The organism is Algoriphagus sp. 10J20-15 (assembly GCF_055809615.1).
The window spans coordinates 1-57,671 of the sequence record NZ_JBVVUG010000044.1 but is presented as its reverse complement, the minus strand read 5'-3'; the positions used below and the strand labels follow the sequence as shown (position 1 = coordinate 57,671).

The 57,671-nt window shown below is 40.5% G+C and carries 41 protein-coding genes and 4 pseudogenes (1 of these 45 running past the window's edge); 17 read left to right on the top strand and 28 right to left on the bottom strand.

The window, feature by feature from the left end; genetic code table 11:
- On the top strand, positions 1-856 hold the 3' portion of the coding sequence (locus tag AC0L6R_RS18580) for a RagB/SusD family nutrient uptake outer membrane protein (protein ID WP_473272563.1). The gene continues 797 nt to the left of window position 1, outside the view; the window shows 856 of its 1,653 coding nt (coding positions 798-1,653); its start codon lies beyond the left edge, outside the window; the stop codon is at positions 854-856.
- Positions 857-867: 11 nt separating this feature from the next.
- Positions 868-2,442, top strand: coding sequence for a carbohydrate binding domain-containing protein (locus AC0L6R_RS18575; protein WP_283412761.1), 1,575 nt, complete (start codon positions 868-870; stop codon positions 2,440-2,442).
- Between the two features lie 186 nt (positions 2,443-2,628).
- On the opposite strand, the gene AC0L6R_RS18570 is transcribed toward AC0L6R_RS18575, so the two are convergent.
- The 17 genes and pseudogenes from AC0L6R_RS18570 to AC0L6R_RS18490 form a co-directional block, all read right to left on the bottom strand.
- Positions 2,629-3,414 carry a hypothetical protein gene (locus AC0L6R_RS18570; protein WP_473272559.1) on the bottom strand — a complete coding sequence of 262 codons (786 nt, stop codon included), beginning with the start codon at positions 3,412-3,414 and terminating at the stop codon, positions 2,629-2,631.
- A gap of 379 nt (positions 3,415-3,793) precedes the next feature.
- Positions 3,794-4,576 (bottom strand): sulfatase-like hydrolase/transferase, encoded by a 783-nt coding sequence (locus AC0L6R_RS18565; protein ID WP_473272558.1) that lies wholly within the window; start codon positions 4,574-4,576, stop codon positions 3,794-3,796.
- Complete coding sequence (locus AC0L6R_RS18560; protein WP_473272765.1) at positions 4,554-4,919, bottom strand: hypothetical protein; 366 nt, start codon at positions 4,917-4,919, stop codon at positions 4,554-4,556. Before AC0L6R_RS18560 ends, AC0L6R_RS18565 begins: the two co-directional genes overlap by 23 nt.
- A gap of 134 nt (positions 4,920-5,053) precedes the next feature.
- Positions 5,054-5,170, bottom strand: a pseudogene (locus AC0L6R_RS18555) (sulfatase-like hydrolase/transferase); the annotation flags it as partial.
- A gap of 168 nt (positions 5,171-5,338) precedes the next feature.
- A pseudogene (locus tag AC0L6R_RS18550) lies at positions 5,339-5,731 on the bottom strand (ulvan lysase-like protein); the annotation flags it as partial.
- Complete coding sequence (locus tag AC0L6R_RS18545) at positions 5,692-7,095, bottom strand: ulvan lysase-like protein (RefSeq protein ID WP_473272761.1); 1,404 nt, start codon at positions 7,093-7,095, stop codon at positions 5,692-5,694. The gene AC0L6R_RS18545 and the pseudogene AC0L6R_RS18550, both read right to left, overlap by 40 nt.
- Before the next feature lie 195 nt (positions 7,096-7,290).
- The gene (locus tag AC0L6R_RS18540; RefSeq protein WP_473272557.1) at positions 7,291-7,965 is read right to left on the bottom strand and encodes a chitobiase/beta-hexosaminidase C-terminal domain-containing protein; all 675 of its coding nucleotides are present in this window, start codon (positions 7,963-7,965) and stop codon (positions 7,291-7,293) included.
- A complete protein-coding gene (locus AC0L6R_RS18535) occupies positions 7,937-8,668 on the bottom strand; it encodes a sulfatase-like hydrolase/transferase (RefSeq protein WP_473272556.1) in 732 nt (243 codons plus the stop codon). Before AC0L6R_RS18535 ends, AC0L6R_RS18540 begins: the two co-directional genes overlap by 29 nt.
- Entirely contained in the window at positions 8,628-9,062 is a 435-nt protein-coding gene (locus AC0L6R_RS18530) for a sulfatase-like hydrolase/transferase (protein ID WP_473272554.1), read from the bottom strand. Before AC0L6R_RS18530 ends, AC0L6R_RS18535 begins: the two co-directional genes overlap by 41 nt.
- A 99-nt stretch (positions 9,063-9,161) precedes the next feature.
- The gene (locus tag AC0L6R_RS18525) at positions 9,162-12,686 is read right to left on the bottom strand and encodes a sulfatase-like hydrolase/transferase (RefSeq protein ID WP_473272553.1); all 3,525 of its coding nucleotides are present in this window, start codon (positions 12,684-12,686) and stop codon (positions 9,162-9,164) included.
- A 209-nt stretch (positions 12,687-12,895) separates the two neighbouring features.
- Complete coding sequence (locus AC0L6R_RS18520; protein WP_473272552.1) at positions 12,896-13,585, bottom strand: fasciclin domain-containing protein; 690 nt, start codon at positions 13,583-13,585, stop codon at positions 12,896-12,898.
- Positions 13,586-13,694: 109 nt separating this feature from the next.
- On the bottom strand, positions 13,695-15,185 hold the full coding sequence (locus AC0L6R_RS18515) for a RagB/SusD family nutrient uptake outer membrane protein (protein ID WP_473272551.1): 1,491 nt from the start codon (positions 15,183-15,185) through the stop codon (positions 13,695-13,697).
- A 125-nt stretch (positions 15,186-15,310) separates the two neighbouring features.
- A complete protein-coding gene (locus AC0L6R_RS18510) occupies positions 15,311-18,394 on the bottom strand; it encodes a SusC/RagA family TonB-linked outer membrane protein (protein ID WP_473272548.1) in 3,084 nt (1,027 codons plus the stop codon).
- Between the two features lie 731 nt (positions 18,395-19,125).
- Positions 19,126-23,331: a hybrid sensor histidine kinase/response regulator transcription factor gene (locus AC0L6R_RS18505; protein WP_473272546.1), complete on the bottom strand. Its 4,206-nt coding sequence runs from the start codon at positions 23,329-23,331 to the stop codon at positions 19,126-19,128.
- Positions 23,332-23,654: 323 nt separating this feature from the next.
- The gene (locus tag AC0L6R_RS18500; RefSeq protein WP_473272544.1) at positions 23,655-25,823 is read right to left on the bottom strand and encodes a beta-xylosidase; all 2,169 of its coding nucleotides are present in this window, start codon (positions 25,821-25,823) and stop codon (positions 23,655-23,657) included.
- Between the two features lie 181 nt (positions 25,824-26,004).
- Positions 26,005-27,471 (bottom strand): hypothetical protein, encoded by a 1,467-nt coding sequence (locus AC0L6R_RS18495; protein WP_473272543.1) that lies wholly within the window; start codon positions 27,469-27,471, stop codon positions 26,005-26,007.
- Between the two features lie 89 nt (positions 27,472-27,560).
- The gene (locus AC0L6R_RS18490) at positions 27,561-28,949 is read right to left on the bottom strand and encodes a cellulase family glycosylhydrolase (RefSeq protein ID WP_473272542.1); all 1,389 of its coding nucleotides are present in this window, start codon (positions 28,947-28,949) and stop codon (positions 27,561-27,563) included.
- A 401-nt stretch (positions 28,950-29,350) separates the two neighbouring features.
- Here AC0L6R_RS18490 and AC0L6R_RS18485 point away from each other — a divergent pair, with 401 nt between their 5' ends.
- The 8 genes and pseudogenes from AC0L6R_RS18485 to AC0L6R_RS18450 all read left to right on the top strand — a co-directional run bounded on the left by AC0L6R_RS18485 (position 29,351) and on the right by AC0L6R_RS18450 (position 37,727).
- Positions 29,351-29,506 carry a hypothetical protein gene (locus AC0L6R_RS18485; protein WP_473272540.1) on the top strand — a complete coding sequence of 52 codons (156 nt, stop codon included), beginning with the start codon at positions 29,351-29,353 and terminating at the stop codon, positions 29,504-29,506.
- A gap of 92 nt (positions 29,507-29,598) precedes the next feature.
- Positions 29,599-30,699 (top strand): glycoside hydrolase family 43 protein, encoded by a 1,101-nt coding sequence (locus AC0L6R_RS18480; protein ID WP_473272539.1) that lies wholly within the window; start codon positions 29,599-29,601, stop codon positions 30,697-30,699.
- Positions 30,700-30,816: 117 nt separating this feature from the next.
- Entirely contained in the window at positions 30,817-33,261 is a 2,445-nt protein-coding gene (locus AC0L6R_RS18475) for a zinc-dependent metalloprotease (protein ID WP_473272536.1), read from the top strand.
- Between the two features lie 410 nt (positions 33,262-33,671).
- Positions 33,672-34,511: a c-type cytochrome gene (locus AC0L6R_RS18470; RefSeq protein ID WP_473272535.1), complete on the top strand. Its 840-nt coding sequence runs from the start codon at positions 33,672-33,674 to the stop codon at positions 34,509-34,511.
- Positions 34,504-34,668, top strand: a complete 165-nt coding sequence (locus tag AC0L6R_RS18465; RefSeq protein WP_473272534.1) for a hypothetical protein — start codon at positions 34,504-34,506, stop codon at positions 34,666-34,668. The genes AC0L6R_RS18470 and AC0L6R_RS18465 overlap by 8 nt, the downstream gene beginning before the upstream one ends.
- Positions 34,669-34,764: 96 nt before the next feature.
- Positions 34,765-34,929: an HYC_CC_PP family protein gene (locus AC0L6R_RS18460; RefSeq protein WP_473272533.1), complete on the top strand. Its 165-nt coding sequence runs from the start codon at positions 34,765-34,767 to the stop codon at positions 34,927-34,929.
- Between the two features lie 342 nt (positions 34,930-35,271).
- Positions 35,272-37,485 (top strand): annotated as a pseudogene (locus tag AC0L6R_RS18455) (TonB-dependent receptor plug domain-containing protein).
- A 14-nt stretch (positions 37,486-37,499) separates the two neighbouring features.
- Complete coding sequence (locus AC0L6R_RS18450; RefSeq protein WP_473272531.1) at positions 37,500-37,727, top strand: hypothetical protein; 228 nt, start codon at positions 37,500-37,502, stop codon at positions 37,725-37,727.
- 332 nt (positions 37,728-38,059) lie between these two features.
- On the opposite strand, the gene AC0L6R_RS18445 is transcribed toward AC0L6R_RS18450, so the two are convergent.
- Positions 38,060-38,809: a DeoR/GlpR family DNA-binding transcription regulator gene (locus AC0L6R_RS18445; RefSeq protein WP_283412780.1), complete on the bottom strand. Its 750-nt coding sequence runs from the start codon at positions 38,807-38,809 to the stop codon at positions 38,060-38,062.
- A gap of 187 nt (positions 38,810-38,996) precedes the next feature.
- Here AC0L6R_RS18445 and AC0L6R_RS18440 point away from each other — a divergent pair, with 187 nt between their 5' ends.
- The 5 genes from AC0L6R_RS18440 to AC0L6R_RS18420 all read left to right on the top strand — a co-directional run bounded on the left by AC0L6R_RS18440 (position 38,997) and on the right by AC0L6R_RS18420 (position 44,829).
- On the top strand, positions 38,997-39,695 hold the full coding sequence (locus AC0L6R_RS18440; protein ID WP_473272530.1) for a peptidoglycan recognition protein family protein: 699 nt from the start codon (positions 38,997-38,999) through the stop codon (positions 39,693-39,695).
- A gap of 86 nt (positions 39,696-39,781) precedes the next feature.
- Positions 39,782-41,416 (top strand): glycoside hydrolase family 10-like protein, encoded by a 1,635-nt coding sequence (locus AC0L6R_RS18435; protein ID WP_473272529.1) that lies wholly within the window; start codon positions 39,782-39,784, stop codon positions 41,414-41,416.
- Between the two features lie 10 nt (positions 41,417-41,426).
- Positions 41,427-41,906 (top strand): GNAT family N-acetyltransferase, encoded by a 480-nt coding sequence (locus tag AC0L6R_RS18430; protein ID WP_473272528.1) that lies wholly within the window; start codon positions 41,427-41,429, stop codon positions 41,904-41,906.
- Positions 41,903-43,168 (top strand): MFS transporter, encoded by a 1,266-nt coding sequence (locus AC0L6R_RS18425; protein WP_283412784.1) that lies wholly within the window; start codon positions 41,903-41,905, stop codon positions 43,166-43,168. Before AC0L6R_RS18430 ends, AC0L6R_RS18425 begins: the two co-directional genes overlap by 4 nt.
- Positions 43,169-43,320: 152 nt before the next feature.
- On the top strand, positions 43,321-44,829 hold the full coding sequence (locus AC0L6R_RS18420) for a glycoside hydrolase family 3 protein (RefSeq protein ID WP_473272526.1): 1,509 nt from the start codon (positions 43,321-43,323) through the stop codon (positions 44,827-44,829).
- A gap of 246 nt (positions 44,830-45,075) precedes the next feature.
- Here the strand turns inward: AC0L6R_RS18420 and AC0L6R_RS18415 are convergent, their stop codons facing one another.
- The 5 genes from AC0L6R_RS18415 to AC0L6R_RS18395 form a co-directional block, all read right to left on the bottom strand.
- Entirely contained in the window at positions 45,076-45,666 is a 591-nt protein-coding gene (locus AC0L6R_RS18415; RefSeq protein ID WP_473272524.1) for a DUF4142 domain-containing protein, read from the bottom strand.
- 151 nt (positions 45,667-45,817) lie between these two features.
- Positions 45,818-46,951, bottom strand: coding sequence for a YncE family protein (locus AC0L6R_RS18410; RefSeq protein ID WP_473272522.1), 1,134 nt, complete (start codon positions 46,949-46,951; stop codon positions 45,818-45,820).
- Between the two features lie 64 nt (positions 46,952-47,015).
- Entirely contained in the window at positions 47,016-48,152 is a 1,137-nt protein-coding gene (locus AC0L6R_RS18405; RefSeq protein WP_473272521.1) for an aldose epimerase family protein, read from the bottom strand.
- 79 nt (positions 48,153-48,231) lie between these two features.
- Positions 48,232-48,576 (bottom strand): amidohydrolase family protein, encoded by a 345-nt coding sequence (locus tag AC0L6R_RS18400; protein ID WP_473272518.1) that lies wholly within the window; start codon positions 48,574-48,576, stop codon positions 48,232-48,234.
- A 79-nt stretch (positions 48,577-48,655) separates the two neighbouring features.
- Positions 48,656-49,207: a gluconokinase gene (locus AC0L6R_RS18395; RefSeq protein ID WP_283412790.1), complete on the bottom strand. Its 552-nt coding sequence runs from the start codon at positions 49,205-49,207 to the stop codon at positions 48,656-48,658.
- Positions 49,208-49,520: 313 nt separating this feature from the next.
- On the opposite strand from AC0L6R_RS18395, the gene AC0L6R_RS18390 reads away from it, so the two are divergent.
- Both AC0L6R_RS18390 and AC0L6R_RS18385 read left to right on the top strand, forming a co-directional pair.
- Positions 49,521-51,848 (top strand): glucosamine-6-phosphate isomerase, encoded by a 2,328-nt coding sequence (locus AC0L6R_RS18390; protein WP_283412791.1) that lies wholly within the window; start codon positions 49,521-49,523, stop codon positions 51,846-51,848.
- 89 nt (positions 51,849-51,937) lie between these two features.
- Positions 51,938-52,804, top strand: coding sequence for an ROK family protein (locus tag AC0L6R_RS18385; protein WP_283412792.1), 867 nt, complete (start codon positions 51,938-51,940; stop codon positions 52,802-52,804).
- Positions 52,805-52,978: 174 nt separating this feature from the next.
- Here AC0L6R_RS18385 and AC0L6R_RS18380 read toward each other — a convergent pair whose 3' ends face one another.
- The 5 genes and pseudogenes from AC0L6R_RS18380 to AC0L6R_RS18360 all read right to left on the bottom strand — a co-directional run.
- A complete protein-coding gene (locus AC0L6R_RS18380; protein WP_473272517.1) occupies positions 52,979-54,319 on the bottom strand; it encodes an ISAon1 family transposase in 1,341 nt (446 codons plus the stop codon).
- Positions 54,320-54,454: 135 nt separating this feature from the next.
- Entirely contained in the window at positions 54,455-55,105 is a 651-nt protein-coding gene (locus AC0L6R_RS18375) for a bifunctional 4-hydroxy-2-oxoglutarate aldolase/2-dehydro-3-deoxy-phosphogluconate aldolase (RefSeq protein WP_283412793.1), read from the bottom strand.
- Between the two features lie 223 nt (positions 55,106-55,328).
- Positions 55,329-56,279, bottom strand: a complete 951-nt coding sequence (locus tag AC0L6R_RS18370) for an alpha/beta hydrolase family protein (RefSeq protein ID WP_473272515.1) — start codon at positions 56,277-56,279, stop codon at positions 55,329-55,331.
- Positions 56,280-56,340: 61 nt separating this feature from the next.
- Complete coding sequence (locus AC0L6R_RS18365) at positions 56,341-57,261, bottom strand: DPP IV N-terminal domain-containing protein (protein WP_473272760.1); 921 nt, start codon at positions 57,259-57,261, stop codon at positions 56,341-56,343.
- Positions 57,251-57,671: pseudogene (locus AC0L6R_RS18360) on the bottom strand (S9 family peptidase); the annotation flags it as partial. The gene AC0L6R_RS18365 and the pseudogene AC0L6R_RS18360, both read right to left, overlap by 11 nt.

Below are 57,671 nucleotides of genomic sequence, written 5' to 3'. Positions count from 1 at the left end.
TGATCCTGGTAGAACAGGGGCAGAAGCTACAGCTATTGCTACGGGACTCGGACAATTGAATTTCGGTGCGTATAACACGCTTTTGCCTAGCTACTACCTCCATGAACTATATGTAAATGACGAGGTAGATCCAAATAACTCTATCAATAAAGACAACACCCAATCAGTAAGAATGTCTGCCTCAGTAGTTCCTATCAATGGTGAAGGATTGTATTACCAACTACCAATCGGCACACGTGGCGGATGGGCTTTTGGACAAAGTGCTTATATCAAAAAACATACAAATTGGTATCACCAACCAAATGAAGATGGCAATGCTAGATCTGGAATAAATTTCAGACATATCCGCTTAGCCGATGTGTATCTCATGTACGCTGAAGCGCTGCTCAATGCAGGTGGATCTGTGGATGAAGCTATTGAATACATCGATCTAGTGAGAGCTAGATCGGGAGTGGTCACTATCAGGCAATACTTGACTGAAAACGGCAATACATTCCCGCAGCTTCATATCAGCAAGCAGGTTCATGGGACTCAACCAATGGTCGCTCCTACTGCGGATAACATCATGACCCATATTCGCCGGGTGGAGAGGCCATTAGAGCTAGCTTTTGAAGGGCATCGTTGGAAAGACCTTGTAAGATGGGGAATAGTGAAGGAGGTTTTTGATGAGCTTCGCCAGGATGAAGTATGGAGAGAGGCAAACAAAGCTTCCATTTTTGATCAAGAACCTCTTTTCATCGCAGAAAGGATCAGACCTGATTTCTTGCTTTCATCAGCCAATTATTCTCCTACCGTACACAATTACTTCCCTATTCCTGCTTTGGAACTCCAAAACAATAATCAAATAGGTAATTAATCCAGACTCAAATGAAAAAATATATCTATATCATAAAACTAATGATGGTGGCCGTGTTGCTACAATCATGCGAAGATCCTTATGAAGGCATGAACTTGAATGAGGCAAGCAATCAGGTTATTTTTACCTCCGAAATGGATTTTGAAAACACCATTCAAATTAATGGCGAACTCGCGTTCGGAGACGTTTCATCAGGTGTAGTGTCACGCACTTGGACATTTCCAGAAGGTGTAGTCGATATCGAAGGCTCTGACAACGACGTTACCTCGACTGAAGCTACGGTTAAAACAACTTTCAAAATGCTCGGCGAACATGAAGTTAAACTTCATCAGGTTTTCAAAGACAATGCTTTTGTGGGATTAGAACAGCGCGGAAAAGAACTCGATACCACAATTGTAGTGAAAGTACTAGGAGAAGTGAAATTGGCTATTACTGCTAATATCATAAACAGCGATGGCACTGTAGGTGAGGCACTTAATCTTCAAGATGGCGCACTCAATGAGGTGATGGCTGGGAATTTCATCAGATATACCGTTACTTCTGAAGGTGAGCCTGCACAATACCAATGGAATTTAGACGGAGGTGACCCACCATACTCAGAGGAGTTGGTGGAAACGCTTGATGTTCGATATAAGAAAGTTGGCGAATTTGATTTTGAATTAATCGCTTCACGAGATAGACCTCAGGGTGAATTTGTTTTTGCGCTAGAAAATTTTCTAAAGATCATTCCATCTACCGAGCCAGTCTCCTTGGAAGGTGCTCAAGAAAGAGCCGGTGGAATTGCATTAAACTTTAGCAGAGAGATGAATGGAAACACGCTAAATCCTGCTGATTTCACCGTGAATATTATAAATAATGGTAACCAAATAGCAACTTCAGTTTCTTCAGCCACTTTGGATCCAAATGAAGGAAACTTTGTGATTTTGACATTGGACAACCAGTCCATCTTTAATGATGATATAGTCACAGTCTCTTATACTCAAGGAGAATTGGCTACAGCAGATGGTGTGAAATCTGATGATTTTGAAGCTGTCCCGGTAGTTTTCATAGGAGAAAACATCCTTAAGAAAACTGCTTTTGACTACAGCTTTGAAAACTCAATGGCTACTAATTGGCCTTACCAATGGTGGGGAGCGCCATGGGATAAGTATAAATTCAACCTTAGTACAGTCAAATCATACGATGGCAAAAAGAGCGCCTATGTTACCATGGAACCAAATGGCGGCATGATCATAGGCCACACCGACAATGCTAATGTACCGATCACTTTTCCAGTGGAAAAAGGAAAAACCTATGAAATCGGAGTTTGGGTGTATATGGAAGACCTGGGAAACAGCGACCCTGCAGCAAATCCTCCAGACTTGAGATTCTATTGGGCACCTGACACAAACTGGGGTGTGGGTCCAAACCCTGAATTTTCTGCAGATTTTGAAATTGGAAAATGGGTGTACAGTTCTACTCTAGTGGAGTTTGCAAACACTGGAAACTATAACATCAACATCCGTGGTGCCAACGCAGGAAATGCCCAGACTATCAAGTTTTACATGGACAACATTTCTATTTCAGAAGCAAAATTAAGACAATAGGTAAATAAGGAGATTGGGTTTCAACAGTATAAGGGTGGCCAAACATATGAATGGCCACCCCTATCTTTTTTAAGGGAAAGGATTCCAACCGAAATAGTTAATACATCCCATTTGTTGTAATAAAGTAGCCAGAATACCCGGGCTTCATTTGTACCACATTTTTTTTAGTTTAAATAAGTAGGCTTATCAATCAGCGAACTTTTCAAAAAAATCCTCTGAATCCTTTATATTCTCCAAGCCTAAAATATAGCAAACCTCAGAAAGATCAGAGAAATCTAAACCACCAGCCGCAACAGCTTTGTTATTATATCTCCCGTCTTTTCCATTGTATTCATTAGAAATATCAATTGCAAGCTCCCAAATCTTGCTCAATTTTTTATTTGACATCATTCCTTCAACATCAAGTTGCTCAGAAGTTTGAAAACCTGGCGAACCATTCCCTACTGCATTTCCATCAGGTATTTTGTGATAGTCAGTAGTTCTCTTGACAAATCCCAAGGCCTCCGGGGAAGTAGATTCCTCATTCCAATCACTGTGTTGAACTACATGAATACGCTGAGAAACATCAATCGTCGGCATCTCGGATTGAACAGCCTTAACCAGTGCAGCCGAAAAATCGGACTGGCCTGCCTCAGCTATCCAAATATCTCCTTGCTTAGAAAGAACAGCTTTTACCTGAATCATCGTTTCTTTGATAGCCTGATTGAAGTCCGCATCAGCGTCTGACCAATTTTTCCCGAAGGCTAGATTAAACAAATCATTTGGTGGAACATAAAGCCCTTTCTGAATTCCATAGGTACCGGCAATGGGATAAAAGTTGAGCTTGGAGTATTCCTTATTCGCAACCAAAGTCATAAAAGCTGCAAGGGTATGCAGATCGTCTACATCAGTTTTGCAATCAAGTTGAAGCAACAACAAGTCTTTTTTAATATCAAAATCGATCTGTAAGTTTTCCAGGATTATCTCCAGCAATAGTTTGAAATGATAATTGCACCAGGGCAATTGTCATCGTAAGTAAAAATTTGATTTTCATCTTGGGTTAAGTTATTAGGTTTAAATGGCTTATGTATTTGCTAAATCCCTCAAGGACAGCATGGAGAACTCCAGGTATTTTTTCTGTGGAAAGTACCTAAAGTTTGAAGTTAAAAAAAAACCCAGACATATGCCTTTACTTTTCTAACATCAAACCCTATCTATTATGCCATGTTAATACCCATAGCTCTAGCCTTGCGCTATTTCTCAGTTGAATTGCATCCTTTTTCATCCTATACTTTAGGGCATAGGCGGTGGGCTAATTTAGGTATTTCAAATGCTATCCAACTAAACTAAAATAATCAAGAGTAGGAATCCCCTACCTATCAGCTCCTATCACCTTCACTGTCTTGCCATCTTTGCCGCTGGTCCGGGCTTTTTGCTCCACGAAATAGGGCTGAAAAGTATAGGAAGAGTTCGGGTCCCAGGTGGAATTGTACTCTGGCAATAGCTTCTTCATTTTCCTGATTCTCTTTGCATAGGTTGGGTTACCTGCGAGATTAGAAAATTCATAAGGATCAATCGTATGGTCGTACAATTCTTCAGTCCCATCTTCATATTGAATGTACCGAAAACCATCAGCCTTGATTCCATGGTTATTCATTCCATAGGTTGTAAGGGCAAATGCCTTTTTCTCATGACTTTTTCCTTGCATGGTTGACACCAGACTTTTCCCCTCATTCTTATCATATGACGGCAGACCACATAGTTCCAAGAGCGTCGGATAGATCGAGAGCATCTCAGCAGGAGAGTCGATTACTTTTCCCTTTGGTAGAGTTGGTGCGACAAAGAGCAACGGGGCTTTGGTGGCAGATTCCCATAAGCCATGCTTGGCAAAAGTCCCTTTCTCCCCCAGTCTATATCCATGGTCTGACCATAGGACAATCACGGTATTGTCGGCATGCCCGCTTTTTTCTAAAGCATCCATTACCCGTCCGATCTCGTAGTCTACAAAACTGACACATGCCAAGTAGGCTTGGATTATTTTCTTCCATTCTCCGGATTCAATCGCCCACTCGGTAGAGGACATCATGGGCAAATCATTGATCTTAAGTCCAACTTCTGGAATATCATCGAGATCATTTGACAGGTAAGGAGCCACCCTGAATTTCACTCAGAGGGTGTATATCAAACCATTTTTGAGGTACATAGAGCGGTACATGTGGTCTCAAAAATCCCAAGCCCATAAAGAAGGGCTCGTCATATTCCTTGTTTAATCGTTCTATCACCCAGTCCACTGACTGATGGTCCGGCATCAGAGAATCGTACTCGGGAAAAGCTCCCCAATCGGTACTGGTACGTCCATAGTTTTTGCGATCTGAGGTACCATAACCGTCCCACACATATCGCTCATCAGGCAAAGGTCCAAAACCTTTTTCCCTTCCTCCCGACTCATCAAAAAGTCCTTCTGGGGCATGGTCATGAAACAGCTTTCCAATTCCCATGGTATAATATCCGTTCTCCTTGAAATACTCTGGGGAGAAAAGTTAATTCTGAGGTCGTTGAATTTTCGCGGATCTTTGATTCTTTCGTCACTGATCATCCCGTAGATCCCAGTAGTCGAGGGACGCAATCCAGTCATGATCGAAGCCCGTGAAGGGCCGCACAGAGGAGCTTGGCTATGTGCATTTGAAAATAATACACCTTTGGCCGCTAATTTATCAATGTTGGGAGTTTTGGGTATCAGAGTAATCATTGAGCACCCCAATCCAAGTGTTTAGGTCATCAACGGAGATAAACAGGACATTGGGCTTAGATGATTTCTCTTGATTTGATTGGGCCAATGAAGCCTGAATCCAAACGAATAGAGCCAGTGGTACTAAAACAAAACGACCTATAATTTTCATAACTAAAGCACTGCAGTTTAAATCACACTTATAGTCAATTCAACAGACTCAGATACAAGCTCTGCTCGAATTGGCAGGGCTTCCACGCCGGGCACCATATTAAAAGTCCTGCCTTTCTCTGTTTCTATAATGGTCAGCGGGACATTTGCTTCAATTTTTACTTTGCCCTCAGGTTTGGTAATGATGATCACATGATCCTCTGGCTGTTCGACTGGCTCAGTATTTTTGGAAATAATGGGGATTGTAAATGAGGTTTGCTGCTTCAATGCTTGCCTAGTTTCTGCCTTGATCTGCATGCCCTTCCCGGAACAGATATAGGTGATCCTAAAGTCAGAGGCGGAGCCTTGTAAAATCTCCCTGGCTTCATTTTTTAACTCAACATCTCCCGATATACGGATTTCTCCGTTTTGATCTTCTGTAGAAAAAGAGGCTGGTAAATCATAAAGGTTAGTAAACCATTCACTCTTCCCTGAAAAGTCTCCAAACGAGGTGTAAGGGCAATATCTTTCCCGGGAGCATCTTGCTGATTTAAAGGCTCCATCAACCTATAAACAGCTAAACTTGCAGCACAAAGCAAGCCTACTTTAGTATGATAAAGCATTCCTAAAGAATTGCCAGTTGCTTGCCGGAGATCCATTTTAGGATAATACTCAGCATCATAGGCAGAAACAGTTCCTCTCCAATCTCCCCTTGAAAATAGGACTGTATCCAATTCTTCAAAATATCTTAGCCCATCAGCCTTGGCTCTAGGAAGTGGATTCGATTGATTTATTGTTGGCATTTGATCCCAATGATCCAAGATCACCGCCAGTGATTTGGCATGGGCAAATGTGTGATGGACGCAAGGTTTGATACCATGTGAAAGGTAATGTGGACCACCATGAAGTAATCCATCAGCCGTACATCGTTTGAGTAATTCTGTGTTTTTGAATGCTGCAGTCCCAAAAGCTGGATTATAACCAGCCATCAGACTAAATGCGGGTTGGCATCCATCACAGGTTCGGCTACCCCAATAGGTCCATTTAAACATTCGTGTGCCCCAGCTATTGTCAAAACCTCCATCAGGCAACATAAACTCCAGGTGATTTGCCAAAGACTTTTGCACCAACTCCAGCAATTCCTCATCCTTTTCATGTAAAGCATATAAGGCCAAGCTATTGAGGGACTCTTCTATATTATAGCCTAAATCCACTCCTGGAAGCCCTTTTTCACTTAGTTTGTGAGCAGAAGGTTTTATCTCACCATACAATAATGAATTGGGAGCAGTAAAATACTTTTTGACTTCCGCAGCAAGTTTTTTACTGAGGGTTATGTACTTGGGCTCATCCAGCAAATTCCCAATTAGGTTCATCGCATAACTATTGGTCGCTCCATAGTTCACGTTAGTGGCATCGATGGTAGGAAATTTCCTATAAATGAATTCTGCCGCTTCGCCAAGGCGATCAGTCCAATTCTGGCGACGGTCGGCTTCCAGCAAATCCCCATGGTATTTCAGAGTCTCAGCCAGCGCTATTGCACCAAATACGGTAGTCCCATTCCAAGAATTGGGATTTACATCATTTGTCCAACTACCATCAGGTTGGGAGACATTTTGACTCCATTCAAACACGGCAATCCCCGCATCCAGGTATTTCTTTTCTCCAGTTGCCTCAGCCATATAGAAAAAAGGGTAAACAGCATCAGACACCCTTCCGTGTATGGTTTCGCAAGCTGGGCAATCCAGCAAACCGTGAACTTTAGGATCAGAAGGATTCAAAATTTGAACCTTAATCATTCCATCACACCAATCCTTTAAAAGACTAAAAACCAAATCTCTATATTCTTCTGAGTGAAAAGTGACAGGATCCCCTTTGGCAAAAAGATTAGCAAATGGCAGCGATAGACCGAAACCAGTCAATGCTGTAGTATGGATAAATTCCCTTCTTTTCATTTCAGTCGAATTAGTCTAATTGAGGTTTGATCAGAATGCCTAGTTTAAATTTTGTTTGATAACCTGGCTGGAATTGTATCCTATTCTATGGGCTTTTACCCAGATGCTTTTTACCTCTTCTCCCATATCAATAGGCTCTTGGTATATACTCCAAGTTGGTGATTGTTTTCCGTCGGAATTGATCAACTTATATCCTATAGAAGCTCCTTCAGTAGCAGATTGAATTTCAATTTTCCCATTAGTGATCTTAATCTTGGGATCAGCTGTGGTGGGCTTGCTACCTGCGCCTGACCAAAGTCTTTTTATTAATTCCTGCTCAGGTAAATTAGGTCTGTCACCAATATCCGTGAGCCAGCGATCCATCTCATTGCTCAATTCCTTGAGTTTTTCTTGATAGTTAGGATCTTCTGCAAGATTATTCAGCTCGTAAGGATCTGCTTCACAATCATATAATTCTTCCTTTGGTTTGGACTTTCGAAACCATTGGGCTTGACTCGCATTCAGTTCTCCGGATTCATTCATGCGTAAAAGCTCCTGCATCGTTGGGATTTGCTCCCTATAAGTCAAAGGCAAATAATACCCTTGGTTCGGGCGATAGTTTCTGATGTATTTGAACTGCTTATCACGGACTGCTCGGATGGCATCGGTGACTTCGTCAAAACGATCAGCAGCACCATGTATGTATTCACGCTTTTCTTGAGCCCTGGAAATCACCCAAAAAAGCCTGTCCTTGCATGTAATCCAGTGGTTTTTCACCAATCAATGAAAGGAGGGTCGGTGCAAAATCCACAAAACTAATCAGCTGATCATCTGAGGATCCAGCTCTCCAAGAATTAGGATATCGGATGATCATGGGTGTATTTAGCCCTGAATCGTAAATCAAACGTTTCTCCCGGGGCAGTGGCCCACCGTGATCTCCATAGAACACGATAATGGTATTTTCCAGCAATCCATCTTCTTCCAATTGAGCCAGTATTGCTCCCAACTGCCTATCCATTTCAGAAATATTATTGTAGAGCTTCCACATATCCCGTTGCACTATGGGAGTATTTGGGAGGTAGGGAGGAACCGCAAATTCTTGGTCTTTGGAAACATGAACAGGCGTTTCCGCTTCAGTCATATTACCCGGTTCCCATTTGTAAGTGGTATCTCCTGAGTGGTAATGCCTCATTTCTATGTTTCGAAATCCATAAGGTTCGAAAAGACCCGACTCGTGCGTAGTGGTAAAGTTTACTATTGAGAAAAATGGCTGATCTTCCGCTCTATTTCTCCAATGTGCATAAGGCCCATTTTCGTCCCAGGCTGTGACAGGTGCTTTAAACTGATAGTCTTCTTTGTAATTATTACTGGTGTAATATCCTTTCTCTCGAAGCAGCTCACTGACCATCTTCACTTCGGGCCCCTGGAACAGCTTCATATTTTGGAAGTCCAGTCACTTCGGTATAAGAATCAGTTCTCATATGATTGGCTCCTATACTAGAAGGATACATTCCAGTGGCTATTGCGGCTCTGCTAGGTGCGCAGACTCCTGAAGTGGAGTACAAATTGGTGTAAATGACTCCCTCTCTAGCTAGACGATTCAAATTTGGCGTAATGGCACTTGAATCTCCAAAAGCCGGGATATAAGCTCCCATATCTTCGGTCACCAACCATAAAATATTGGGGCGATCAGGGAGAGAATATTCAGATTCATTTGCTTCGAGAGCGGATCCTTTACTGGTACATCCGTATGCAAACAGCATGGCAAGCAAAACCAAAATATGATTTTTGACTGCGTAGTATTTAAGGTAATTGATAAGATAATTTTTCACAGGGCTTATTGATGTAATGGTTTTTGAGAGCTTAATTTTTTCTGTAAAATGACAAGAACAATAAACTAACTATTAAGATTAATACACTCTTACCACTAATCAGAAAGAATTGACTTTCAATAGAATAGTATGTTTACCAGGTTCTAGCCTGATCGTACCAAACGCTGTGGCTACTTTCTGCCCATTATGGATTACATCCTTTCCGTCCATTTCAGTTAAAGAAAATTCAGCTACCATATTTGCCGGTATTTCTATCTCATAGGTCTGTAGCCTAGCGTTATTGAAAATATAATTCGCCTTGATTGAACCCAAAACAGTTGGAACCTCGATAGAACTGGATTTGAGCGTACTCATTTGAGGCTGAATCTGAGCAATACCAAATCCAGGGGTTTTAGGCTGTATTCCCCATAAACCTCTCGGGATTACATTGGCCGGAACAGCTCCCCAAGGATGATTCCAATCCAGGTTATTTTTGTATTTGTTATCCCAGGCTTCCAGAGTAATCGTTGATCCCAGTTTTATCATATTGTACCAACTTCTATCGCTGGTATCCACCAATAAGGATAAAGCATAATCCTGCTCCCCTGCCCGGTAAAGCCCATCCATCAGATATTGGGAACCATAAACACTACAGGCCATTCCACGGGATTTGATAAATTCTACGACTGACTCCTTATGCTCCTCTGGCACCAACCCAAAAGCCAAGGGCATCATGTTGGCGTGCAAGGAAGCATGATCTGTATCGATTCCATCTACATAAACTCCACGCTCAGAATCAAACATTTGATCATTGAGCGATTTCTTCACCTTGGCAGCCCGGTATTCAAATTCTAGAGCTTCTTGAGATTTGCCCATGATCTTGGCAAATTCAGCCATGATTCTCATGTTTTCATAGTAGAAGGCATTGATCACGGTATTATAGGGCTTGAAAACAAAGTTGTCCTGCTCTCCCATAGTAACCGCTCCATTAAATTTTGCCGGTGGCCAGTCCACAATATCCGTAAGTGGCTTTTTATAATCCTCCTCAAAACCCAGCTTCAACATGTAGTCATGATCTACCTTGGTAGAAGTGATCAGTCCATCCTCATTTGCCAACTCATAAAGTGTTTTATACTTCAATGGCTCATAGTATTTCTCGATCAATTCCGTATTACCCGTGTACATATAGTCCGCATAGAACATCAGTGCCACGTGTTGCTGCCACTCTGTAGGCCAGGTGGGATGCTCCATAAAATACTCTATTGTCCTTCTGGCCATGGCATATTCAGCATCCGTGGTATAATGACTCAGCTGATTTAAGTACGCGTCTGATTCATAAGGAATTCTCTCCCGATCCCCATCCACGTAAAGCCCATTGAAAGTGGTCGCTTTGATGGTGTATTTACACAGCTCCCAAACTTGATTTAAAATATCATCAGAACTCTCAAAAGCACTTGCTTTATCATCAAAATAGGTATGGTAAGCAAGTTGGATAAAGTCATCACCTACTAAATTCCCGCTTGCTCCTTCTACCTCAGCATATCTAAAAGGCATCAAAACAGGAGTTCCTTCAGGTAAAGGCAGCGCTACTCCCGGAAGCGTATTTCTTTCGTCCTTTTGTATAGGCAATTGATAGGTTGTTTGACCTGGTTTTACCTCTACTGCGATTTCCTGATAGCGAATGTGGCTCTTTGCGGGAGGAGTTCTGTTGACAGCTTGGCCATCAGCCATTTCTCCTATTCTAAAAATCAGAGTCTCCGCCTTATCCGTTTTATAATTGAACTCAATAGTAGCAAATGCAGCTTTACCAAAATCTATGAAATAAGTGTCTCCTTTTTTCTCAAAAACCCGAGGTTTAATTCTACTTACATCCTGAATATTGGCAGTAGAAATCATCTTATTCTCACTTTCACCCACGGTGAATTTCTGAGCCTTTGAATAATCCACCACTCGATTTTCCTCATCCCATATCCTCACTTTCCAATAGTAGCTTTTCCCTACTTCCAAAGTCTCTCCCTTGTATTCTACATTGGAAGAACTGCTGGATCTGACCTGAGCGCTATTCCATACATCGCCTGAATTCAAATTAATCAGCTCTTCACTGGAACTGACTAGGATCTGGTAGGCAGACTGAGTTTTGGAAAATTCCGATATCTGCCAGCCAAATTCAGGTTTGGTATCCAAAATCTTTACAGCATTTTGAGGATCCCTAATGAGCTCAACGGTCAGATTAGATGGTGCAGCTCTGTATTTATTACTGAATTTAGTGATCAGCTCATCCGTTTTGGCTCGAAGGTTTCTAGCAATGTCCTTATACTTTGGATCATTGATAAGGTTATTAACCTCCTGAGGATCATCTTTTAGGTGATAAAGTTCTTCCACCTTTTTGTCATTGACATAGCGGAAATATTTCCATTCCTCGGTGCGCACTCCTTCACTTGGTGGTATTTCATCGAATTCCCAAATATGCTCTATCAATACCGTGTCTCTACCAATTTCTTGATCTTGTCCGGTCACGATCGGCATCAAACTCTTTCCATGCCAACTTTCTGGAGCTTCAACACCCGCCAAATCAGCAATAGTTGCTGGCACATCAATATTGAGCACCATGTCTTTTACATCTTGATGGCTACCTACACGCGGATCATAAATAATCAAAGGAACACGAATGGAATTATCATACATCAGCCATTTTCCTGCAAGTTGACGCTCACCTAGAAAGTAGCCATTATCCCCCATTACGATAATTACTGTGTTCTTGTCTAGTCCCTTTTCGGCTAGTTTCTGACGAATCTTGGCGATCTCCAGGTCAATACCCGAAATCATTCTATAATATCCTTTCAGGCTATGCTGATACTTTTCTTCCGTATCATACCTCCATGTCCATCTCAGGCGGTTAAACCCGTCGCGTACAAACTGCGGTTGCGCTTGAAAATACTTATCCTCTCCGAGTACAGGTCCTGGAATAGTGGTATTCTGAAGCAATTGATCTGTGGTGGATTGCCAAAAATACTGATCAGGAGCACCATCGTGTGCATGAGGAGCACTGAAGCTCAATGATAAACTAAAAGGTTGATCTGAAGGAGCCTTATCGATAAAATCCAGTGCCTGCTGCCCGGTATATCGGGTCAGGTGAACTGTGTCTCCATCGATGGTTTTGTAGAAATACCCTCTTTTGTCAGGATATTGATTGTTACGGTCATAGGACTCATACTCATCGAATTGTTTGTCCAGATCATCGTATCGCACGCCATACTTGCCATAAAACGCCGTATAATATCCATGGTTTTTTAGAACTGTTGGATAGGAGTTTTCCATGTATTCTGACCGGATGTTACCTGTCTGGAAATTGAAATTATGTGATCGCTCGTAAAGCCCGGTGAACAAACTGGCTCTACTTGCCGCGCAGATGGGCGTAGTGACTATGGCAGTTTCGAAATAGACTCCCGTTTCGGCAAGCTTATCCATTTCCGGTGTCTGGACAAATTTATTCCCTGCATATCCTAATGCATCAAAGCGCTGATCATCAGTTAGAATGAAAATAATATTTGGTTTATCCGAGGCTGATTTTGACTCCTGAGCGAGAAGTTTTGTTGCATTGAAGGGAATATATAAAAAGCAAACTACTGCTATAAACTTGTTCATTAATTTGGGTGAATTTTAATTGATGTAGGGAAATTTTGATCCACTTTTGAAATGGAAATTCAAATTAGATTTTAAGAATTAAACTACTATCCTGTACCCTAGTGTATTCTAAATAGCTTTAAATCTTCAGTGATTATTTCGGATCAGTTTGTAGAAAACAGAAAGAAGCAAGCATTAGTAGACTTACTTCTTCCTTGTTTATTTTAAAATTAGAACGGTTGATACCTCACGTAACTGTTCAGCTGATGCCCAATTCCATTGGTGAAAATGAAATTATGAAGATTCACCACCGTACCTCTAGATGTGCTCGGCATATTGGAAGGTGTGGATGGAGAACCTATCCTAGCAATGCTGGTATTGATACGGATAGATTGATCAAACAATCGCTTATTAATCTCTATCGAGCCCGAATCACCCGGTACTAACGTCTGGTAGTACAAGAAGAAATCGTTTTTAGGTATGGCAGGTTGAGACAAATACTCATCAATAATGTGGTATCTCAGAACATGCTCAAGCCTCTCATTGCTGATCGAGTCAAGCGGATAATCTCTATTACCTGCCATGTTCTGTATCAGCTGATTATTTCCATTCCAAGCACTGTTTCTTAATAAGAGATAAGTTGTGGTAGTGTCCTGCCCTAAATACAAATCTTCCAATCCTGTTCGAGCAATTGCTTCTAGCAAGTAATTAAATTCTGGAAGTCCGTTGGCATCCTGGTAGGTAGGATCGCTATTTATCATCTCCAGCCATTCTAGAGCTGATATTCCTGTAGGCTTATTTCCAAAAGGCTCTGGCACATACTCCCATTCCTTTTGCAATTCCAGATCACAACTGAATGTGGCAAAAGTGACAACAGCTGCAATCAATAGTTTACTTGCCTTATTTATATATACTTTCATGTGATTATAATTATTTTTTTAGAGGTCATATGAAATCTCGCATAGCCAATAATAATGTCAGTGTGTGACGTTTGAGTCATGCTCGATTTCATCTGTAAGTTCATTTAAATTAATAACCAGTAGTCTGAGTTAAATTTGGGTTATCTACCAAATGCTGAAACCAGATCGGAAACAATAATCTATCAGCACCTTGCCCATTGATTGGTGCCATTACTTCGACCGTTTTATCATTACGAATAAGGTCCCACCATCTTTTCCCTTCAGCCAACAACTCGAACTGACGCTCATCCAAGACTACATTCAGCAATTCTTCACTGGTTGCATAGTCTGCCAGCTGAATACCTGGAAGATCCCTTGCTTGCCTCACTCTATTGACCAGATTTGCTGCTTCTTCCAGATTACCTAATTGAAGTTCAGCTTCGGCTTTGAGTAGAAGCATCCCTGCATATCTATACACAACCACATCCGTATCATCTTCATTTCCAGAGTAGTTTGTCAGATTGTACTTCCCATATCTTCGCTCACCGATATCTTTAACAGACTCGATCAGTTGTACATATCTATGATAGTCACCGTAAATCGTCTGTCCAGTATTTTCATCTACAGTTTTGGGAGTATAGTCTGGATATTTGGAATGCCAGGAAATAGAATCTGTAGGAAATGTTTCGATCCACTTATTTTCAAGATGCTCTGAAATAAAATATGCGGGAACACCAGGCCAAAATAAACTATAGATACCACCTGCCCCTTGATCTTCCTCAATATTCAAGACGATTGAGAATATCAATTCTGGTCCTGTTTCCATTTGGTTAGTCGGGATACCAGATCTATCCGGTTCATTGCGAAAAAGGGCGTGAAAGTCTTCGGCCGTGTTCACTAGGGTAAATTGTTTTAAATCATCCAACTTATCCAGCGCTTCTTTAGCTAGCGCATATTCCTTTAAATGCATGTATACTTCAGCCTGCAAACTGTATACACTTGATAGTGAAAATCTTGATTTTTCATGAGGATTAAGGATTAGCTCCTCCGCCTTTAGCATGTCAGGGATAATCAAACTATTCATGATCTCATCTCCTGACGTTTTTGGCCGATAGATATCGTCACTCACTCCTGTGATCACGTCCAGATATAAGGGCACATCACCAAAGGTCCGTACAAGGTCGAAGTAAACGAAAGCCCTTAAAGCATGTGCCTGCCCTAAAAGCCCATTGACATCACCAGAAATATTAGGAATGTTATTGATCGCTAGGTTAGCTCTCAAAAGCACATTATACATGTCTCCCCATCCCCCGTAATTTCGGCTTTGATCGTTAAGATTATTGGTTGTAAGCTGAAGTGCTTCAGGGTTTTCTCCAGCCGGAGATGCGGAGAAATTATCTGATCTTAATTCACCCCAAACAAAATACTTACGAGAATACGCTTCTTGCATAGCATCATAAATACCCGCGACACCAGACTGAGCATCAGCTTCCGTCTGCCAAAACTGGGCATCAGAAATTTCACTTTGAGGATTCTCCTCCAGCATACTATCGCAACCGGGTAAGACCACCATAGAAATTGCCAAAAGCAGTCCTAAGTTTGTTTTATTTATACTATTCATATGATTATAATTTTTCTTGTAAAGGCCATATGGAATCTCACTGTCCTGATAATTATGCCAGTCAATGGCTTTTCAGTAATGCTCGATTTCATAATAAAACTGTTCCTTATTTTTAACTAAGACGCTTAAAATTTGATGTTTACACCCAGGATATACTCTCGGTAAAGAGGGTATCTTAGATTATCCAAACCAGGCTGAAGTGCATTTCCTCTTGACCCCAATTCGGCGTTATATCCCTCATAATTCGTCCAAGTAAGTAGGTTGTTTCCCGATGCATAGAAGGAGACATTTGACAAAAAGCTTACATTGTCCAAGACAGAGGCTGGAAGTGAGTAATCCAATCTCAAGGATCTCAGCTTTATAAAATCCGCTTGGCTCACCCAAAAAGTATTTGGTCCTAAGCTGTTTCTTGAACTTCCACTTGCATTCAAACTTGGATATTTAGCTATATCCCCAGGCTGATACCACGCTTCCTCCACACGATCCGGCCCAGGAACCACGGTACGTACCAATCGCTGATTACGACTCTCATCATAACTTCTATAAATGTCATTACCAAAATTGTAATCAATCATCATTGATAGCTTTATACCCTTGAAAATGAATTCATTATAAAACCCACCAAACAACTTCGGCAAACCATTCCCAATAACCGTTCTATCCGCATTTGGATCAATATTGAAATCACCGTTCCAATCTTTCCACATCACATCTCCTCCTAAGAGTACTCTGTTTTGAACTTTCAACTGATTGACATTACCAGTATAAGTCTGACCGTTTTGCTGATAGTTTAAAAAACCTCCCTGCTCATCGAAAATCGGGGTCAACTGATTGCCATTGTCGTCAAATGCATTTGACTCGTTGTAAGGAAAAACACCCAATGCGGTGTAGCCCCACATGTCTCCGATGGATCCTCCTTCTCTGATGATAAAGTCACCTCTGATGATTTGACCGTTCTCTTCAGCCAGCTCTACTACTTCATTCACATTAGTTGCAATGTTGAAACTGGAGAACCATTGTAAGGAGGATGTTTTCAATACATCGCCACTAATGGTAAATTCTATCCCGCTATTCTTGATCTGACCGATGTTATTGCTGATGCTATTAAAGCCAGTTTCCTCAGGAAGTGGTGTAGGATAAAGTAGATCTGAAGTCAGTTTTTCATAATAATCAAAACTCGCATTGATTCTACCATCAAGGAACCCTAAGTCTGCTCCTACATAGGACTGCTGTGTGGTTTCCCATGAGAGATTTTCATTACCTAGTTGGGTGATAGCTATCCCATTCAATCCATTATAAAGGAAGCCTGGAGAATAAAGTGTGCGGCTATCAAAATTCCCAATTCTCTCATTCCCATTCTGAGAAATACCTACTCTCAGCTTAAATTCAGAAACTACTGAGGAAATTGGATCCCAAAAGGACTCATCACTCATTCTCCAACCTACAGATACTCCGGGAAATACGCCATATTGATTCGCAGTACCAAATCGGGAAGAACCATCCCTCCGGATCGTTCCGCCAAATAGGTATTTGCCTTTATAATCGTAAGTCACCCTTCCAAACTGAGAAACCAAAGCATGACTAGTAGCCGTAGTTCGGGTATTTGAAGCATCTAATTCTGCCACGTTGTTGAAAGTCCTTACAATATCATTGTTGAAATTAACTGAACGGAACCGTGAGTACTCATACTGCCACTGTTGAAATTGAACCCCAGCAACAGCAGTTAAATTATGATCTCCAAAGCTCTTTTTGTAGCTCAGGTAATTTTCTTGTTGAAGGCTATAATTTAGATTAGTGATCTCTGAACCGGCAGGTGGGCTACCTAATGGTTGAACTACGGTAGGATCAAAATCATTATTCCTGCTCAACTCCAAATTCACTCCTAGTGTGGACTTAAATTTTAGAGAGGGAATGATATCAATTTCCCCATAGGAAAAAATCTGCCCTACGTAATCTCTACTTCTCCTTACCGTGAAAATAGTTTCTGCAACGACGTTTTGTTGACTTGACGTTTGTGGCACATAGGTTCCATCTGCATCTTGAGTAGGCAGATATGGGAAATGGGTAGCAAGCTGACCAAAAATAGATCCTTCATTCAGTCCGTTTCTCTCCAAATAAGATGCATTGACCCGCGTCCCTATTTTTAGCCTTTTCGCTACATTGAAATTAACATTTAAGGTGGTATTAACCCGCTGAAATCCTGAGTTATCAACAATCCCGTCTTGATTCAAAAAGCCTGTATTCCAATAAAAATTAGCATCATCTTTACCACCACTCAGAGCAAGGCCTACCTGGTCACGAACTCCTACTCTAGTAATCAATTCCTGATAATCAAAATCCTGATTGAACATCGCTGAAAGCGAATCTGCAGGAGGACCTGGGTTTATGGCGTTGTTCCCTACTCTTGCCAGTTCATAGATTCGTGCCTGACGTGTATTTGAAACGGGGATTTTGGTTGCCAAAGAGCTATAGCTACGCACATAACTCGCATCAATCTTTGTCTCACCACTAGCTCCCTTTTTTGTGGTGACTAGGATGACACCATTGGCTGACTTGGAACCGTAGATCGCGGCTGAGGCTCCATCTTTAAGTACCTCAATAGAGGCAATGTCATTTGGGTTCAGGTTTTCGATATTATCAAGCTGCTGCCCATCGACAACATACAATGGTCCTGTACCACCATTCAACGTGGACGTTCCTCTAATTTTGATATCCGATGGCTCACCGGGTCCGCCATTCGAAGTAATGGACACACCAGCCATTCGGCCCTTCATGCCGTCAAGAACGCCAACTGGAGTGGTTTGTGCCAGTTCTTCTGATTTTACAGAAACCACCGAACCAGTCAAATCTCTTCTGTTTTGCTCGCCATAGCCCATTACCACAACCTCGCTCAACTGAGTCATGTCAACTCCTAAGGTCACATTGATCTGGGTTTGATTACCCACATTAATCTCTTGCTGATCATACCCTATAAAAGAGAAAATCAGTACATCATCCGGAGAAGCTTTAATTTGATACTTCCCATCTATATCTGTGGCGGTACCAGTTGTACTACCTTTGACAAGTACAGTCACTCCGGGTAATCCCAGGTTGTCTTCTTCAGAAATTACTGTTCCAGTAATAACAGTCCCTTGTGCCACTACAAGTGTGACGCAAAAGAACGTAGCGCAGGACAATAATAGTATTTTTTGTAAAATTTTATGAATCATTTTAATTCCATTTAATTATCATTCATGATTAGTTTACTACATCTAGTGTAGCTATCCTTTTAAGGGACAAAATATTGGGTAAAGGTTATTTAAGGTTTATTTTATTCATTCATATAATAATTAAATGTTCAATTTGTCACATAGCAATAATCAGGTTAAACCATAAATTAAAGATCAACTTTTGACTTGCAATTATTCCTGATCAGATCTTTAAAAGGTATCACTTTAGCAACTCTATCCTTATTATATTGAAACCTCAAGCATGAATTCTACTTCTTTTCGCTTTCGGGTTGGTTTGTCACTACTAGCTTTTATACAGTTGCAAATTTTGCGTTCAGGAATCAGGTAAAACACTCCGCACAATTGCCCGATTAGAACACTCTAAACTTCATTTTTTTATAAAAAGTAAAATCCAAAAAAAGGGTGATTTTGTACATACCCTTCCAAATATGCCCTCAGAACCAAATACAGGGCACATCATAAAAGGAAGAAAGCTATGGTGATGCTACTATTTTATGTCTTGGAGGAGTGAATACCCAAAAGTCGAATAAGCAATACGACTTGCGGAAAGCGCGAGAGTAGATTGACTATTCCCCAAAAAATTAGAAAAGCTCTAATTAGAAATATCTACTAAAAAAATCCTAAACTATAAGACTTAGAAACAAGTAGTATAATGCCTCAAAAAGCAAAATACTATATAGTAACCATAATCTATTAGGCTAAATAAAAAATCAATCTAACCCCAGCTCTTCTTTAAATCGCTCCGAGTAGGCTTTTGGACTTAACCCAAAGTGCTTCTTAAATGCTTTGGAAAAATAATTAGGATCTTTAAAGCCTACAATATAACCCACTTCGGATATATTAGTTTTATGTTGCTCAATAAGTGAAGCGGCCTTTTTCATTTTGACAGTTAATATAAAATCCTTCGGTGTCTGATTGGTCCAAGCCTTGAATTTTGTAAAAAGTAATGACCTACTTATCCCTAGCTCCTCTGTCAAATATTGTATATCAAAAAACTCATTTGCGATATTATCTTTAATAAGCTGTATAGCATTTTTCATCATTTCCTCATCTCTGGAATTGACACTGACTTCTGATGAAATAAACTCTCCGGACTCCCCGATTTTCTTTCTGAGCTTCTCATGTGTATTGAGAATATTTCTACATTTCAACAAGAGTTCTCTAAAATCAAAAGGTTTGCTGAGAAATTCGTCAGCTCCCGATTCCAGCCCATCATATTTATACACCAAGGAAGTTCTGGCAGTCAACAGAATAAAGGGTATATGACTGGTACGAAGGTCGGATTTTACCTTTCCGCAGAATTCTATCCCATCCATCACTGGCATCATCACATCACTGATAATCAAATCGGGCTGAGAAGAAATAGCCTCCTGATACCCTAGCGCACCATTTTCTATCAGCACAGTTCGATAAGTTTTGGATAACACACTTTGAATAAATGCTCCAATCTCCTGATTATCCTCGACGATAAGGATTTTGGGAGCATCTTCAAGTTCAGTATTTCTTTCTTCATTTTCCATCAATACACCAGCTTCGTCTTCCGACTCAGGCATGATATAATTGGAAATTTCCTCGCTGCTAAAGAATGATTCTATCACTTCATCATCGGATAAATTTTCTCTACCGACATGCAATTCCATCACAAAGTCACTTCCTTTTCCCTCTTCACTGCTGACCATCAGTTGGCCCTTGTGAAGCTCCATCACATTTTTGGCTATGGCCAAACCAATCCCAGAACCTTTCTTGAACTTACTCTTATTCCCTTTGGTAGGAACTTCATAAAATCTATCAAATATTTTATCCAAATGTTCGGCAGGTATACCCATACCCGAATCCTGCACATGAACCTTTACTTTATTCCCAGCATGTTGGACCCTTACCTCAATCTTTCCCCCTGCGGGAGTATATTTAAACGCATTTGAAATGAGATTATACAGGACCTTTTCCAGTTTATCCCGATCAAAATAGACCTTGATCTCCTCATCCGAAGTGACGAATTGATAATCGAGTTCGTATAGTTTAGCCTGTTGGGAAAATGATAAAAAAATCTCCTTTGCAAACTTGACAATATTTCCTTCAGCGGCCTGAAGCTTCATCTGCTTGTTTTCCAACTTTCGGAAATCCATCAGCTCATTAATCAGCTTAAATAGATGATCCGTATTTTTCTTGATTACCTGAAGCTGTCTAAAAACGGCACTAGGACCTTTGTATTCAGCTATCAATTTATCCAAAGGAGCAGAGATTAGCGTGAGAGGAGTTCTGAATTCGTGGGAAATATTGGTGAAAAACTGCAATTTTTGTTGATTCAACTCCTTTTGATATTCATACTCTCTGGTCTCCATTTCAAGCTGATGCTGCAATCTCAATCTTGATCTGAAGAAAAATATAAAGACCATCAAGCCTGACAATACAATCACAGAGTAAAGCAGATAAGCCCACCAAGTGAACCAAGGAGCACTTTTCATAGTAATGTCTAGGCTGGCAATCTCCTTACTTTCTATCCCATCCTTATTTACCCCCTTCACTTCAAAGACATAATCCCCACCTCTTTGGATGGTATAGGAAACAAATGAATTAGTAGTTCTTACCCACTCATCTTCCAAGCCTTTTAGCCGATAGAGGTAAGTATTTTTATCAGAATTGACATAATTAGGCATGGAAAAATGAATGGTAAAAATATTCTGATCATAGTCCAATGTGATCTCTTTCGAATATTCTATAGAATTATCCAGTATGTTAGTATTATCCCCTACTTTAATCTGTCGGTCAGAGATATAAAACTGGGTAAGAACCACTTTGGGAGCTGAAGCACTCTCCACTTGCAGCTTGCTTGGGTAGAATGAGGTAACCCCTGAGGCCCCTCCAAATAACATCCTACCTGAACTGGAAAACAACTTAGCGCGCCTATTAAATTCATTGGGCTGCACGCCATCTTTTCTATCAAACAACCTGTGATTTCCGGTGGTAGGATCATAAAGCACTACCCCTTCTTCTGAACTTAGCCAAAGCTTTCCTTCCCTATCCTCACTTATGGCAAAAACACTGGTAATCTTTGGAATAGAGACAGGGAAAAGTAGATCATCTTTTATATAAAACAACCCAAAATCATTCGCTGCTACCCATATTTTATGTTCAGAGCTGCTTTCCAAAATATCGTGGACATACAAGTTACTCTGCTGACCGTCTTCCATTTTTAAAATCTGAAAATCAAAAACTCCTTGCTGGTATGAATCTGCGGATAGGAAAGTAACTCCTCTGCCAGTACCCACATATAAGTCACCCGAGGTGGTTTCGGTTATTGCTCTGACATTATTATTGGAGATTTCAGGCTTGTTTAGGCTAGCTGTAAAGAGTCTAAAATTCCTAGTCTGAGGATCAAAGAGCATCAGTCCTCTGTTCAAAGTACCTATCCAGATTTTGCCGTCGCTGGCTTTTTCCAACTCTAGCAATTGGTTGGTTGGAATGCTCTTGCTAGTTTCCAACGAAGGATCATATCGGTATTCTTCAAAGTTTCCATTCTTAAGATTATAGCGTATCAGTCCCCTATTAAAAGTCGCAATCCACACTTGGTGAGTGTTTTCGTAAAGCAAATCCTTAACAGAACCAATGTAATTACCTTCAGAAAGCTTGTCTATATTCTTAAACTGTCCATCGCCTGATTGGATCACATTGATACCAGCCCCTTCAGTACCTATATAGATATTGGAATACTTGTCCTCCATGAAAGAACTCACCACATTGTAGCCAAGCTGCGTTCCAAAATGCTCTTGGATTTTCTCAAAATTTAACTGCTTGTCACTCCAGTAATTAATCCCGCCAAAGTAGGTGGAGATCCAAACTCCTCCATCCCGGTCTGTAAACAAAGCTTTTACATCTTTCCCATTCAAGCTATTTGGGTTTCGGGAATCATGTCTAATCTTCGCTAAAAGTTTATGGTTATTATCCAGGACATTTACCCCATCATAAGTGCCTACCCAGAGCCTGTTTTGATGATCTAATGTGATCGCGCTAATAAGTTGATTAGTCAGTTTTTCTTCTCCTGGCTGGCTACCATATCTCTCAAACTTTTCTTCATTTGTCCTAAAATAAAACAGCCCATCCTTGGTACCTATCCAGAGATTACCTATTAGATCTTCCTTGATGCAGGTGACTTCAAACTTGCCTTGAGTCTGTTCGTTGGAATTTTCAGGGAAATACGATTTAAAAGATAACTGATCGCTTTTTTCCCTGTTGGATTTATTAAGGCCATTTTCTGTACCTACCCAGATTTCTCCCTTTCTGCTTTGGAAAATATTGGTGATAATATCTGAGCTTAGCGATTTCTCATCGTTTATCTCATGCTTGTAAACTTCTATTTCGCCCTGTTCTATATTTAAAACATTGAGACCTTCACGAGTAGCTACCCAAACTTCCGAAGAACCAGGGCTCATTACATCATAAACAAATGAAGAAGATATAGATAGCCTCTGATTTGTTTCAAATGGGAAATCAGTAGATTTCTCTTGTCTAGGGTCAAAAAAACTCAGTCCTCTTTTAGTAGCCATCCACACGCCGCCACTGTCTAGACTAATAGAAAAGATATCATTAATTCTTAACTCACTCACATCTCCCGACTCGCGCCGAACTACCTCCAAATTATGGCCATCGTATCTCATCAGACCATTGCGGGTTCCCAGCCATATCATTCCTAGTTTATCCTGAGCTATACTATTGACTGGATTTAAAGAAAAACCATCAGAGGTAGGTAAATGAGTGAAAAAATTGAATGAATCCTGACCCTGAGAATACAGGCAACTGCTGGAAATAAAAAAGGAAAACAGGAAGAATGCTAACGATCTCCACCACTTGACTGTAGAGTCAGGATGTAAAACGGAAGTACTTGAAAATCCTATTTTCCTTGCATTTTCAAATAGCATATAGTCTGAGTCATGTTTGGGTTGTTAATAGACTTTTCCAAAGTCAGGAATGGAATACGTACTTAATAATAGAGAATTTTCATATTCCTATTGCACCCAATTGGCTAAATGTTGGAATAGTACGCTTGTCTAATTCTCATTCCTGTAAAGGAGAAGATTTGCACTTAATAGGACTTGGTCAAGTAACTAAAAAAACCAAGTGAAGCTATACTGCCCTATACTGCTTGGCTGAGGAATTGAATTTCGGACATAAAAAAGGGAGAAGATATGCCTATCCTCTCCCAATTGAGCTACACAACTTAAACCCACTCTGAAAAGTTGTTTTATAATACGCTCAATTTTATAGTCTTCAAATCCTTTTCCTGACTGGAGGCTCCCACAGAAATAGTGAAATCACCAGGCTCCACTACCTTTTCCATTTTCTGATTATATAGGGAAAGATTATTAGGATTTAATTCAAAAACTACTGTTTTAGTCTCTCCTGGAGCTATAGATACCCGCTCAAATCCCTTGAGTAATTTATCATAGCGACCTACTGAAGCGAAATCATCTCTGATATACATCTGCACCACTTCATCTCCCTGAACTTTCCCTTTGTTGGTCACATCCACGGAGACAGTAGTAGCTTCATTAGCTTTAATTTCCGATTTAGCGAGTCTTAGATTAGAATAATCAAACTGGGTATAGCTCAGCCCAAAACCGAAGGGAAAAAGCGGAGTTTTTTCACTGAATCTATATTCCCCTTTTCCAGAACCCACAAAGTCTGGCCTTTCCAAATAAGTAACTGGAATCTGTCCCACGGAGCGTGGAAATGAAACCGTCAATTTGCCTCCAGGATTGTAATCTCCAAACAACACATCTGCCAAAGCGTCACCTGATCTCATGCCCAAATACCAGCTTTCGATTATAGAAGGAACATTTTCCGCTATATAATTAATAGTCAGTGGCCGACCATTTACTAGGATAACTACGATAGGTTTACCCGTTTTATGCAATGCTTCAACCAATTCATTTTGAACTCCAAATAGATCCAGGTCATCCCGATCTATCCCCTCTCCGCAGGTGAGGGTGGATCCACCGACTGCTAAAACCACCACGTCTGATTTATTTGCAGCTGCTATTGCTTCCTGAAACCCGGCCTTTGAATCGCTGGTAAGTTTCGCTCCCTCGGCATAATTAACTTGTACTTTATCACCTACCTTTTGTCTAATTCCTTCCAAAATGGAGGTGTAATAAGGGGGAATTCCTGAGTACCCTCCCATCAAGGTATATTTCTTTCCTTCAGGCACTTCTTCATGCGCATTAGGCCCAATCACTGCAATTGACTTGATTTTATCCTTATTTAAGGGCAGCAAATTATTCTCATTTTTAAGAAGCACTACTGCCTTTTTTGCAATGTCAAGTGCCAATTCCTGACTCCCTGGAGTACTGACTACTTGCTTTACCTCATCGGTATTCTCCTGATCAAACAAGCCTAATTTGTATTTCATTTTCAGAATACGGGAGACGCTGGCATCCACATGTTTTACCAAATCAGGATTACTAGTAAGTGTATCTTTCAAAACATTCATGATGTAGGCTGCATCTGCTGGGTTTTTCCCTATCACCAAATCCATATCCACTCCTGTCTGCAAACCCATTACGGCTGCTTCCTCTCTGGACTTTGCGATGTAATGCATGTGATGCAAGCGTGAAACATCGTTGTTGTCAGATACCACAAATCCATCAAAACCCCATTCATCTCTCAACAAATCCTGAATCAACCAAGTATTCATATGGCAAGGAATCCCATTCAGGTCTTGATGTCCGGGCATAATCGCCCCTACCCCAGCTTCCTTCACCGCAGCTTCAAAGGGCGGAAGATGAATTTCAAATAATCTGCGTTCGGAAATATCACTAAAGCCTCCATTGATACCTCTACGATTTTCTGGATAGGCTACAAAGTGCTTAGCAGTGGCCATGATATGATTCTCATCAAACTGCTCTTCACCTGTTCCCTGCAATCCCTCAATAAAGGCAACTCCCATTTTGGATACCAAGTATGGATCTTCTCCATAGGATTCCTCTACCCTTCCATACCGGGTATCACCTGTGATGACATCTAAATTTGGAGAATAGCAATGTGTCAGATTAGCTGCACGAGCTTCCTTGGCAATTGCAGTGGTCATCGTTCTGATGGCTTCTGGGTCCCAAGTAGATCCCAAAGCGATAGCTTGCGGATATACAGTCGCGCCTGGTAGCCAAAGTCCGTGCAAACACTCACTGTATTGCATCATGGGAATCCCTAATCGTTCGTTTGGAGGAGCATCCTGAGTCAACTCCGCAACCTTTTCTTCCAAGGTCATCTGACTCAATAATTCAGAGACTTTTTTATCAATGTCAGAATCAGGATTCTCATCCTTATTGACCATGGCATTGGATTGACAACCTGTAATGGCTGCTCCGAGGATAAGCGCGCCAAACAGGACATTAATACGATGTCTTACCTGCATATTTGGTAAAATTTACTGTTAGGTTTATTGTTTTGAACAGATCAAATAAAGGTCAAAAGCAGCTTCTTATAGTCTAAAAATAGGGTGATTCCGTCCAGAATGAAGAAAAGCTTTCATTAGAAGGTCCAATAAAAAATAAGGTAAACACCTGACTATTAAACTTTAACCTCGTTGTTTTTAATCAAACAGTATCCGGATTATCAGTAATATAATCTAGAAGTAGTTTCTGGACATCTTCCACTTTTCCTTGCTCCAATCCTCCTGAAGTTGCTCCAGTGATCCAGTACAAAACCATGCCTGCATCCGAACAATCCCATTTGCCCTTTTGGAATTTCACCACATCATCCACCTCAGCCATTTTGCCCAAAAGCCAGATCCATTGAACCCTTGAATCAGGATGGTTCTTTGCCCAATCCCAATGCTCCAAATCAACCTTGAGGTATTCATTTTGGTCCGGAATTCGAACCTCCTCAACACCAAAATCAAGAATTTGAGCCCAAGTATAAAAATCTCCTGCATCGTCATTGGCGGGGTGATGGGTAATCACTTTTACAAACTGATGCTTTTCTGGATTGGATTCTTTCAAAGCCATACCAATAATATCCGGCTCCCCTGCTTCCACTATCCACAGTGGATCAGTTGCAGTAGATTTATCGATTGCTTGGGCTAGGTCGCTGACTGTTTCTTCTTGCTGCCAAAGTGCATCGAAGAAAATCAAGGAATCATATCCACCCCAGCGGCGTGCAGTCACATCACAAGCTATCTGCATCATATGGTGCCGCTCTTTTTCAGCTTTTTGAGATATTCTTTCTCCCCTTACCAAATCACAACTGTGTGAATAATGCACCAATCGATCTGTTAATCCAGCTGCTCGAAGCAAGGCTAAAGAAATTCCTGTACCTCCTAGGTCATCCGGATCAGGAGAATTGCCATCAGCAACAATCGCAATTCTTCCTACTGGCGGAGCAATAGTAGCTTCATTGGAATTACTGTCAGGCACGTAATTGATATCCTGAGTCAAAAGGAATTGATCAAATTCAAATCCATCCTCACGCATACTAAACTGAATAATATGATCGCCAGCAGCTTCAACATCCAGGTAAATTTGATGAGGTACGCCACAGTGTTCTTCTTTTGTTCTCTGGCTATTCCCCCATGTCCACGCATTTTTCCCCTCACACCATTGCATTCGCTGACCACTTTCAGGCCAGGAACCATCTATACCTACATGTATTCCATTGTCTTCACTTCCTGTGGAATAAGCCCTAACCCAGACATAATACCTCCCTGGACTAGTAAAATTTACCTGATAATGAAGGACTGCTATTTCACCTGCTTTTTCAGAGAAGTTTTCTCCATGAATCAATTGATCATCATGTGTAATTCTTGTGTCTGGTAAAACTTCTATGTATGAGTTATTACTGGCAGTTTCTAATTGATGTGATAAACCTTCTGAAGTTGTCTGCTTTTTCAATACCTCCCATTTCCGTTTATCAGTTTTACTTTGCATAAAAAAATCCTCAGCTTCTACTACAATAAAGCCTTTATCTTTTTGATCAATCCCAGGAGTTGGTTGGCCTGAGGCAGTACCAAAAAATAAAACTGGAATACTGATACTTACTATTCTCCTCGCTATTCTGCTGTACATATTATTTGGATTCTTTGTTAATTTATTACCCTACCCAATACTTTATAAGGCTCTAGTAAAAATAGGATTAGAAAATACGCATTTTAAATTTAGAGACTCTTGCGAGTAATTCCTGGCTCAATAGAAAGAGTTAATTCTTGCTTATCAATTGGCCATTTTAAAATGACCAATTGCTGTCTCTTTTCGTCCCAAATAAAATTTCCCATTTCCCATCCACCTGTATTCTTCAACATTTCCAGCCCTGCATTTTTTATGGGATTGTGAATCAAAAGTAATTCACCCCCTATACGTATGGTAAATCCATCTGGGTAATGTCTATTTGCTCCTACAAATATTTTCGATGCGCCTTTATTACTCGCTGTTGCCAGAGATACTTTTAATATCCGAGTAGAAAAATCATAGTTAAATGTATGAATATCTCCCGCAATAGCCTGTGGATAAGGTCTTGCTATGATATCGGTAATGTATTTTCTTTCTACAGTACCTACCCCAGTAGAATCACTGAAAATAGCCCATGTGGATGGTCCGCCAGGAAGAAAATCCTGCATTACCCGATTGCCTGAAAACCATGCTTTGATTGTACCGACTCCAAGACTATCAAATAGATGAACAGTATGCATGTAATAGTCCATGTAATCGAGTTGGTCGGAGATAGATGTATCTGTAGTTTTCAGCGTAGGATAACCCCACTCTCCCACTAGCATAGGCCCATTCTGAAGTTCAGCTTCCTTTACAAACCGCAGCATGGAAGGCCTAATCCATTGTTTCTTATTTTGATAAATATGAGGAGTGAATACCACATTTGGTCGATCAATTGACCGAGTAATCTCTGCGTATTGATTGTGATTTATTGCATCACCTTTATTCATAAAGATCGCCTGACAATACATCAATTTTCCCTCATCGATTTTCAGATACTCATCAATAATCTTTTGATAAATAGGAACAAGATGGTTATTGGTTAAATCTACATAGGAAATATCCATATCATGCTTTCTGGGTTCATTGACTAGGTCATAACCCTTTACAGCATTATTGTTTTTGTATCGATGCCAAATAGTTTTCCAAGCCTCCACATAGGTTTCCTGTTCACCACCTTTATTCAAATAAAAATCTTCCCAACTGAAGCCTTTTACACTGTAAACGGTCATTTTGAAAACGGTTTTGATCCCGTGGTTTTTCCCCAATTCAACCAAGCTATCCAACTTAAGCAAATATTCAGGTTTCAATTCACTGCCAGGGAAATTGCTGAGTTTGCCGAGCTCCAATCGGATCACTTGGTAATTGGCTCCCATTCGCACCATTCTCAAATAGTCATCTGGAGTATAAAAAAGCTCACCTGCGCCGTCATTTGTATTGACCACAAAACCTCTGGGGATGACATGCCTCCCATCTTCATCTCTTACAACATGAGTTGACTGAGCATTTGATTGGAAAGCAATAAAAATCAGTAGGGCTTTAACTTTCCAAAAATTCATGAAACTTAAAAACATTTTAGATTTCCTGTACTGCATAGTTCTGAAGGTTTTTCTGGGTTAATTATAAACCATGAAACTAGGCAGTAACTTCTCATTCAAAATCCAAAAAAAGGGTAAAATTGTCTGCAAAAAGTTCTAATCAGATCGTAGGGATACAGAGGTTGTGAGCCGCCAATTGTTCGTTACCGATTTTGGAAATGAAATTGCAATCCTTGCCGAGCGGGTAATCCAGTAATTCGAAAAAATCAACTATAAAACACAAGCTTTCCGAGGAATTCCAAGCGGCAAACTTCGAATTTCAGCTGCCTCTACAGGCAAGTATGTTATACCCTATTTTTTATCAGGATTTATGAAAAAAACACAGGTATTGACTTGCTGTTGGATGTTACCAATAAAGCCAGGTGGATGAAAGCCTTAAAAACAATGAGTTTGATTTCGCACTAGTCTCGGTAATTCCAGATAAGGTAAATATTGAAGAGGAATTATTGATCCGGCAGAAAAGCGGAAATACATATAGGATTTTCATCAAATCAGAATCACTTGTGACTTACGTATAGAGAATGCGCTTTGCTTTAGTCTCATACCCTCTTGTTCTGAAAAGTCACTTTTTCAAATTATATTGACCACAATTAAACAATCAAACCTATTTATGAACAACCTATTAAAATTGGTTCCTGCTTATTGCGCGCTATTTGCAATAGTATCATGCAGCAACCCCAGCCAAACAGCTGAAAGCACTTCAGAAATTGAAGTTCGTGATACTACTTCAAAGTATCTTTCCCAACCCTTAATTTCGGATCACTACACAGCAGATCCTTCTGCCCATGTTTTTGATGGTAAAATTTACATTTATCCGTCCCATGATGTAGAGTCAGATGTGCCTGAGGATGATCTGGGGGCACATTTCAATATGATGGATTACCATGTGTATTCCATGGATTCTCCAAATGGAGCAATCACCGACCATGGAAAAGTATTGGGGGCTGACGACATTCCTTGGGCTAAAAGACAACTTTGGGCCCCAGATGCAGCAGAGAAAAATGGTAAATACTACCTTTATTTTCCAGCAAAAGATGAAAAGGATATTTTCAAAATCGGCGTAGCTGTTGGAGACTCTCCAATTGGACCTTTCACTGCTCAACCTGAACCGATCAAAGGAAGTTACAGCATTGACCCTTCAGTATTCGAGGATTCAGATGGATCCTATTACATGTATTTCGGTGGAATTTGGGGAGGCCAATTGCAAAAGTATAGAAATAACAATTTTGAGGACAAAGGAACTGCTCCCACCGATGGGCTTCCAGCTGACGATGAACCTGCATTAGGCCCTATCATTGCGAAAATGAGCAATGATATGTTAGAGTTTGCAGAAACACCCAAGGAAATCAAGATTGTAGATGAAAATGGCAATCCTCTTTTGAATGGAGACAACGACAGAAGATTCTTCGAAGCTGCATGGATTCATAAGTACATGGATAAGTACTATTTATCGTATTCTACCGGTGACACTCATTTTATTGCTTATGCTACTGCTGATAATCCCTATGGACCATTTACTTACCAAGGAGTAGTCCTAAATCCAGTAGAAGGCTGGACAAATCACCATTCTATTGTAGAAGTAGACGGTAACTGGTTTATCTATTACCATGACACCCAACTTTCTGGTAAAACACATCTACGAAATATCAAAGTTGCCCCATTGAAGCACATGGAAGATGGTAGTATTCAGACGATCAGTCCCTTGAATTGAATAGCCTAAAACAACTATCAAACCCTTCATCCTATGAAAAAGGAGTCACCAAAAATGACTCCTTTTATTTTTTGGTAGGTCCCATTACTTTGTTCTCACAAACCAATTGGAATATTGATGAGAAAAACTACTACTTTATTAACCGCATTTCTCTTGACACTAAGTGTGGCAGGTTTTGCGCAGAAAAAGAGCAAAAAAAACACAAAAGATGAGCAAGTAGCTCAAAGTCAGCCCGCCAAACCCACTAAAAAAAGTCCATTTAAAAAGTATAGTGAAATCGTAACGGATGAAGCTATTTCAGATGACGGCTTGTTTATAATTCACAAAGTGGGAGAAAAAAGCTATTACGAAGTCCCATTTGATCTTTTCGAAAAGGACATGCTTTTAGTAAGTCGTATTTCAAAAATCGCTGACGGTTTAGGCGGTGGTTATACTACTGCGGGCTCAAAGTCAAATGAGCAAGTAATTCATTGGTCTAGAATTCAGAATAGCATCCTACTTCGATCCATTTCTTTTGATAATGTAGCTGCTGATTCACTTCCCATCAAGCTTTCTGTAGATGCAAATAATTACAATCCGATTTTAGCCTCATTCAAAATTGAAGGTTTTAATTCTGATTCTACAGCAGCTTTAATAGAAGTAACTGACCTATTCCTTTCAGATATCCCTGCATTAAGTGGATTATCTTCCTCCATGAGAAGAGAGTATCAAGTAAGGAATCTTGATAAAGAAAGAAGTTTCATAACTCGAATGGCTAGCTATCCGGAGAATATTGAAGTAAGACATGATATGACTTACAACGCTACTTCTCCTCCTTCAAACTCAAGTTCTGGTACAATTTCCATGGAAATGAGCCAGTCCATGTATTTACTTCCAGAAAAACCTATGCAAGCTAGACTTTATGATCAGCGTGTAGGATGGTTTACAGTTCGTCAAATTGATTATGGCTCCGAAGCATTGAAGTCCGATCAAAAAACTTACATCAGGAGATGGAGATTGGAACCAAAAGACCCTGAGGCATATGCAAGAGGCGAATTGGTAGAGCCTGTGAAACCAATTGTCTACTACCTAGATCCTGCAACTCCCACGAAATGGAGGAAATATTTCCGTCAAGGAATTGAAGATTGGCAGGTAGCCTTCGAAGCTGCTGGGTTTAAAAATGCGATCATCGCCAAGGATGCTCCCACTAAAGAAGAAGATCCGGATTGGAGTGCTGAAGATGCTAGGTATTCTACCGTGCGCTATGTTGCGACAACCACGCGAAATGCAATGGGTCCAAGTGTATCTGATCCTCGCTCTGGTGAAATCATAGAAAGTGATATCGTATGGTTTCACAACCACCTCCGTTCTTACAGAAATCGCTACCTGTTAGAAACTGGTGCAGCAAATCCATCTGCGAGAACTTTGAATACCCCAGATGAAGAAATTGGTGAAATGATGAGAAGAGTAATTTCTCATGAAATTGGTCACGCTCTCGGGTTACCTCATAATATGAAAGCCTCCGCTGCTTACCCAACTGATTCTTTACGTTCGGCTTCATTTACACAAAAATGGGGTCTAGCGACTACCATAATGGATTACACACGCTATAACTATGTCGCACAACCGGGCGACGAAGGAGTTCGATGGGTACGAATGCTCGGACCATACGATAACTATGCGATCAACTGGGGTTATAGATACATACCTAATGCGGATTCTCCGGAAGCTGAAAAACCTATCCTGAATAGCTGGATAAGTGAAAAAGCTGGTGACCCTATGTACTTATTTGGACGCGGAAATTCTTTCGACCCAAGTGACCAAACAGAATCTGTAGGCGATGATCCTGTGAAAGCAAGTACCTATGGATTGGCAAATTTGAAAATTGTCGCTCCTAACTTGGCAAAATGGACAGCCACTTCCGGTGAAGGCTATGATGATCTAGAAGAGTTATACGGAGAGTTAATCGGTGTTTGGAACCGGTTTGCAAATCATGTAATAACCAACATTGGCGGGGTTTATCAGGAATTAAAAACCACAGATCAAAGTGGGTATGTGTACACACCTATAGCTAAATCTGAGCAAGTAAAGGCAATGAAGTTTTTGAATGAGCATGTATTTACGACCCCTGACTGGTTGCTTCAAAAAGAAATACTCAACAACATAGGAGCCAGTGGTGCTGTAGCAGGAATAGGAAGCATGCAATCAAGGTTGCTTAGTAGCGTACTGAGAATGGATAGATTGGAGCGTTTAATTGAGAATGAAGCATTGAATGGTCCTTCTGTCTACACAATGACTCAAATGCTGGCTGACTTGAGGAAAGGCATCTGGTCTGAGCTTTCTGGATCTCAGAATATTGATACTTTCCGCAGAAATCTTCAAAGAGCACATGTGGAGCGATTAGCTTCTTTGATGACTCAGGATGAGCGAAGCAGATCGGATGTCAGTGCTGCAGTTCGTGCAGAATTAAAGACTATCCAAACATCTGCTAGATCTGCAAGCACTAGATACAGTGCCGGCATAGTTCAAAATCACCTTCGTGATATTGATGCCCTGGTGGACTCAATACTTGATACTGAATAAGTTTACATGTAATTGCCCTTCTCAGTAAGGGCAATTACATATTTTTTGTTATCTCTATCTAGTAGGATTGCTGCCAGTTTGGTAAAAGAGTCAAGGACACTGACCTCATTGGCATTTACCATAAAATTATATACGATTATCCGCTAGGATTCCGGTCATCTTACACTTTTGCTTATTAGGTTGAAAGACCGCCTGATAGCTATTGGGAGACTGAAGACCGAAGTGGCCTCAGTTATGAATTTAAACTTTAACCAGCATTCTTTGCCTCTTTACTGGTTGAAAATCGGATTTATATAAAAGTATATCAAGATTTTTTTGAATAATTCCATTTTAGCAAAAAGTTTTTAACTCCTTTACAATCAGCATATTAGAATAAACAGTAAATTTTCATATACCAAATACATTTTTATATGAAAAAGATTTTTAAAGTAGTAGCTTATTTGCTTGGAGTGGTTGTTGTTTTGATTGTTTGTGGAATTGCTTTTATCAATTTCACTTTCCCAAAAGTCAAGCCTGCACCGGAGCTAGCCATTAATCACAGTCCCGACCGAGTAGCTAGAGGAGCTTATCTTGCTAATCATGTGACGGTCTGTGTAGACTGTCATTCTACAAGGGACTTTTCCTTACTTTCTGGTCCAATCCAGCCTGGAACAATTGGATCAGGTGGAGACAGGTTCGATCAAAGTATGGGATTTCCAGGAGTATTCTATGCAAAAAATATTACTCCCTTCGGAATTTCTGATTACACAGATGGAGAGTTATACCGCCTCATCACCACAGGAGTGACTAATGAAGGCAGGGCGATGTTTCCCTTAATGCCATATCCTTTTTATGGCAAAATGGACCCTGAAGACATTTATGACATTATCGCTTATATCAGAAGTTTGGAGCCAATCGAAAATGAAATCCCAGACTCAAAGGCTGACTTCCCAGTAAATATCATTCTAAAAACAATTCCAAAAGACGCTGATCCTCAACCTAAGCCGGCAACGACTGACCAATTAGCCTATGGCAAATATCTAACAAATGCTGCGGCTTGCATGGAGTGTCATAGTCCTGTGGACGATCAAGGGACTATTCTTGCTGGAAAAGAATTCTCTGGAGGAAGGGAATTTGTTTTTCCCGATGGCTCAAAAGTCAGATCTGCTAATCTAACACAGGATCAACAAAGCGGTATTGGAAGCTGGTCTGAGGATATGTTTGTTGGTAAATTCAAGCAGGTACCTGGATTCTGGATATCATTTGCCTAAAGTTCAGCCGGGAGAATTCAATACGATCATGCCTTGGGTGATGTATGCCGGAATGAAAGAAGCAGATTTGAAAGCTATCTATGCCTACCTAAAAACATTAGACCCTATTTCGAATCAAGTCGTGAAGTTCTCACCTCCAAGCGGGTCTTCCGAATAATTACCTATTTCAAAATTATTGAAACCTACCTCCTTTCTTACCGTAAATGAGGTAGGTTTTTCTTTTTAGATTGAATTTCCGATCTTTGCACACAGTATGAAATTACTCATCTCATCATTAATGCTCCTATTTTTCCTGACTGGTCAGATCAATCTGACTTTGGCAGCGCATTATTGTGGCGATGAGCTGAAAAGTACAGAGGTTTCTATTGCACCCGAAAAGACAGATTGTTGCGGAGCCAACCTAGCCCAGGTACCCTGATTGCTGCACAGATGAATATGCATCATCAGATTCAGATGATTATTTTGGCAAAGCCCAATTCCAAGTTCATCTTTCTCCTGCTTTTATTTTGGCCTATGTGCTTACAATACCCGGCATTCAGGCGGAAGACACTCAAGTTTTCAACCCCAACTATCTTTTTCCAGATCTACCAGTTCCTGATCTGAATCTCCTTCATCAATCTTTCCTGATTTAAGATCTGCTTGACTTTTATTCGCCTTTGGCGAACTGTAATCTATTTACACACAAGTAATTCTTCATGAAGTCAGCATAACCTCTATAGGTTTTGCCAATTCTGTAGGATCACGAGATAACTTCAAATTCGTGAAATCAACAATTCTATTTATAACCTGTCTAGTTGCGCCAGCTCTTTTATTTGCTCAAAGTAAAATAGAAGGAAAAGTACAATCAGCAGCTAACGAGCCTCTCATTGGGGCTAGCATCAAGCTTCTTGACAAAGAACAAGGTTCTATAACTGATTTGGAAGGCAACTTCAAATTAGAAAATATAGTACCAGCTGACCGTTTGGTTGTCACCTATATTGGCTACGAACCAGATACATTAGCTCCTGTTTTCAACCAAATAATGCTCATCACTCTTCAAGAAAGCGGTGAATCGCTGGAAGGAGTGACTGTTCGAGCAAGATCCGAATCGGTGGTAGACGAAGCACCTTTTCTCAATATTCTGATTACAGAAAATGAGCTTCAGAAAGCAGCTTGCTGCAATCTCTCTGAGAGTTTTGAGACCAATGCTTCAGTAGATGTATCCTACGCAGATGCGGTGACCGGTACCAAAATGATCCAGATGATGGGCTTGGATGGCCGCTACGTCCTTATCAGCAGAGAAGGAATTCCGAATATCCGTGGTTTAAACTCCAGACTCGGATTGAATTTCGTACCTGGTACCTGGATTCAATCTATCGATGTGGGAAAAGGAGCAGGCTCAGTGATCAATGGCTACGAGTCGATGACTGGCCAGATTAATGTGGATCTTTTCAAGCCAGAATCCATGGATACTTGGTACCTCAATGGCTACCTGAATTCCTTTGGCAGAATGGAAATCAATGCAAATCATCAGATTCCCATTTCAGAGAAATGGAGCTCAGGTGTCATGTTTCATGCAAGTAATTTGAGCTCAGAAATCGACGGAAATGATGATGAATTTATGGATATCCCAAAAGCCAGGCAACTCAATTTCCTAAATCGGTACAAGTATGAAGGAGATAGACTGATGGCCCAGGTGGGCGTGAACCTATTTATGTCTGACAATGCCGGTGGACAAAAAGGTTTTGATTTCAATAGTGACCTTGCTACCAGTAGTATGTATGGCTATGAGATGGACACTAGAAAAGCTGAGATTTTTGGTAAACTAGGTATGATTTATCCTGAAAAACCTACTCAAAGTTGGGGTTTACAATACTCTCTTTCTTATCAGGACTTCAACGGAGGAGCAGGAAGAAGAATTTATGAAGGGATAGAAAAAACGGCCTACGCAAATTTCATTTATCAAAATGTCCTTGGTTCAAGCTTCCACCAGTATAAAACTGGGGCAAGTTTTCTATACGATGACTTTGAAGAAACCTTTGATTCCAACTCTCCAACTGGGCTAGATACGGCCATGTACAGAACAGAAAAAGTTCCTGGGCTTTTCTTCGAATATAATTACATCCCAAATGATCAAGTAACCATTGTAGCAGGATTAAGAACGGATTTTCATAATCTATTTGGTACTTATTTCACTCCTAGAGTTCACGCGAGATGGGAATTTATTCCAAACTGGACTCTGAGAGGCTCTGTAGGAAAAGGATACCGTACACCGAATGCTTTAATGGAAAACAGCTCGGTATGGATATCGGCAAGAGAATTGGTGTTCAATGCAGAATTGAAACCTGAAGAATCCTGAAATACAGGCGTAAGTGTAGCAGGTAGTTTTATGATCGATGATCGGCCACTGGGAATTGTTGCAGATTATTTTTACACAGACTTTATGAATCAACTGGTCTATGATCGAGATGTCAGTTCAGAACTACTTGTCATTAATAACCTGCATAGAGGTTCTTATGCCAATAGTTTCCAGATAGAAGCTAGCTATCCAATCACCGAAAGGCTCGAAGCAAAAGCTGCCTACAAGCATTATGAGATGATGATGACCACAAATGGAGTATTGCAGCAAATGCCACTTACTAGTCGTGACCGAGTATTTGCTAACTTATCTTATGCTACTTTGTATGACAAATGGAAAGCTGACATGACCGTGAACTGGAATGGTCCGATGCGTATTCCTAATACAAGTGAAAGCCCTGTGGAATTTCAGCAGCCAAATGAATCTCCTGATTTCTTTATGGTAAATGCTCAAATTAGCCGAGGGTTTCGCTGGGGTAGCATCTACCTAGGCGGAGAAAATATATTAAACTTCAAACAATCAAATCCAATTATAGATTCTGAAAATCCCTTTGGCTCAAATTTCGATGCATCCATGACTTGGGGGCCAATTGCAGGAAGAGTGATTTACACAGGAATCAGGTATAAAATCAACTAAGAAATATTAAACAGATGAAAAAATTAATCTTCACCTTCTTTATCGCTGCTTTTTCATTTGCGGCACAAGCGCAAGTAAAAACTATCGGCATCAAAACATCAGCTATATGCGAGATGTGTAAGGAAACGTTGGAAAAGGATTTAACCTTCGAAAAAGGAGTTAAGTCTGTGAACTTAGACTTGGAAACCAAGGTGCTGAACATTGCCTACCTGGAATTCGAAGACAGACCCAGACAAGCTTAGAAAACGCATAACCATGGTCGGGTACAATGCAGACTCACTGAAGCGTGACCCAAAAGCATACGCTAAGCTTGACGAATGCTGTAAAGACGGCGCTCATGATGACGACATCCCTCATAAAAAAGATCATTAAATAATAGAAAGCTTCTCAGAAATGGGAAGCTTTTTTTGTGGTTTTTAACCTCTCAAGTTCACGGAGGATCCTTGGAAGACTCAATAAGATATCACCCTTTCAGGGTTTTTGAAAAAATCTGTAACGGTTAACTATCTAAAATCACTTCAACTCTTCGAGGTTGTTTATAAAACAACAATTTATTCTTAGACAAACTAAATACTCAAACCAGCACCAACTCAAACGGCCTAAACGCATCCAAAAGTGGATCAGAAGGATCAAGCTCTGTAACTAAAGTATGTACTGCACTCATATCACATGTCTTGTATTTTTGCACGGAATGTAGCTTATCGGAAACCGTCAAAATCACTGTCTTTTTTGCCGCTCTGATCATCGCTTGCTTCACTTGAATCACTTCCCAGTCAAATTCTGTCAACCCAAACTTAGCATCCAAATAGCCTGTACCCAGGATACACAGATCAACGCGAAGTTGAGAAAGCGCATTTACGACAGTCCCTCCCACTGCGAATTTGGCATCGTGCAAAAGTTTACCACCAAGAAATATCACCTCTACATTTTCATGATCGAGCAAAGCCATTGCTACGTGCAAACTTGGCGTAAATACAGTTAAGTCCAGCTTTTTAGGAATAAGCTTAGCAACTTCCATATTAGTCGTTCCTCCACTCATGAGGATCACTTGCCCATCAGAGAGTAATGAGATAGTCTTTTCTGCAATGGATATTTTCTTAGACTTCAAATAGATATTCCCATCGTCTTTGGTGAACGTCATAAACCCAAAGGAAGTCGCCCCACCATGGACTTTCTTTAGCTTTTTCTCATTGTCTAACTCCTTCACATCCCGCCTTACGGTATCTATTGATACATTCAAAGATTCTGATAAGTCATTGAGTAAAACTCTATGATGAAGATGGACTTGATCCAAAATATACTTCTGTCGTTCTTCTTTGAGCATGGAATAATAGCGTTTAGTTTGGGAAAGTAAGAAAAACAGCAAAAACTTGCAAAATTATTCATGGGTTGAAAAATCCGGCAAAAAATTGCGCTCATTCCTTGCCTATCCTCCAAATTTCTGGGTAGTTTAGCTGTGAAAAGCAATATTACCCCATCTTGAATTCGCGCACAAAATCCTATACAAAACCATGAATATCAATTCATTAAATACGATTTTCATTCTAACCGCAATCTGTATTCTTTCACTTTTTCAGATTTCCTGCAGCCCAAAACCCACCTTCCGAATTATAGAAAAACCAATCACATGGAATCAAGATCGGGAAGAACTTTCATTGAAATACCTCAAAGATCGTCATGGGCTAGATCAAGAAACTGCTTCCATTGACCCCAAAATGGTGGTAGTTCACTGGACTGCTATTGATAATATCGAAGTGACATTTGATGTATTTGATGCCCCAACATTAGCCGGAAGAGCAGATCTGACTGGCGCGAGTAACTTAAATGTTTCCAGTCAGTTTCTCATTGATCGCGACGGCACGATTTTTAGGCTATTGCCGGACACTACATTTGCCAGGCACACAATTGGTCTGAATTACCTTGCGATTGGTGTAGAAAATATTGGAGGTGATAATATGCCACTGACTAAAAAGCAGCTGAAAGCCAACGAAGACTTGATCAGATATCTGGAAAGAAAATATGCCATTGAATACGTCATTGGACATCATGAATACCAAAACTTCCAGTCTACAGATCTTTGGAAAGAAGCCGATCCAGACTATCGCACGGTAAAAAGCGATCCAGGAAGAAAGCTTTATGAAGAAACTCCGAAAAAATCTGGAAGATTTAAATTTGAAACCTGTACCAACGCTCTGATTACCCATTTATGAAATCGAGCAAAGCTCAAGCGTCACAATGTGGAATGCATCTAAATCCTGTGAGATTCCATGTGCCCACCGAAAAAAATTATTATCACATGAAATTCCTTTCTAGGCATCTCTTTCTCATTTTGGCATTTGGCCTCCTATTTTCTGCCTGTAAAACACAAAAACCTGCTTCGTCTGGAACAAGACCCACAGGCACCATAGGCAATTCACCGAACACTCCAACAAGTGGGGCGAGTCTCCCTGAAAAGCCCCTAACTATGGCCCCAGTTGCTTTGCAGCCACTTACTTATCAAATGCAGGAAATGCCGCGGGAATTTCGTGGAGTGTGGATCGCGACCGTGGCAAATATCGATTGGCCTATTTCTCCGGATGATGCCTATACCAAGCAAAAGCAGGATTTCATCAACCTATTGGACTATTACAAAAACCTGAATTTTAACGCAGTAATCGTTCAAGTTAGAACTGCCGGCGATGCTTTTTACCCAAGTAATCTAGCTCCTTGGTCTAAATACCTGACAGGAAAACAAGGAAAAGCCCCTAACACTTCGGAAAACCCATTGACTTGGATGATTCAGGAAGCTCACGCAAGAGGACTGGAATTCCATGCATGGCTCAATCCTTACCGGGCCACAATGAATCTAAACACGGCAGACCTTAGCCCAGACCACGATTATAATTTGCACCGTGACTGGATGCTGAAATACGACACTAAGTATTATTACAATCCTGGTTTGCCTGAGGTGAAGGCTCATTTATTAGCAGTGATTAAGGAAATTGTAGACAACTATGACATCGATGCCATTCACTTTGATGACTATTTCTATCCCTATAAAGTTGCTAAGTTGGATTTCCCGGATAAAGTCACCTATGACAAATACAAAAAGCCTGGCCAATCACAGGATGATTGGAGACGAGACAACGTCAACCAATTGATTTTGGCACTGAACCAAACCATCAAGCAAAGTAAACCTTGGGTGCAGTTTGGCATTTCCCCATTTGGTGTTTGGAGAAATCAAGACAAAGATCCCAAAGGTTCACCAACCCGTGCTGGGCAAACCAATTATGATGATCTCTATGCAGATGTCTTACTTTGGATGAAAAATGGCTGGGTAGATTACATGATTCCTCAACTCTATTGGAGCATGGATCATAAGCTGGCTTCACACAGAATCCTAAATGACTGGTGGGCGAAAAACCATTATAACACCAATATTTACATAGGAAATGGCCCATACAAAATCCGTGATGATTCCGACGCTGCGTGGGACAACCCTCGTGAGATAAACAATCAAATTTCATACACTCGTACGCTTCCAACTATTCAGGGAAATGCTTTTTTCTCGGCAAAGTCTATGAAAATCAAAAATCAGGATGTTGCTCAATTGCTGAAAAGTGAATTGTACAATGAACCTACTTTACCCCCTTCATTTCAGCCAAAAAGCCCCGCAATCATAGATACACCGGTTGTGTTTAGTGTGGAAGCCAATTCAGAAATGACAACTATTCGCATGGCAAATCCACTTGACCCTGCAATTCGCTATGCATTGATCCAAGGTGCAAACGATCTAAATCAGCTAGCTGACTCTGAAATTCACCCTGTCTGGGTAGGTGGAATGCGAGCTAGAACTCTGGAAGTGAAAAGTTTGAACACGGAATACCTGGCCATCCGGTGGATAGACCATTACGGAAGAATCGTCCAAACTCAAGTTTACCAAATCCCCTAAATCACTACTTATGCAAGACATGCTTGTCCGATTGATCGGTTTGCCGGATGTTTCTCTTGAAGAAGCACGCCTATTTAAAAAGGAGAATGTTGTCTTTCGCAGAGCCATTCCACCTGAGAAACATCTTGTGAGCTATTGGGTATTGGAGCATTTTGGAGAATATTGGAAATCCGAAGTAGAAGTAGCATTCAGCAGGCAGCCTGTCGCATGCTGGCTTTCGCAAAGAGGAAATGAAATCCTGGGATTTGCCTGCTATGAGAGCACGGCAAAAAACTTTTTTGGACCAACTGGCACACTGGAATCTGAGCGAGGAAAAGGAATTGGTAAAATTCTCCTCATAAAATCACTGGAATCCATGAGAGAAATAGGCTATGCATATGCTATCATTGGGGGTGTCGGACCGGCAGAATTTTACGAAAAGACAGTTAACGCGAAAATAATAGATGGATCTGAAGTAAGTATTTACGAAAATCTGATCCGAAAATCATGAGCAAATCCACTCAAAGAACTCCATGGGTCTGGATTCCTTCACTTTACATGACTGAAGGAATTCCGTATATCGTCATCATCGTCGTATCGGTAATTATGTACAAAAAGCTCGGTGTCTCCAATTCTGATATCGGATTGTACACCAGTTTACTTTACTTGCCATGGGTGATCAAACCTATCTGGAGCCCGATTGTAGATCTTATTGGCACCAAAAGGAAATGGTTTCTAAGCATGCAACTAGTTCTTGCCTTAGTATTTTTGGGAGTTGGTCTGACTACTGCTGGCAGCAATTTCTTTTTTATGACACTGGCATTTTTCTGGATGGGAGCTTTTGCTTCTGCCACGAATGACATTGCCTCAGACGGAATGTATCTCATCGCTCTAAAACCTGAGCAGCAGTCTTTCTTTGTGGGTTTACGAGGAACATTCTATCGCATTGGAATGATTACAGGGCAAGGTCTGATAGTCATGGTTGCCGGATATTTGGAAACTTCTTTGGGAGATAATACTAAGGCATGGTCCTTTACTATGATCATCGTGGCAGTTTTGATGATTATTCTAACCGCGATCAATTATTTCTCTACTCCAAAAGTAGAAGAAGAATCCAAAGAGAAAACTACTCAGGAAGCTAGCTTTGGAAAAGTATTTACCACCTTTTTCACCAAGAAAAACATAGGACTCTCGCTGGCTTTTGTCCTTCTCTATAGACTCGGAGAGTCTCAGTTGGTGAAAATGGCTTCTCCGTTTTTACTAGATGTCAAAGAAAAAGGAGGATTGGCCTTAAGCACTTCTGCAGTGGGATTTATGTACGGAACTATCGGAGTGATCGCTTTGCTACTTGGGGGAATTCTTGGCGGAATAGCCATTTCCAGAGATGGGTTGGGCAAGTGGATGATCCCGATGGCCCTTTCACTTAACCTTCCAAATCTACTCTACATAGCCTTGGCATATTTTCAACCTGAGAATATATTCTTTGCTGGAACGGTCGTGGTCGTTGAGCAATTTGGTTATGGTTTTGGGTTCGCTGCCTATATGATATTTCTGATTTATTTAGCCGAAGGCCTCTTCAAAACTTCCCATTATGCATTAGCGACCGGCTTTATGGCAATGGGAATGATGTTTCCAGGAATGCTTTCCGGCTACATTCAAGAATGGCTGGGCTACACTGGATTCTTTGTCTGGGTGGGAATTGCGATGATCCCAGCGCTAGCCATCGCTGCAAGTGTGAAGTATCCAAAGGAGTTTGGGAAGAAACTAGAGTGATTTCGGAATTCGGATTTACGATTTACGAGACTCATAGGCACTTCAGTCAAAACCTCTATTTCTAACTCTTCGACTTAGCTCAGAGTGACTTCAAGAAGAGTAACCTGGCTACTAAGAATAATTTTGCAATCTTTCAATTTTCAAATCTTTCAATGAATTTCCACCAAAAAATCGCCCAATGCTTCTCTCCTGCTGCATTTATTCATGACACAGAGGAAAATTACCAAGCAATTGAAAAACTGATTCTTGATCAGGAAATCGGTGGATTGACATTTTTCCATAGCAGATATTCGGCTGCTGCAAATTTCGAAAAGCGGGCGGAAGTATTGGATGTCAGTGGCACTTTGGAGAAAATGATTGGGCTGATCAATCGCTATCAAGCCATATCAAAAACACCTTTACTAATCAGCATTGACGGAGAATATGGTCTGGCAATGCGAATAGAGAAAACTCCTCAATATCCTTTTGCGATTACTCTTGGAGCTATCACCAAAAATGCACCAGAACTACTAGAAGAGGTTGGTTATAGAATTGGTCTGGACATGAAAAAGGCTGGAATTCACCTAAACTTAGCTCCTTGCTCCGATGTAAATACCAATCCAAACAATCCGGTGATTGGCTACAGATCCTTTGGCACAGATCCCCAAAAAGTAGCTGAGCTATCACTAGCAATGTATCAAGGAATGAAAAAGGCTGGAATTGGAGCTTGTCTGAAACATTTCCCAGGACATGGAGATACGCAAACGGATTCTCATTTAGGCCTTCCAGTCATTTTGAAGACAAAGGAAGAACTGGAAAAAGAAGAACTAATACCTTTTCAACATGGAATAGATCAAGGTGTAGAAATGATCATGGTTGGGCATCTGGCGGCGCCGGCATTGTCTGGAGGAAAGGAAATCGCCGCAAGTATCTCTCGTGAGGTCATTACTGATTTACTAAAAGTCGAGATGGGATTTGATGGAATCGTCATCTCTGACGCGCTTAATATGAAAGCAGTTGCTGACTTGTTTCCAGAGCCTGGCCAACTCGAATGGGAAGCCTTCCACGCTGGCAATGACATATTATGTTTTTCGGATCATGTGAAAGAAGGAATTGAGCAGATTTCTAAAAATGCCTCTGAGGAAGAAATTGAAGAAGTATTTAAGAAAATATGGATGCTTAAAAAGCAGTTGGGAGTGTTTGATTTTAAGTCTTTAGATCTTCCTAAGTTCGATTGGGAAAGTCATTCAGCATTACAATCCCAGCTTGCAAAAGAATACGTTTCTCTTGTATCTGGGGAAATTGATTCTGAAGAACTGAGGAAATTGGCAAGTGAAGGAAAACTTGCTCTTCAGAGTTTCTACGAAAAAGAGGAATCAGTTTTCTCAAAAAAGCTTAATCAAAAATTTGCTTCAGATTTAATTAAAATTTCGCTTGAAAAAGCTAAAAAAGTAATCATTTCTCTTTTTGTCCCCTCCCACAAACCACTGAATCAGTTTGGAGTGGAGGAAGAGATTTTGGCTGAAATCAAAAACCTAGCTCAAACCAAGTCATGCATTTTGGTTCATTTTGGAAATCCTTTGGCGCTAAAACATCTTGGAAATCTTACTAATTTTGAAGCTGTGATTTGTGGCTATCAGAGTTTTGAGGAAGCTCAAGAGGTTGCTAGTAAATTTTTCTGAAAGGTTTTTTAAACCGCAAAGTGCACTGAGCTATTGCGGAGATTCGCAGGGGTACTTATATCCAAGATTATTCAAGACTCTTTGCTTTCAAACTGGTATCCTGCTTTAGGGGAAGCAGGACAACTATAATGCCTCTGTGGTATAAACAAAAAAAGCCGGCTCCCTTTCGGAAAACCGGCTCTAAAGAAATCATCACGCATTTGTCGCTGGGTTAATCAGCTCCATCTACATTCTGACTTCTTATACTTAAATATTTTCGATATCTATTTCAGTCTTCACCAAAACGGCATCTTCTCGTTGATCTTTCGTCTTGCCTAAGGTTTTATCAGCAAAATCCTTCAAAGAGTTATTCTCTCCATTGTCATTCTGATTTTCAAACATAGACATGGAATCATTTAGCAGTTCTAACTGAAAATCAATAAAAGCTTCATCAAACTCTTCTCCTGATAACATTTCCAATTCATCAAATTTAGCCTGCATAGCACTGGAAATTTCTGATGAAATTTCTACATCCGTATCCGCAAGAAGTCCTTCTAGCTCTGTTATACTTTCTGTATTTTCAGTAGTTAGCATAGTACCATATTCTAGCACAGAGTCGTCTTCTCCATTATCGAGCGCCAATTGACCAAAATCGATTTGGGCATTTAGGTACTGAGAAGAAGACATAGCGAAGTTTCTGTCCTGCTGGTTATAGGTATTCAGAATCGGATCATCCTCATCATCTTCGCATGATGTCATTCCGACTAGACAAAATGCGGAAAGCATAACAGCACCGGTAATTCTTGCTTTTCGGCTAAAGGTGTTCGTTGCGGGTTGGTTTACATTACTTGTTCTCATAAGAAAATTAGTTGGTTTAGTGTTCTCCCAGTATTCTTACAAGTACCATTCCTAAGGCTTAACAGCCATTTAAGAGCCATTTGCCGCATTTACCTTGTGTAATGCTTACTCAGTCTGTTGAAAGTTTTACGCTTTTAGGTATAAAAATCTATTATTGTTCTACGAGTTCCCATATTTCATAAGGATAATAATCCAGCTCCTCTTTTTGATTGACCACCTTCACTAGAACCCGGTTATTTGGCAAAGTCATTTCAATAAGTCCTGAAGGTATAGTCAACTCTCCAGGTAGCTGTTCTCCATTTTTAAAAAGTATTACTCTTTGAAACTCCGGATCGTTCATCCAAAATATCTTCCCCTCACTTTTCCTCAGTTCATTCGCTGCTTCTGAAATCTCCTTTACATAGATAAGTCCTAATAACTCGGAGTCAAATTTTAGAATTTTTTGGTTTCTAGAAAAAAGCGGTGATTTATTTGAAAGACCCAAATTTGCCTCTTTAAGCGGAATATCATCCAAAGCCTTAAAAAACTCATGTTTGACCGGGATTCTTTGAATCACATTCCAATTAATGGGATTGTAAACAGTGATTTCATCATCTATGGAAGTAGTGAAATACAAATTGCTATTCTTCGAATCAATTATAAATATTGGATTAATACTCACAGGAAACACCTCGTCTTCGATCCCTTCAAATACTTTTCTGCTAGATAGTGGGATTACGGATTGGATTGTTTGACTACCAGCATTATAGTATTCAATCATGTCCATCTTCTTCGGGACATCATTAAACCCCCTATTATTTAAGTTAGTCCCATTTACTATAAATGAAACATCATTCCCTCTTGTCAAAGGAACAAACTTAGACCTTGGCCCAGAATAAACAACTATAGTTGTTTTAGGCTCAAATCTCACTTTACTTAACCTATTGAATTGGGTATCATATTTCACAAGTTCGAGTGAAGTCTGAACAAAGACATTTCCATCAGGAGAAAATCCCATGGCCAATGCAGATGATAGATAATCTTCCGGCCCCTCTCCATCCCTTTTTTGACTATTTAGTATTTTCCCATTACCATCAAAAACAGCCAACTCTACACCCTCAGATCTTTTATCAATAAAGCCTAAATAAATATCTCGCTTGGGATCATAATCCCTTATTCCAACTTCAGCAAGGCTCTCTACACGGATTTCTTTAACTTTTTTGAACGTGTATTCCTGAGCAGAAAGAGTGGATGATAAAAAAGTGGCACAAAAGAAAAGCGAAGTTTTAATAAGAAAGATTTTCATGGGTTTATGTGATTGAAAATCAATCTAATAAAATAGTTCTAAAAAACAGGGCGTAAACTCAAACTTATTTCTCAACTCCAAATCTATACACGATCTCATGCACGTACTTCTTGCCTGGAGCTAAGTTGGCCGACGGAAAGCTTGGCTTATTAGGACTATCTGGCCATGATTCTGGCTCCAGACAAAGTGCCCAATGTGGCTGGTATGTCTTGCCGTCAGCTCCAGCAAAGTTCCTTACATGATTAGCGGTGTAAAGTTGTACTCCTGGAGCAGTTGAATAGACGGACATCACCCGCCCGCTTTCGGGATGCTTGACAATCGCTATCTTCTTGAGTTCAGAAGAATTTTCTCTCTTCGTCACATAATTATGATCGAAACCTTCACCCAAAGCATCCAACTGAGTTCCTAGATTTTTCGGAGTTTGAAAATCAAAAGGAGTTCCGGCAACTGGTTTTATTTCCCCGGTAGGAATTTGTCCTGGACCAGTTGGTGTAATTGCATCAGCAAAAATCTGCAACTCGTGGTCGCGAACATCTCCGGTGATTCCATTCAGATTGAAATAGGAATGATTGGTCAAATTCACGACAGTTTTCTTATCGGTAGTTGATTCAAAAAGTAGCCTCAATTCATTATTGCTCGTGAGTTCCATCCAAAGTGTGGTTGTTAGATTCCCAGGAAAGCCTTCTTCCCCATCGACACTTTTATAGACCATTTTCACTCCTACAGCACCTTGCTTTTTGTAGATCTCCGGCTTCCATACTTTAACTCCAAAGCCTTTTGCTCCACCATGAAGTGTGTTCTCTCCATTATTTTTGGTGATTTGGAAAGTCTCACCATCCAAAGTGAAAGAAGCGCCCCCAATTCTATTTGCGTATCTACCAACTGCCGCACCTAAATAGGGACCATTCTTGGTGAAATAATCTGGAACATCCTCAAGAGCCAGGACAATATTCTCAAGCTTTCCTTCTTTATCAGGAGTAACTATTCTAGTAATTATCCCACCGAAATTGGTCACTTCGACCTGCATAGTACCATTTTCAAGTAGGTAGCGAAAAACATCTTTTCCTTCCCATATGTCCACTTTTTCGCCTTTTATAGTTAGGCTAACTTCTTCTTGTATCACAGTCATCTTGGTTTGAGCTATGCCGGCTGAGCTTGAAATAATAAAAAGTATAAATACTAATTTGAATTTGAGGTTCATAGGTGTTTGGATTGGAAAATTGGAAAATTTCGGATTGAGGTACTATTAGATCTCGTAGTTCGTAATCCAAAAATGCTCATCACCTTTTGTGATTTTCCTCAATTTTATTCAGTTGCTCTTTAATCTCATCTCTATCATAAACCTTCCCCTTCATTACGACCATAAAGGGGTTTTTCAGGGTGGCTAGGTCTTCCAATGGATTTCCCTGTACCAATACAAAATCAGCTGATGCTCCAGCTTTAATCACACCCCACTCTTCTTCTTCTCCAAAATATCTTGCAGGATTCACTGAACCCGATTTTAGTATTTCAGTATTGGACATACCTGCTTTGGACATTAACTCTATCTCATGATGTATGGAAAACCAAGGAACATTAAGAAAAGTATTTTTTTCATAAAACTGTGAATCAAATAGATATCTCAATTTCGCTTTTATCCAGCCCCAAAACAATCCATTAGGAAAATAGTAAACTTATCGGGTTGGGTCAATTCCCTCGCACGTACTATTCATCCTTAGGTAGAACTTCCAAATACTTAAAAGCCTCCGAAAGCATTTCTTCTACACTTTGAGCAATATTCAGTTTCAATCCATAATCAGGCTCCTCCCATGTGGCAACTTGTGAATCCAGCATAGTGGCTTTCATGTAATGATTTTTGCGGGCAAGCATACGCTCCCAGATCAAATCACGCTCACCTTTGAGGTGGATCCAACGCACATCATCCTGAACTTTCAGCATCTGGCGGTAACTTTCTTTTAATGCCGAACAAGCTAAAACTGCACCGCCAGTCTTCTCATGGGCGACCAAAATGTCAGCGAGAGCTTGTAGCCAAGGCATTCTATCTTCATCGTTCAATGGAAAGCCCAGACTCATTTTCTCGATATTTTCTTTTGGGTGAAAATTATCAGCATCAAAAAATGGTAATTCAAACTTATCGGCGATCCCTGACCCTATAGTCGTTTTCCCTGTTCCTGAGACTCCAGTGACGATAATTAGCATAAATGAAAGATAAGGAAATAATGAAATAATTTTAAGTTTCGCTGCCTCCGAGCTCATGATGGAGGATAAAATCAAGCATTTGAGATATTTAGATATTCACTGTAAAGAAAACTGTAAGTAAAAGAAAGTTCAAGGTCATGTCTCCAAAAATAAAACTTTTATAAAATTTTTGTAAAAGATCGTTTTATTAAAAAACATTTTTTAGATTTGTTTAGATAAGGGAGCCGAGGAAAAAACATTCAGGTGACAAGTTTAAATTTAGAGATTCTTAAGAACTGAATTTAGCGAACTATCTGAAAGACACGATCCACTCGGCACTTTACTACTTGAATATAAAAATAGTCTTTATAAATAAACCTGTTCAAACAGTATGCTTAGTAAGTATCCACTTTCAGATGTAGAAAAAAGTTTTCTTCAGGAATCTGGTGTAGAGAAAATCAGCACCCTTATTCCCTACCTTCAAGTTGATAATTTCCCTAAACTTGGCTTGCTAACTGCTTGTCGATTTTTGGAATGGGCAGCAGCAAATCCAGAAGGAGTTATCAGTTTACCAACTGGGAAGACACCGGAATTTTTTATTAAATGGACACAGTTTCTACTGGAAAACTGGGACAATAAAAAAGGAAAAGATATAAGAGAAAAGTACGGATTAGGGAACACCAAAAAGCCCGTATTGAAAGATCTTACATTTGTTCAGATTGATGAGTTTTACCCTATCTCTGCCAAGCAAAACAATAGCTTTTTCGATTACGTCAACAAGTTTTATATCCAAGGATTCGGACTTTCTAAGGAAAAAGCCATTCTAATCAACTCTGATGAGATTCCTTTGGCAAATGGCCTTCACTTCAGCGCTGTTTTCCCAGATCTGAAAGTTGACCTTTCGTTGAGATTCAGAGATCCAAAGAATGATCTTGAGAAATTGCAGCAGGAATCAATCTACATGATTGATCAATGGTGTGGTGAGTACGAGCAAAAAATTAGAGATGCAGGCGGAATAGGTTTCTTCCTAGGAGGCATCGGCCCTGATGGGCACATTGCATTTAATACGAGAGGATCACATTTATTCTCGGTTACTCGTTTAACAGAAACTAATTTTGAAACACAAGCTGTAGCTGCAGGCGACCTTGGCGGAATTGAAATTTCTTCTAATAGACTTGTGATTACCATTGGATTAGATACAATTGTATACAATCCAGATGCTGTAGCAATTATCATAGCTGCTGGTGAGGCAAAGGCAGGAATCGTTAAAGATTCTCTTGAAACTCCAATGAATAATGTTTTCCCTGGAACTGTTCTTCAGAAGCTTAAAAATGGCCGATTCTATGTTACCAAGGGAGCGGGCGTAAAACTCACTGACTCAATAGATGCTTATTACCAGAAAGGTGAGTGGACATGGGAAAAGACAGAAAGATCCGTAATTGACCTTTGTAAGAAGCTTGGCAAGTATGGCCATAGAATAAAATTAACAGATCTAAAGGCTGACAAATACACCAAACTAATCCCTGATCTATCTGAGGAAACTGTAAGTCAGGTAATGAAGAGTATCGAGAACAAGCTTTCTAAAGGACTGGAACAAGAAAGTAACGAAGTGCTTCTCCATACTGGCCCGCACCATGATGATATTTCACTAGGGATTTTACCGCACATTACCAATCAGCTCCATGAGCCAAGTAACGAAGCACACTTCTCCGTATTGACATCAGGCTTTACTGCAGTTACCAATACATTTGTAATCGAAACGCTACAATCCACCAAAAAACTTCTTGATAATGGCCAGATTCAGATGGTTAATTTTGAAGATTTCTTTGAAGTCGGATATAGCTTAAAAACTGACAAGGATGTTTACCACTACTTAACAAATGTAGCTTCAGAAAAAGCAGATCAACGTTTGAGAGGACTTTGTCACAGAGTAGTAAGAGCGTTGGTGATAGTTTATGAAATTAAGAATAAGACACAGCTACGCGAGACAATCAACGATGTAATCAGCATTCTGAAAAATAGCTATGACGGGGAGAAAAACTCCGCTAAAGTGCAAAAGCTAAAAGGGATGATACGAGAGTTTGAAGAGGAGCTTGTCTGGGCGCACTTTGGAGTACAGGTGAAAAATGTACACCACTTGAGACTTGGTTTTTATACAGGAGATATTTTCACTGAACAGCCAGATAAAGATCGCGACGTAGAACCGATCGTGGAAATGTTTAGAAAAGTTAATCCTACAAAGATTAGTTTAACGCTTGATCCAGAAGGATCAGGTCCTGACACTCACTATAAGGTACTTCAGGCAACTGCGGCTGCTGTGAAAAAGTGGGGCGAAGAGAAGGACATCAGCGACTTAAGAATCATTGGCTATAGAAACGTATGGTTCAAATTTGAACCACACGAAGCTAACGTGATTGTCCCTGTTTCACTTGGTGATATGTCTGTAATGGAGGATTCATTTGCCAATTGCTACCTTAGCCAAGTAAATGCTTCTTTCCCTAGCTACTCACATAATGGTAAATTCAGTACCGTTGCTAAGCGTATCTGGGTAGATCAATTAGACGCAATTCAACTCCTTTTAGGTAAGAATTACTTCTATCAGCACGAACGTGCACAAGTAAGAGCTAGCCATGGATTAATTTTCTTCCGAGATATGAATGTGGAAGAATTCTTGGCTACTGCGAGAGAATTAGAAAAATCAATTGAAGGAATGCTTTAATTGTGAATACAGCAAAAGCTGTGGTTGTTTTGCAAGTATTACATTCACAGCTTTTGTATTAAACCTATCAACCTTATTATTTGTAGCGAATGGAAAAAGCCATTTTAGGATTAGATATTGGAGGCACCGGAATCAAAGGTGGTGTGCTAATTAACGGACATCTAGAAGACATCCGTTCCATTGCTACACCTGCTAGAGAAAATAAAGAATTCATTCTTGAAACCATCGCAGAATTCATTGAAACCTATTTGGAATATGACTTAATAGGTATCGGTATTGGAATTCCTGGATTAGTAGATGTGCGTGAAGGTATCGTTTTAGGGCTCTCAAATATCCCTGCATTTCAGCATGTAGAATTAAAGAAGTTTCTAACAAATCGTTTTGGAAAGCCCGTTTTTATTAACAATGATGCAAATTGCTTTGCTTCGGGAGTACATAAATTTGGCGTAGGCCAAAGGTTTAACCATTTAGTAGGACTTACCCTAGGTACAGGTATTGGCGGAGGCATTGTCATCAATGGACACCTATACAGTGGAGTAAATTCTGCTGCTGGTGAATGGTGTAGCTCGACTTATTTAGATAAAGATTTCGAGCATTATTGCAGTGGAAAATTCTTTGAAAGATTTTACAATAAAAAGCCAAAGGCCTTAGCAAAATTGGCTCTAGCTGGAGATCCAGTCGCTTTAAAAGCTTTTGATGAATATGGTCACCATTTAGGAGAACTCATCAAGCATATCTTATATGCATTAGCTCCAGAAGCGGTCATATTGGGGGGTTCTATTAGAAAAACCTATCCACTGTTTAAGAAATCCCTCTTTAAATCCATTTCAACCTTCAACTACCCTACAGTGATCGAAAGATTTGAGATTTTACTATCTGAAATGGATGAGACTGCTATTCACGGTGCAGTAGCTTTGGTCGAATTAGAAAATGAAAACGAGGTAGTAAATAATTAGATATAAATTGGTTTATAGTTGTAGAAAGGTGGCTTTTTAACAAAAGCCACTTTTTTTGTGCATTGTTGCCTCTTAACCGCACTAGTCACAGGGGTAACACCAAGAGCACAACTTATGGATTTTAAACCTTTATAAACTTTGGGATCAGTCGGAATATCTGGGGAGCAGGTTTATTCACGCATAGATATTAGATAGTCTGAACAGGAAGAATTCAATGTTAGTGACACCTCTGAACTGAGCCCTGAATGCTTTTATTTTTGCATTGAATGATTCTGCTGATGCATTTGTACTCCTGTTTTCAAAGAAATTCAGAATGGAAGTGTAGTGATTCTGTATGGTTCTGGACACGGTATTGAATGATTTGAAGCCTGCTTCTTCCACTTCATTGTACCAATGAGCCAGCTTGGTGAAGGCGACACCTTTTAGCTTGCTTGTTTGATAGATCCTTGCCAGAGATCTCGATAGTTTGTAGGCTTTTTCCAGATCAGGGTAGCGCCGGAAGAGAATCTCGGCCCTGTGTGCCTGCGATATTGTCCATTTATCTTCTCCTTTGAAAAGCAGGTATCTGCTTCTGGCTAACAGTTGTTTTTCGGTATCACCATTTTCGAGCTTGTGTGGAATAAATGTTTTTTTACACTCTCTACTGAGCTCCATTTCCTTGTTCTCCTGTTCAATAGCGTCCCATCTGTGGGCGATTCTCATTTCCTGAACTGCGTCATAGACCAGTTTCTGGACATGAAACCGGTCAGTGACCAATTGGGCTTTGGGAAAACTACGGCGTACGATCTTTTCCATACTGGCGGCCATATCTAGTGTTACTTCCTCTACCTTTTTCCGTTTATTCTCGGGTAGTTGCCTGAGAACAGCATTCACTGTTTCACTTTCAGTCCCTTTTATCATGGCAACCAGAGCTCCCTTCTTACCTTTTGCTGCTTTATTGGTCAGGACAGTATACAGTTCTCCTTGAGAGAGGGCTGTTTCATCAATGCTGAGATGTGTTCCCAGATTTTCAGGAAAAATAATCCAGTCTTTAGCATGTGGGCGTTGTTGCCAGTCCAGGAAGTTGCTCAGATGGAAAACGTATTGATGCTCAAGGATTTTTCCGTTTACCTGGAAGTTATCCGCTAGGCTTTTGCAACTTACCGGCGATGAATCCAGTCGTTCCTTTTTAAAAAAAAGCGCGAATTCCTCTGTCATCCGCGTACCATTTGCCACCAAGCTCCAATCTCTACTCACATTCTTTCCTGTCTCTTCATTGAGCCACTTCCTCCTCTTAATATTCAGAAAACAGGCTTTACCGCGCAACGGGAAATCCTGAATACTTACCTCATCATAAAAACCCTTTGAGGTGAGTTTTGACCCCTGAAGATGCTCGGGATGAATATTGAGCTCTTCCAAATAAATGTGGTAAGCATTGTCTTTGAGTCCCGCTGAAGTAACCTTGAAAAATTCAAGCAGGCCCTGAGGCAAAAGCAAGCTGAGGTAGTCCTTTTCTTCCAATTCTTTTTTTAGCAAAGAAAATGGATTGTGTCAATTCCCCCAACTTTTAGGACTGATCCAAACTTTGCTACCCTGAAGTTAAGAACATACCAAAAACTAGCTTTTCAACTGCCTTGACCATTGAACTTGATCATTACATTGAACGTTTCTTTAGCCTATTTTAAATTCTTGGATTTCAGATTTAAGGCTTTCAAAGTGTTTTTTCAAACTTTCAAAGTCGCCTGCTTCCACCAATTTTTTATCCATCAGTGCTCCCCCCATTCCTACTCCGAAAGCTCCCGCCGCAAACCATGATTTGATATTTGACTTAGAGACTCCCCCTGTAGGTAAAAGTTTGACCTGATCAAGCGGCCCAAGAACATCTTTTATAAACTCCACTCCAAGCTTAGTCGCAGGAAAAACCTTAACTGCAGAAGCTCCCAACGACCATGCTTTGTAAATTTCTGTTGGGGAAAATGCCCCTGGGAATATCGGTATATTCTCATCTGCAGCATGTTGAATGACAGTTTCATCTAGGATAGGCGTGACAATAAACTGTGCTCCTGCATCAATAGCTTCTCTTAGATCTGCTAGATTACAAACCGTACCTGCGCCGATATTTAATGATGGAAAGTCATTTCTCAAGGTAGAAATAATGGAAGCTGCGCCAGCTGTGTTCATCGTGACTTCAAGGGTAGTCAGTCCTGCATCTTCATATGCTTTAGCAATTTTCAGAACCACTTCAAGAGACTGTCCTCTTATGATCCCTACAATTGGCGCGGCTTTAAACCGTTTCCAAAAGAGTGAAGTTGAAGTTTCCATTTTAATTTGATTGGGTTATTTATCGATAGCATATTAAAAACACAAGGTAATGCCTGCTTTCTAAACTTCAAGTAATATCGAAGCAGATCAGCCCGGAGTAAAAAAACTCCCCAGCAACAACTTCGACTTTACTACACGAAAAACCCCGATCCTTTATAAGAATCGGGGTTTACTTGATTTTCCTTATCAACCGTGGTTTGTGTCGTCACAAACCACAGATTCTCTATTTCGAAAGTGGCTTTTCCCGTTGCATCTCTACCATATCCACAGGAGGTGGAGTATTATCGCCTAGCAGGTGCTGCACAAAGTAGTCTCCCATTTTCCAGAAGAAATACTCCGTCATATCTCCGTAGCCATGTCTCTGATCCGGCAAAACAACCAACTCAAACCGCTTCCCAGCTTTGATCAAGGCATTTGCCATTCTAGTGGTATTCGCGGGATGCACGTTATTATCAGTACTTCCATGAGAAAGCATCAAGTGACCTTTTAGGTTCTTAGCCAAGTCAGGATTTTTGTCAATCTGATAAATGAATGTGGTGTCACCCTTGGCATTGATCTGCTCTTTTACCCCGTGATGCTTCTCAGACCACCAGCGGTTGTAAACGCTATTGTCATGATTTCCTGCTGAGGAAACCGCTACTTTGAAGAAATCCGGATAAACCAACATCGCAGCTGTGGACATAAATCCTCCACCTGAATGCCCGTGAATTCCAACCTTAGATCTATCGATGAAATCGTATCGATCTGCTAATTGCTCTACCGCAGCTTTTTTATCCGCCAAACCATAATCTCTCAAATCTCCATAACCATAATTATGGTACCACTTGGAGCAGACCATCGGGTGACCTCCTCTATTTCCTAGCGTAATCACTACAAAACCAAACTGAGCCAATCGATCTGTTCTATCTAGTCTTGCAGAAAATGCTTTGTCCACTGCCTCAGTTTGAGGACCAGGATAGACATACTCGATGATTGGATACTTACGGGTAGAGTCAAAATCAAATGGCTTGTACATCACTCCATATAGATCTGTGATTCCATCATCTGCTTTGAAAGTGAAAGGCTCAGGGAATTGATAGCCTGCGGCAAAAAGATTGGATAAATCAACTGTCTCCAAATTCATCACATTATTACCAGCCTTATCTTTCAAAACTGCAACCGGAGTAGTGTTCACTCTGGAATAATTATCTACAAAAAAAGTAGCTGCATCATTGATTTCACTGGAATGGTTGAAATCACCTGCAGTTCAGCAATGTAATTGCACCTCCATCCAGGCTCACACTATACAAATGCTCGTAGTATGGATCCTCGCCTTTCTCACGACCATTCGCCACAAAGTACAACTTTCTACCTTTCTCATCCACTCTCGCTACCCTGTCTGTATGAAATGCTCCCGAAGTCAATTGACGCTTAAAGGTCCCATCTTTTCCATAAAGGTAAAAGTGTCCCCAGCCATCACGCTCAGACCACCAGATGATTTCATTTCCTACAATCTCAGGTTTCAAAAAGTCGATGTACGAATTGCTCCGCTCTTCGATCACCACTTCCTTTTGATTGGTCGCAAGATTCCATCTGCAGATATCCACTTTTTTCAGATCTCTGGAAGTCACAGAATAATAAAACTCATCCAAATCACCAAGCCATGTAACTGGGCGGAAATCATCGTCTCTGGAGCTCTCTAGGGAATTGGAATTATAAACGCTTAATGATTGATCTTTAAATGTGCCAACAGAAAGAGATGACAGCTCTTCAGTGTCAAAAGAATAATGCAGCAAATAGGTAATCGGCTGTTCCTTTTCGCCAGGCATAGCATACTTGTAAGTCTCAAGCGTTGGTCGTGGATTCTTGGTGCTGTGAATCACCCAAAGGTCTTTCACCTTTCGCTGATCAGTTCTAGTCATCACAAATTGCTTGGAATCAGCACTCCAATAGGCACCTGCCCGCTTTCTCTTATCTTTATTCTTTTCTGTCTCTTCGTTGTCCTCTCCTCTTCCGCTTGAGCCATATTCGAAGTTCTCCTCTCCGTCTTCAGTCAATTGATGCTCCACAATGGTGCTGTCTTTCTCATCTTTCACCGCTTTCAGGAAGTTCTCCTTATCCATCCAGTAGAGATTATTTTGCTTCGCAAAAAGAACCTTGGAAGAATCAGGAGCGATGTTTGCCCAGTGACATCCGCTCTGGATCTTTTGGAGAATCCGTAATTTCAGTCAACTGCTGATTACCTATGTTGTAATGAAAGACAAAAGTCTTTTTTTCCATGGAGTCTTTGGCGCTTTTGTTCTTTTCTTTGATCTCCGCCCAGTCCTTTTTCAGTACTTCTTCCGTGCCTTTCACTTTGAATTTGATGGTATTCTCATCTTCGAGAAACTTTAAATCATCCAGTTTCAAATGCTGACCATCTACCGGATCTTTGGTGATTTTCATAATCTCCATAGCCAGTTTATCGGTATCAAAAAGTTGACTCTTAGTTTTTCTCACCGGATCTACGATGTACCAGTTTTTGCCATTGCTGGTCTCGAATTCATACCAAAACCGGTCTGACTTCTTCAACCAATGCGGGTCAACT

Excerpts from the sequence above, each read along its gene's own strand:
- AC0L6R_RS18435 (WP_473272529.1), top strand. The coding sequence starts at position 39,782 with ATGAAATTCCTTTCTAGGCATCTCTTTCTCATTTTGGCATTTGGCCTC.
- AC0L6R_RS18395 (WP_283412790.1), bottom strand. The coding sequence starts at position 49,207 with ATGAGCTCGGAGGCAGCGAAACTTAAAATTATTTCATTATTTCCTTAT.
- AC0L6R_RS18560 (WP_473272765.1), bottom strand. The coding sequence starts at position 4,919 with ATGGGAATTGGAAAGCTGTTTCATGACCATGCCCCAGAAGGACTTTTT.
- AC0L6R_RS18545 (WP_473272761.1), bottom strand. The coding sequence starts at position 7,095 with ATGATTAAGGTTCAAATTTTGAATCCTTCTGATCCTAAAGTTCACGGT.
- AC0L6R_RS18480 (WP_473272539.1), top strand. The coding sequence starts at position 29,599 with ATGAACAACCTATTAAAATTGGTTCCTGCTTATTGCGCGCTATTTGCA.
- AC0L6R_RS18430 (WP_473272528.1), top strand. The coding sequence starts at position 41,427 with ATGCAAGACATGCTTGTCCGATTGATCGGTTTGCCGGATGTTTCTCTT.
- AC0L6R_RS18450 (WP_473272531.1), top strand. The coding sequence starts at position 37,500 with ATGAAAAAATTAATCTTCACCTTCTTTATCGCTGCTTTTTCATTTGCG.
- AC0L6R_RS18500 (WP_473272544.1), bottom strand. The coding sequence starts at position 25,823 with ATGCAGGTAAGACATCGTATTAATGTCCTGTTTGGCGCGCTTATCCTC.
- AC0L6R_RS18445 (WP_283412780.1), bottom strand. The coding sequence starts at position 38,809 with ATGCTCAAAGAAGAACGACAGAAGTATATTTTGGATCAAGTCCATCTT.
- AC0L6R_RS18510 (WP_473272548.1), bottom strand. The coding sequence starts at position 18,394 with ATGATTCATAAAATTTTACAAAAAATACTATTATTGTCCTGCGCTACG.
- AC0L6R_RS18410 (WP_473272522.1), bottom strand. The coding sequence starts at position 46,951 with ATGAAAATCTTTCTTATTAAAACTTCGCTTTTCTTTTGTGCCACTTTT.
- AC0L6R_RS18415 (WP_473272524.1), bottom strand. The coding sequence starts at position 45,666 with ATGAGAACAAGTAATGTAAACCAACCCGCAACGAACACCTTTAGCCGA.
- AC0L6R_RS18375 (WP_283412793.1), bottom strand. The coding sequence starts at position 55,105 with ATGGAAACTTCAACTTCACTCTTTTGGAAACGGTTTAAAGCCGCGCCA.
- AC0L6R_RS18470 (WP_473272535.1), top strand. The coding sequence starts at position 33,672 with ATGAAAAAGATTTTTAAAGTAGTAGCTTATTTGCTTGGAGTGGTTGTT.
- AC0L6R_RS18520 (WP_473272552.1), bottom strand. The coding sequence starts at position 13,585 with ATGAAAGTATATATAAATAAGGCAAGTAAACTATTGATTGCAGCTGTT.
- AC0L6R_RS18515 (WP_473272551.1), bottom strand. The coding sequence starts at position 15,185 with ATGAATAGTATAAATAAAACAAACTTAGGACTGCTTTTGGCAATTTCT.
- AC0L6R_RS18405 (WP_473272521.1), bottom strand. The coding sequence starts at position 48,152 with ATGAACCTCAAATTCAAATTAGTATTTATACTTTTTATTATTTCAAGC.
- AC0L6R_RS18505 (WP_473272546.1), bottom strand. The coding sequence starts at position 23,331 with ATGCTATTTGAAAATGCAAGGAAAATAGGATTTTCAAGTACTTCCGTT.
- AC0L6R_RS18575 (WP_283412761.1), top strand. The coding sequence starts at position 868 with ATGAAAAAATATATCTATATCATAAAACTAATGATGGTGGCCGTGTTG.
- AC0L6R_RS18390 (WP_283412791.1), top strand. The coding sequence starts at position 49,521 with ATGCTTAGTAAGTATCCACTTTCAGATGTAGAAAAAAGTTTTCTTCAG.
- AC0L6R_RS18495 (WP_473272543.1), bottom strand. The coding sequence starts at position 27,471 with ATGTACAGCAGAATAGCGAGGAGAATAGTAAGTATCAGTATTCCAGTT.
- AC0L6R_RS18535 (WP_473272556.1), bottom strand. The coding sequence starts at position 8,668 with ATGAAGCTGTTCCAGGGGCCCGAAGTGAAGATGGTCAGTGAGCTGCTT.
- AC0L6R_RS18490 (WP_473272542.1), bottom strand. The coding sequence starts at position 28,949 with ATGAATTTTTGGAAAGTTAAAGCCCTACTGATTTTTATTGCTTTCCAA.
- AC0L6R_RS18475 (WP_473272536.1), top strand. The coding sequence starts at position 30,817 with ATGAGAAAAACTACTACTTTATTAACCGCATTTCTCTTGACACTAAGT.
- AC0L6R_RS18440 (WP_473272530.1), top strand. The coding sequence starts at position 38,997 with ATGAATATCAATTCATTAAATACGATTTTCATTCTAACCGCAATCTGT.
- AC0L6R_RS18425 (WP_283412784.1), top strand. The coding sequence starts at position 41,903 with ATGAGCAAATCCACTCAAAGAACTCCATGGGTCTGGATTCCTTCACTT.
- AC0L6R_RS18525 (WP_473272553.1), bottom strand. The coding sequence starts at position 12,686 with ATGAACAAGTTTATAGCAGTAGTTTGCTTTTTATATATTCCCTTCAAT.
- AC0L6R_RS18385 (WP_283412792.1), top strand. The coding sequence starts at position 51,938 with ATGGAAAAAGCCATTTTAGGATTAGATATTGGAGGCACCGGAATCAAA.
- AC0L6R_RS18460 (WP_473272533.1), top strand. The coding sequence starts at position 34,765 with ATGAAATTACTCATCTCATCATTAATGCTCCTATTTTTCCTGACTGGT.
- AC0L6R_RS18420 (WP_473272526.1), top strand. The coding sequence starts at position 43,321 with ATGAATTTCCACCAAAAAATCGCCCAATGCTTCTCTCCTGCTGCATTT.